The organism is Micromonospora sagamiensis (genome assembly GCF_014680085.1).
Lineage (GTDB): Bacteria > Actinomycetota > Actinomycetes > Mycobacteriales > Micromonosporaceae > Micromonospora > Micromonospora inyonensis.
This window is the reverse complement of record NZ_AP023438.1, coordinates 4,184,005-4,241,675: the sequence shown is the minus strand read 5'-3', so window position 1 is coordinate 4,241,675 and position 57,671 is coordinate 4,184,005. Positions and strand designations below refer to the sequence as shown.

At 73.5% G+C, this 57,671-nt stretch carries 52 protein-coding genes and 1 tRNA gene (2 of these 53 only partly in view); 32 read left to right on the top strand and 21 right to left on the bottom strand.

Translation table 11 applies throughout. The annotated features are described in order from the left end of the window. The 6 genes from IGA62_RS18685 to IGA62_RS18660 all read left to right on the top strand — a co-directional run. On the top strand, positions 1–519 hold the 3' portion of the coding sequence (locus IGA62_RS18685; RefSeq protein ID WP_145819555.1) for a MauE/DoxX family redox-associated membrane protein. It extends 6 nt beyond the left edge of the window; the window shows 519 of its 525 coding nt (coding positions 7–525); the start codon falls outside the window, past its left edge; its stop codon occupies positions 517–519. Then, entirely contained in the window at positions 512–1,228 is a 717-nt protein-coding gene (locus tag IGA62_RS18680; RefSeq protein ID WP_091457967.1) for a DsbA family protein, read from the top strand. The genes IGA62_RS18685 and IGA62_RS18680 overlap by 8 nt, the downstream gene beginning before the upstream one ends. After that, positions 1,225–2,346 (top strand): hypothetical protein, encoded by a 1,122-nt coding sequence (locus IGA62_RS18675; protein WP_232624691.1) that lies wholly within the window; start codon positions 1,225–1,227, stop codon positions 2,344–2,346. The genes IGA62_RS18680 and IGA62_RS18675 overlap by 4 nt, the downstream gene beginning before the upstream one ends. A 35-nt stretch (positions 2,347–2,381) precedes the next feature. After that, positions 2,382–2,858: a thioredoxin-dependent thiol peroxidase gene (gene bcp / locus IGA62_RS18670; RefSeq protein WP_145819556.1), complete on the top strand. Its 477-nt coding sequence runs from the start codon at positions 2,382–2,384 to the stop codon at positions 2,856–2,858. 74 nt (positions 2,859–2,932) lie between these two features. Then, a complete protein-coding gene (locus IGA62_RS18665) occupies positions 2,933–3,847 on the top strand; it encodes a helix-turn-helix domain-containing protein (protein ID WP_198501082.1) in 915 nt (304 codons plus the stop codon). After that, a tRNA-Leu gene (locus IGA62_RS18660) sits at positions 3,833–3,915 on the top strand. The genes IGA62_RS18665 and IGA62_RS18660 overlap by 15 nt, the downstream gene beginning before the upstream one ends. A gap of 86 nt (positions 3,916–4,001) precedes the next feature. Here the strand turns inward: IGA62_RS18660 and IGA62_RS18655 are convergent. From IGA62_RS18655 to IGA62_RS18635, 5 genes are all read right to left on the bottom strand, one after another. Continuing rightward, positions 4,002–4,826, bottom strand: coding sequence for an MOSC domain-containing protein (locus IGA62_RS18655; protein ID WP_145819557.1), 825 nt, complete (start codon positions 4,824–4,826; stop codon positions 4,002–4,004). Further along, positions 4,823–5,656 (bottom strand): O-methyltransferase, encoded by an 834-nt coding sequence (locus tag IGA62_RS18650; RefSeq protein ID WP_145819558.1) that lies wholly within the window; start codon positions 5,654–5,656, stop codon positions 4,823–4,825. Before IGA62_RS18650 ends, IGA62_RS18655 begins: the two co-directional genes overlap by 4 nt. 208 nt (positions 5,657–5,864) lie before the next feature. Then, the gene (locus IGA62_RS18645) at positions 5,865–6,293 is read right to left on the bottom strand and encodes a hypothetical protein (protein WP_145819559.1); all 429 of its coding nucleotides are present in this window, start codon (positions 6,291–6,293) and stop codon (positions 5,865–5,867) included. After that, on the bottom strand, positions 6,290–7,156 hold the full coding sequence (locus IGA62_RS18640; RefSeq protein WP_145819560.1) for a peptidyl-prolyl cis-trans isomerase: 867 nt from the start codon (positions 7,154–7,156) through the stop codon (positions 6,290–6,292). The genes IGA62_RS18645 and IGA62_RS18640 overlap by 4 nt, the downstream gene beginning before the upstream one ends. 19 nt (positions 7,157–7,175) lie before the next feature. Beyond that, positions 7,176–8,114: an HPr family phosphocarrier protein gene (locus tag IGA62_RS18635; protein ID WP_145819561.1), complete on the bottom strand. Its 939-nt coding sequence runs from the start codon at positions 8,112–8,114 to the stop codon at positions 7,176–7,178. A gap of 637 nt (positions 8,115–8,751) precedes the next feature. Here IGA62_RS18635 and IGA62_RS18630 point away from each other — a divergent pair. From IGA62_RS18630 to hutH, 6 genes are all read left to right on the top strand, one after another. Then, positions 8,752–9,609 carry a MurR/RpiR family transcriptional regulator gene (locus IGA62_RS18630; RefSeq protein ID WP_145819562.1) on the top strand — a complete coding sequence of 286 codons (858 nt, stop codon included), beginning with the start codon at positions 8,752–8,754 and terminating at the stop codon, positions 9,607–9,609. A 14-nt stretch (positions 9,610–9,623) separates the two neighbouring features. Continuing rightward, the gene (gene hutU, locus IGA62_RS18625; RefSeq protein WP_145819563.1) at positions 9,624–11,294 is read left to right on the top strand and encodes a urocanate hydratase; all 1,671 of its coding nucleotides are present in this window, start codon (positions 9,624–9,626) and stop codon (positions 11,292–11,294) included. A gap of 16 nt (positions 11,295–11,310) precedes the next feature. Beyond that, positions 11,311–12,567 (top strand): allantoate amidohydrolase, encoded by a 1,257-nt coding sequence (locus IGA62_RS18620; protein WP_145822143.1) that lies wholly within the window; start codon positions 11,311–11,313, stop codon positions 12,565–12,567. Further along, complete coding sequence (locus IGA62_RS18615) at positions 12,564–13,925, top strand: formimidoylglutamate deiminase (protein WP_145819564.1); 1,362 nt, start codon at positions 12,564–12,566, stop codon at positions 13,923–13,925. Before IGA62_RS18620 ends, IGA62_RS18615 begins: the two co-directional genes overlap by 4 nt. A gap of 58 nt (positions 13,926–13,983) precedes the next feature. Then, a complete protein-coding gene (gene hutI, locus IGA62_RS18610) occupies positions 13,984–15,153 on the top strand; it encodes an imidazolonepropionase (RefSeq protein WP_145819565.1) in 1,170 nt (389 codons plus the stop codon). Positions 15,154–15,214: 61 nt separating this feature from the next. Then, complete coding sequence (gene hutH, locus IGA62_RS18605) at positions 15,215–16,753, top strand: histidine ammonia-lyase (protein ID WP_145819566.1); 1,539 nt, start codon at positions 15,215–15,217, stop codon at positions 16,751–16,753. Positions 16,754–16,882: 129 nt separating this feature from the next. Here the strand turns inward: hutH and IGA62_RS18600 are convergent, their stop codons facing one another. The 4 genes from IGA62_RS18600 to IGA62_RS18585 form a co-directional block, all read right to left on the bottom strand. Next, a complete protein-coding gene (locus IGA62_RS18600; protein WP_145819567.1) occupies positions 16,883–17,806 on the bottom strand; it encodes an AEC family transporter in 924 nt (307 codons plus the stop codon). A gap of 60 nt (positions 17,807–17,866) precedes the next feature. Next, on the bottom strand, positions 17,867–18,484 hold the full coding sequence (gene rdgB, locus IGA62_RS18595) for an RdgB/HAM1 family non-canonical purine NTP pyrophosphatase (protein WP_145819568.1): 618 nt from the start codon (positions 18,482–18,484) through the stop codon (positions 17,867–17,869). A 55-nt stretch (positions 18,485–18,539) separates the two neighbouring features. Then, positions 18,540–19,268, bottom strand: coding sequence for a ribonuclease PH (gene rph / locus IGA62_RS18590; RefSeq protein ID WP_145819569.1), 729 nt, complete (start codon positions 19,266–19,268; stop codon positions 18,540–18,542). A gap of 67 nt (positions 19,269–19,335) precedes the next feature. After that, positions 19,336–20,085 carry an MBL fold metallo-hydrolase gene (locus IGA62_RS18585; protein WP_091457918.1) on the bottom strand — a complete coding sequence of 250 codons (750 nt, stop codon included), beginning with the start codon at positions 20,083–20,085 and terminating at the stop codon, positions 19,336–19,338. 207 nt (positions 20,086–20,292) lie between these two features. Between IGA62_RS18585 and IGA62_RS18580 the strand changes: the two genes are divergently transcribed. Beyond that, complete coding sequence (locus tag IGA62_RS18580; protein WP_145819570.1) at positions 20,293–20,808, top strand: hypothetical protein; 516 nt, start codon at positions 20,293–20,295, stop codon at positions 20,806–20,808. 67 nt (positions 20,809–20,875) lie between these two features. Here the strand turns inward: IGA62_RS18580 and IGA62_RS18575 are convergent, their stop codons facing one another. The 3 genes from IGA62_RS18575 to IGA62_RS18565 form a co-directional block, all read right to left on the bottom strand. Continuing rightward, the gene (locus tag IGA62_RS18575; RefSeq protein ID WP_145819571.1) at positions 20,876–21,841 is read right to left on the bottom strand and encodes a PLP-dependent cysteine synthase family protein; all 966 of its coding nucleotides are present in this window, start codon (positions 21,839–21,841) and stop codon (positions 20,876–20,878) included. Positions 21,842–21,852: 11 nt separating this feature from the next. Further along, positions 21,853–22,200, bottom strand: a complete 348-nt coding sequence (locus tag IGA62_RS18570; protein WP_145819572.1) for a MoaD/ThiS family protein — start codon at positions 22,198–22,200, stop codon at positions 21,853–21,855. Between the two features lie 69 nt (positions 22,201–22,269). Continuing rightward, a complete protein-coding gene (locus tag IGA62_RS18565) occupies positions 22,270–22,758 on the bottom strand; it encodes a Mov34/MPN/PAD-1 family protein (protein WP_091457903.1) in 489 nt (162 codons plus the stop codon). Positions 22,759–22,795: 37 nt separating this feature from the next. Between IGA62_RS18565 and IGA62_RS18560 the strand changes: the two genes are divergently transcribed. Further along, complete coding sequence (locus IGA62_RS18560; protein ID WP_232624690.1) at positions 22,796–23,824, top strand: aldo/keto reductase; 1,029 nt, start codon at positions 22,796–22,798, stop codon at positions 23,822–23,824. Between the two features lie 192 nt (positions 23,825–24,016). On the opposite strand, the gene IGA62_RS18555 is transcribed toward IGA62_RS18560, so the two are convergent. From IGA62_RS18555 to IGA62_RS18545, 3 genes are all read right to left on the bottom strand, one after another. Further along, positions 24,017–24,511 (bottom strand): DUF2017 domain-containing protein, encoded by a 495-nt coding sequence (locus IGA62_RS18555; RefSeq protein WP_186500333.1) that lies wholly within the window; start codon positions 24,509–24,511, stop codon positions 24,017–24,019. A 2-nt stretch (positions 24,512–24,513) separates the two neighbouring features. Beyond that, positions 24,514–24,804, bottom strand: a complete 291-nt coding sequence (gene clpS, locus IGA62_RS18550) for an ATP-dependent Clp protease adapter ClpS (RefSeq protein WP_091457894.1) — start codon at positions 24,802–24,804, stop codon at positions 24,514–24,516. A gap of 164 nt (positions 24,805–24,968) precedes the next feature. Then, the gene (locus IGA62_RS18545) at positions 24,969–26,594 is read right to left on the bottom strand and encodes a hypothetical protein (protein ID WP_145819574.1); all 1,626 of its coding nucleotides are present in this window, start codon (positions 26,592–26,594) and stop codon (positions 24,969–24,971) included. Positions 26,595–26,799: 205 nt separating this feature from the next. Here IGA62_RS18545 and IGA62_RS18540 point away from each other — a divergent pair, with 205 nt between their 5' ends. The 7 genes from IGA62_RS18540 to IGA62_RS18510 all read left to right on the top strand — a co-directional run bounded on the left by IGA62_RS18540 (position 26,800) and on the right by IGA62_RS18510 (position 37,998). Further along, positions 26,800–29,478, top strand: coding sequence for a helix-turn-helix transcriptional regulator (locus tag IGA62_RS18540; protein ID WP_145819575.1), 2,679 nt, complete (start codon positions 26,800–26,802; stop codon positions 29,476–29,478). A 16-nt stretch (positions 29,479–29,494) separates the two neighbouring features. Beyond that, positions 29,495–30,781 (top strand): nicotinate phosphoribosyltransferase, encoded by a 1,287-nt coding sequence (locus tag IGA62_RS18535; RefSeq protein WP_145819576.1) that lies wholly within the window; start codon positions 29,495–29,497, stop codon positions 30,779–30,781. Positions 30,782–30,799: 18 nt separating this feature from the next. Then, positions 30,800–31,381, top strand: a complete 582-nt coding sequence (locus IGA62_RS18530; protein WP_145819577.1) for an isochorismatase family protein — start codon at positions 30,800–30,802, stop codon at positions 31,379–31,381. A gap of 64 nt (positions 31,382–31,445) precedes the next feature. Continuing rightward, complete coding sequence (locus IGA62_RS18525) at positions 31,446–32,663, top strand: MFS transporter (RefSeq protein ID WP_145819578.1); 1,218 nt, start codon at positions 31,446–31,448, stop codon at positions 32,661–32,663. A 56-nt stretch (positions 32,664–32,719) separates the two neighbouring features. Next, the gene (locus IGA62_RS18520; RefSeq protein WP_145819579.1) at positions 32,720–34,378 is read left to right on the top strand and encodes an FAD-dependent oxidoreductase; all 1,659 of its coding nucleotides are present in this window, start codon (positions 32,720–32,722) and stop codon (positions 34,376–34,378) included. Next, positions 34,375–35,865 (top strand): ATP-binding protein, encoded by a 1,491-nt coding sequence (locus IGA62_RS18515; RefSeq protein ID WP_145819580.1) that lies wholly within the window; start codon positions 34,375–34,377, stop codon positions 35,863–35,865. The genes IGA62_RS18520 and IGA62_RS18515 overlap by 4 nt, the downstream gene beginning before the upstream one ends. Positions 35,866–35,958: 93 nt before the next feature. Continuing rightward, positions 35,959–37,998 (top strand): cation:proton antiporter domain-containing protein, encoded by a 2,040-nt coding sequence (locus IGA62_RS18510; protein ID WP_145819581.1) that lies wholly within the window; start codon positions 35,959–35,961, stop codon positions 37,996–37,998. 242 nt (positions 37,999–38,240) lie between these two features. Here IGA62_RS18510 and ctaD read toward each other — a convergent pair whose 3' ends face one another. Continuing rightward, positions 38,241–40,001 (bottom strand): aa3-type cytochrome oxidase subunit I, encoded by a 1,761-nt coding sequence (ctaD, locus tag IGA62_RS18505; protein ID WP_145819582.1) that lies wholly within the window; start codon positions 39,999–40,001, stop codon positions 38,241–38,243. Positions 40,002–40,143: 142 nt separating this feature from the next. Then, positions 40,144–41,250, bottom strand: coding sequence for an FAD-dependent monooxygenase (locus IGA62_RS18500; protein ID WP_145822145.1), 1,107 nt, complete (start codon positions 41,248–41,250; stop codon positions 40,144–40,146). 261 nt (positions 41,251–41,511) lie between these two features. Between IGA62_RS18500 and IGA62_RS18495 the strand changes: the two genes are divergently transcribed. Then, positions 41,512–42,627, top strand: coding sequence for a GH12 family glycosyl hydrolase domain-containing protein (locus IGA62_RS18495; RefSeq protein ID WP_145819583.1), 1,116 nt, complete (start codon positions 41,512–41,514; stop codon positions 42,625–42,627). 73 nt (positions 42,628–42,700) lie between these two features. Here the strand turns inward: IGA62_RS18495 and IGA62_RS18490 are convergent, their stop codons facing one another. After that, a complete protein-coding gene (locus tag IGA62_RS18490) occupies positions 42,701–43,534 on the bottom strand; it encodes an aldo/keto reductase (protein WP_232624689.1) in 834 nt (277 codons plus the stop codon). Between the two features lie 72 nt (positions 43,535–43,606). On the opposite strand from IGA62_RS18490, the gene IGA62_RS18485 reads away from it, so the two are divergent. Beyond that, complete coding sequence (locus IGA62_RS18485) at positions 43,607–44,674, top strand: DNA polymerase ligase N-terminal domain-containing protein (RefSeq protein WP_145819584.1); 1,068 nt, start codon at positions 43,607–43,609, stop codon at positions 44,672–44,674. A 33-nt stretch (positions 44,675–44,707) separates the two neighbouring features. Here the strand turns inward: IGA62_RS18485 and IGA62_RS18480 are convergent, their stop codons facing one another. Next, positions 44,708–46,489 carry a glycoside hydrolase family 15 protein gene (locus tag IGA62_RS18480; protein WP_145819585.1) on the bottom strand — a complete coding sequence of 594 codons (1,782 nt, stop codon included), beginning with the start codon at positions 46,487–46,489 and terminating at the stop codon, positions 44,708–44,710. Between the two features lie 65 nt (positions 46,490–46,554). Continuing rightward, a complete protein-coding gene (locus IGA62_RS18475; protein ID WP_145822147.1) occupies positions 46,555–46,953 on the bottom strand; it encodes a cupin domain-containing protein in 399 nt (132 codons plus the stop codon). A gap of 456 nt (positions 46,954–47,409) precedes the next feature. Between IGA62_RS18475 and IGA62_RS18470 the strand changes: the two genes are divergently transcribed. The 8 genes from IGA62_RS18470 (at position 47,410) to IGA62_RS18435 (ending at position 56,498) form a co-directional block, all read left to right on the top strand. Then, entirely contained in the window at positions 47,410–48,525 is a 1,116-nt protein-coding gene (locus IGA62_RS18470) for a transporter substrate-binding domain-containing protein (RefSeq protein WP_232624688.1), read from the top strand. A 146-nt stretch (positions 48,526–48,671) separates the two neighbouring features. Further along, on the top strand, positions 48,672–49,487 hold the full coding sequence (locus IGA62_RS18465) for a hypothetical protein (protein WP_232624687.1): 816 nt from the start codon (positions 48,672–48,674) through the stop codon (positions 49,485–49,487). 13 nt (positions 49,488–49,500) lie between these two features. Then, on the top strand, positions 49,501–49,674 hold the full coding sequence (locus IGA62_RS18460; RefSeq protein WP_186500015.1) for a hypothetical protein: 174 nt from the start codon (positions 49,501–49,503) through the stop codon (positions 49,672–49,674). Further along, positions 49,674–51,881: a serine/threonine-protein kinase gene (locus tag IGA62_RS18455; RefSeq protein WP_145819586.1), complete on the top strand. Its 2,208-nt coding sequence runs from the start codon at positions 49,674–49,676 to the stop codon at positions 51,879–51,881. Before IGA62_RS18460 ends, IGA62_RS18455 begins: the two co-directional genes overlap by 1 nt. Positions 51,882–51,899: 18 nt before the next feature. After that, positions 51,900–52,844, top strand: a complete 945-nt coding sequence (locus IGA62_RS18450; RefSeq protein ID WP_145819587.1) for a zinc ribbon domain-containing protein — start codon at positions 51,900–51,902, stop codon at positions 52,842–52,844. Continuing rightward, positions 52,841–53,989: a hypothetical protein gene (locus IGA62_RS18445; RefSeq protein WP_145819588.1), complete on the top strand. Its 1,149-nt coding sequence runs from the start codon at positions 52,841–52,843 to the stop codon at positions 53,987–53,989. Before IGA62_RS18450 ends, IGA62_RS18445 begins: the two co-directional genes overlap by 4 nt. Further along, positions 53,986–55,290, top strand: a complete 1,305-nt coding sequence (locus IGA62_RS18440; protein ID WP_145819589.1) for an ABC transporter substrate-binding protein — start codon at positions 53,986–53,988, stop codon at positions 55,288–55,290. The genes IGA62_RS18445 and IGA62_RS18440 overlap by 4 nt, the downstream gene beginning before the upstream one ends. A gap of 89 nt (positions 55,291–55,379) precedes the next feature. Continuing rightward, positions 55,380–56,498, top strand: a complete 1,119-nt coding sequence (locus IGA62_RS18435) for a beta family protein (RefSeq protein WP_145819590.1) — start codon at positions 55,380–55,382, stop codon at positions 56,496–56,498. A gap of 88 nt (positions 56,499–56,586) precedes the next feature. Here the strand turns inward: IGA62_RS18435 and IGA62_RS18430 are convergent, their stop codons facing one another. Then, positions 56,587–56,874, bottom strand: coding sequence for an adhesin (locus IGA62_RS18430; protein ID WP_145819591.1), 288 nt, complete (start codon positions 56,872–56,874; stop codon positions 56,587–56,589). A gap of 402 nt (positions 56,875–57,276) precedes the next feature. Here IGA62_RS18430 and dacB point away from each other — a divergent pair, with 402 nt between their 5' ends. Next, a protein-coding gene (gene dacB, locus IGA62_RS18425; RefSeq protein ID WP_145819592.1) for a D-alanyl-D-alanine carboxypeptidase/D-alanyl-D-alanine endopeptidase crosses the window boundary here: on the top strand, positions 57,277–57,671 show its start. The gene runs 1,198 nt beyond the window's last position; 395 of the gene's 1,593 nt are visible here — the first part of the coding sequence; the start codon lies at positions 57,277–57,279; its stop codon lies off the right edge, out of view.

Here is a 57,671-nt window from a genome sequence, read left to right as displayed (position 1 = left end):
GTGACCGCACCCCGCCCCCGGGTCGTGAGCTGGCCCCTCCTCCGTCCCTGGCTCGCCGTCGCCGCCCGGCTCGGCCTCGCCGCGGTGTGGTTCGCCGCCGGCGGCAGCAAGGTCGGCGACCTGGCCGCCTCCGGGCGGGCCGTCAACGCGTACCAGGTCATGCCGTACGACCTGGCGATGGTCGTCGGCGCGGCACTGCCCTTCGTGGAGCTGGCGCTCGGTGTCCTGTTGCTCGTCGGGCTGGCCACCCGGCTCGCCGCCGGCTTCTCGGCGGCGCTGCTGGTGGTCTTCGTCGCGGGCATCGTCTCCGCCTGGACGCGGGGCCTCGCCATCGACTGCGGGTGCTTCGGTGGGGGCGGCGAACTCGCCGCCGGCCAGAGCCCCGCCTACCTCCCGGAGATCCTCCGGGACCTGGGTTTCCTGGCACTCGCCGGGTTCCTGCTGATCTGGCCCCGCACCCCCGCCTCGGTGGACGGGTGGCTGTCGGGCACACCGGCCACGGAGGACGAGGATGAGTAGTCGCAAGGGGCAGAAGGACGCCTCCCGGGTGGTCCGCGAGCAGCTCGCCAGGGAGCGCCGCCGACGCCGCACGCTCTGGACCTCGGTGGCCGCCGTGGCGGTGCTGGTGATCGCCGGACTGATCGGCTGGAGCGTCTACGCCGCGCAGCGCTCCGACGACTTCACCGCGCCGACCGGCGCGAACGACGCGGGCACCGGCGTCGTGGCCGGCTCCGGCCCGGTCACCATCGACGTGTACGAGGACTTCATCTGCCCGGCCTGCAAGCAGTTCGAGCAGCTCAGCGGCCCGACCCTGGACACGCTGATCGACCAGGGCAAGGTCCGGGTGGTGTACCACCCGGTGGCGTACCTCAACCGCTTCTCGTCCACGCAGTACTCCACCCGGTCGTCGGCCGCGTCCGGCTGCGCCGCCGAGGGTGGTCGGTACCGGCAGTACGCCAAGGCGCTCTTCGAGCGACAGCCGCCGGAGGGCGGCGCGGGGCTCAGCGACGACGACCTCGCCGACATCGCCGCCGAGGTCGGCATCGACCGGGACGGGTTCGCCTCCTGCCTGCGCGAGGGCACCTTCAAGCCGTGGACCGAACACGTGACCGAGGAGGCGAGCCGGGCCGGGATCACCGGCACCCCGACCGTCCTGGTCGACGGCAAGCCGATCGAGAACCCGACCCCGGACGCCATCACCGCCGCCGTCGAGGCAGCCGCCCGGTGATCCGGTCGCTGCTGCTCCGGGCGGGAGTGCCCCTGGTCGGGGCGCTCGTCGCGCTGCTGGCCACCGCCGTCCCGGCCGCCGCGCACGGCGCGGACGCCCCGAACGGCAGCGACTACCGGGTCGGGGTGACCGGGCTGGCCCCGGCCCTCGACGGCGTGGACGTCCGGACGGTGGAGGCGGGCGCGCGGCTGGAACTGCGCAACCACACCGACCGGACGGTCACCGTCCTCGGCTACTCCGGCGAGCCGTACCTCCAGGTGCGCCCCGACGGGGTGTACGAGAACGTCCGCTCCCCGGCGACGTACCTCAACCGGACCATCGCCGGCGAGACCGCCGTGCCCGCCGACGCCGACCCGACCGCCGAGCCGTCCTGGCAACGGGTGACGAACGAACCGGTGGCCCGCTGGCACGACCAACGGGCGCTGTGGCGGGAGTCCAGCCCGCCGCCGCAGGTCGGCGCCGCCCCCGACCGGGAACACCGGGTACGCGACTGGGTGGTGCCGCTACGCGACGGCGAGACCGCCGTGGAGCTGCGGGGCACCCTGGACTGGGTGCCCCCGCCGGACCCGTACCCCTGGTGGGCGGCGGTGGCCCTCGGCACGCTCGCGGTGGGCGCGCTCGGGCTGGCACCGGCCGGCACGGTGGCCGGCCGGCGGGTGTTGGCCGGGCTCGGCGCGCTGCTCGCCGTGGGTGGGCTGGCCGCCGTTGCGGTCGCGGTCGGCCGGGCCCTCGACGCCGGGGCCGACGGGGCCGGCGGGCTGCTCGTCGCCCTGCTGACCGGCCAGACCTGGGCCCTCATCACCGGCCTCGGCGCGGTCGCCGCCGGTGGCTGGGCGCTGACCCGGCACGCCGCCGCCGACTTCGGACTGGCCCTCGCCGGTGCCTGCCTGGCCCTGTTCGCCGGGGTGACCAACGCGGCGGTGCTCGCCCGCTCGGTGCCCCCGCTGCCCTGGCCGGCCCAACCCGTCCGGCTGGTGGTCACGCTGATCCTGGTCACCGGGGCGGGGGCCACCATGGCCGGGGTGTTCCGGCTGCACGCGGCGAGTCGCGCGGTCGCCGAGGCGACCCGCCGCCGGCCGACCGGCATCGGACACCTCCGACCCGAGCGTGCCGGTTAGGCGCCAGCCCGGACGGAGGCCGTAGGGTCTCGGGCATGACCGCGCCGCACCGTCTCAGCCCCGGCGACCCCGCGCCGGACTTCACCCTGCCGACCGACACCGGCAGCACGCTCTCCCTGGCCGACCTGCGGGGCCGCCGGGTGATCCTGTACGCCTACCCGGCCGCGATGACCCCGGGCTGCACCAAGCAGGCCTGCGACTTCCGCGACTCGCTCGCCTCCCTCCAGGCCGCCGGCTACGAGGTAATCGGCATCTCCCCGGACAAGCCGGAGAAGCTGGCGAAGTTCCGCGAGCGCGACGCCATCACCTTCCCCCTGGTCGCCGACACCGACAAGGCGGTGCTCACCGCATACGGGGCGTTCGGCGAGAAGCAGAGTTACGGCCGGACGGTCACCGGGGTGATCCGTTCCACCTTCGTCGTCGACGAGGCCGGGAAGATCGAACGGGCGCTCTACAACGTGAAGGCCACCGGGCACGTCGCCAAGCTGCGCCGCGACCTCGGGCTGGACTGAGGAGCCACCGGCTGCCGTCCGGGCGGCCCGTCTCGGCCCGGGAAATCGTCGTACCGGACCGCTACCGTGCGTACGTGGTCCGGTACCGGTACACCCCGGAGGTGCTCGCCGACGCGGCGGCGCGCGCCCGCAACGTCACCGACGTGATGCGCCTGCTGGGCGTACGGATCAGCGGCGGCTCGCACGCCCACATCAGTCGTCAGCTCAAACGGTTCGGCGTCGACACCTCCCACTTCACCGGGCGTCCCCGTGGGCTGCGCGGTCCCCGCCACCGGGTCTCCTCCGCGATGCTGCTGGTCCAGCTACCGGAGGGCTCCCGCCGTACGCCCGGCACCCGGCTGAAGTGGGCCCTGTGCGACATCGGCGTCCCGGAACGGTGCGAGGAGTGCAACGTCGGCACGACGTGGCGGGGCGGGCCGCTCACCCTGCACGTCGACCACGTCAACGGTGACTTCCTCGACAACCGCCCGCCGAACCTGCGCCTGTTGTGCCCGAACTGCCACAGCCAGACCGCCACGTACGCCGGCCGCAACCGCCGGCCCGCTCCGTCGCCGGCGAGCGCCGGGCAGCCGCCGACCGGTCATGACCCGGACCGGATCGACCACCCCCGGCCGCTCGATCCGCGTCATGTCGAGGCGCTGGTCCGGCAGGTGGCGGCCGGCGCGATGACCGCGGTGGAGGCCGGTCGCCGGATCGGCTGTCACCGCAACCACGTCTACCGGCTCCGCCACCGCCTGGAGCAGACCGGCACGATCGCGCCGCAACCACGGATTCCTCGCGGGTCGGTCGTCGACCACGCGCTCGTGGTCCGGTACGCGCTGGCGAACCCCGACCTGGGTCCCCGAAAACTCGCCGATCTGATCCGAGCCGCCACCGAGGGGCGGGAGAGGCCCAGTCACGGAACGGTGTCCAACGTCCTGCGGGCCGCCGGGCTCCACACGGCACGAGCGCGACGCACTAGACTCTCTGGGCAGGCGGGAGTGGTGTAATTAGGCAGCCACGCAGGATTTAGGTTCCTGTGCCTTCGGGCGTAGGGGTTCGAGTCCCCTCTCCCGCACGAGATCCGGCGACATGGCTGCCCGTACCAGCGCTGGCACGGGCAGCCATGTCGATCGGGCCGCCGAGTGTCGCCCCGACGAGGGATCAGGACGCCGGATCGACCCGCACCGGATCGCCGACGCCGACCGCGCCGGTCGACACGGGGACGAGGTGAAGTCCGAACAGGATCTTCTGGTCGACACGGCGGTGCCGGACGAGGGTCCGCAGCGGTTCGTGTCCGCGTACCCCGGTCTCCTGGTCGGTGGTGGTCACCACGCAGCGGGCGCACGCCCCGGCGGCGCGGAAGGTGGTCGCGCCGATCTGCAGGGTCCGGCCGGCCCAGCCGTCCTCGGCCCAGGCCGGTGCGCCCTCGACCACCACGTTGGGCCGGAAGCGGGTCATCGGCACGGGCGCCGAGCCCGCCTCGGCCAGCCAGCCGTTCAGCGCTTCCAGCGAGGCGGTGACGGTCAGCAGCAGCGGGTAGACGTCGGCGAAGCTGACCTGGTCGCCGGTGTCGTGGGCGCGCTCCCCCCGAGCGATGTGCCGGGTGGGCTGGGCGAGCCAGGTCAGCCGGACCGGCCTGCCGAGCACGGCGGTGAGCCAGGCGTCGGCCGCCGGGCCGGCGGGGAGGGCGTCGACCGGCAGTTTCCGGTGCCGGAAGGTACGGACCGTGACCGGGGCGGCACCGACCGGTTCCGGCACCTCCAGGTCGGGGCGGCCGGGGCCGCGTAGCACCAGCCCGCCGGGCCGGGTGGCCGGCCGCAGGGTGGCCAGCACCGGGTGCTGCCGCTGGGTCACGCCGATGCCGTCGGCGTCGACGATCATCCAGCGGCGGTCACCGGCCAGGCCACAGGGGTCGACCCGGGCCGTGTCGTGGTCGAGCCGGTGGCACCCCTTGACCGGGTACGTGTGGACGGATGCCAGTTTCACCAGGCGACGCCGATTCCGTCACCGGGGTACCAGTGGTTGATCGGGGTCTCCCGGTAGGCGAGGAAACGCCGGCCGGTGCGCTCGGCGTGGTCGGCGAGGACGTGGGTGACGGTGACGTTGTCGGTGAGCAGCATGGCGCCCGGCGCCAGCTTCGGCTCGACCGCGTCGAACTCCCGCTTCTCGTGGGCCTTGCTGTGGTCGCTGTCGTGCAGGAAGAGGTCGACCGGGCGGTCCAGCGCGTTGATGGAGGCGATGGAGTCACCGATGACCAGGTCGACCACGTCGGACCAGGGCGCGGTGCGGGCGAGGTAGCCGGCCTCGGGGTTGATGTCGAGGGAGGTGAGCCGGCCGGGGTGTCCCTCGGCGGCGTTGCGCAGCAGGGCGGCGGCGAGGACGCAGCTGCCGAGGCCCTTGTCCACGCCGGTCTCGACGACGTGCTGGGGGCGCCGGGCCCGGACGATGGCGTACCAGCCGACGCGGCGGGCGTAGCGGACCTGGCGGTCGGCGAGACCACGCCGGGCGGCGCCCTGGGTGGTCTGCTCGATGTGCCGGCGCAGGTTCTCGTCGCCCTCGATCTCCTGGATGTACGCCCGGATCTGCTTGACCGGGGTGTCGCAGACGACGCTGACGAACCAGGCGAGGTGACTCTTGCTCAGCCAGGTGAGGTCGTACGTGTAGTTGTGGTGCTCCCGGGAGGTCATCAGCCATCGGGCGGAGACCTTCAGCAGCTTGGTGTCGTGCCGGGCGACCCGGACCAGCCGCTTGGGGAAGGCGGCCACGGGGGCGAGGGGGGTGCGGGCGATGGCCCGACGAAGCTTGGTTGCGTCCACGGAAGGGTTCTACCACCCGTACCGGGGGCGGGCGCCACCACGAGTTTCCCGCTTCCGGTCCGGATGGGCCGCGCAGGACCGCCGTCGACGGGCCGGCACGGCGGCCGGAAGGGCCGTCACCTGCGGGTCCGGGGTTCGACGGCGGTGCGCCGGCGGCGGTCGGTGGGTTTTCGTGGGTGTCGGGTACCCAACGGAGATGATCCGGACGTCAGTCACCCCGGTTGCCGGTCACCGCCGTACGCCGCGAAGGGATGCTGGCCACCACCGCCGCCCCCAGCAGCAGGGCCGGAAGGAGGAACCAGAGTCCGATGCCGAGGCCGAGCAGGAGGCCCCACGCCAGCATCACCAGGGCCCCGATCGTCGTCGTGACGGCGACAGCACGGCCGACCAGGTCTGCGACCAGGGGACATGCGGCCGCCACTACCGGCACACCCAGCAGGTAGCTGGCGGACGCGCCACTGTCCGAGACCGTGAACGGCAGCAGCGCCGCGGCGATCCCGATCGTGGCGGCGAACGCCAGCAGTCTCAGCACCCGACCGACGGCCTGAGGTGCGGCACGGTGCCTGCTCAGGTACATGAGCGCTGCCACGGCGACGAACAGCGCAACAACTCCGCCAACTATCGCGGCTATGGTCATTTCGGTGGCTCCTCTGTCGCGGCGATGTCAGCGAGCCGGGTCTCGTACACCTCGACCGGCCACTTCTTCCGCAACGAGTCAGCGAGCCGGCCCAGGTGTTCCTCCTGACGATACGTGGCCATCGCCGACTTCACCTTGTAGGCCAGCACCGCGTCCCAGTTCATCTTCTTGAACGAGATGCGCTCGACGCGGACCACCCACCACCGGTTGTTCTGCGGATCCGCGGACAGTCCGACTCCCCCGGCCGCGCCGACCGCGAAGGCCGCGCGCGAGATCATCGGATCGGCACCCTCACCATGGTCGTCAATGGTGGCCGTACCGCTGCCCTTCGCACCGCCCTCACGCACCAGCCCCTGAAACGTCGTCTGATCGGTATCAGCCGCACGCTCCAGAGCCGTTCTGGCCTGCGCAGGGTCAGCGAACTCACCCCAGGCCACCTCGGCCTGTGCCACGTTTCCGAACAAGCTGCGGTGCTCCTGGTACCAGGCGAGGGCTTCCCCGTCGCTGATGCTCTCAGCGGCGAGGCCAGCAGCACTGCGCTGCTCCTGAGTGATCAGTTTGGCGATCTGTTCGGCCCTGGTTGACCCGCGCAGGCCCCGGCGAGCGGCTTCCCGCCCCAGCAGCTCGTCCCGGATCGCCAGCTCCAGCGCCTCCGGCCACGGACCGGCGTAGCCGCCTGCCACCAACACCGCCGGCAGGGGACTGTCGGGAATCAGCCCCCGAACCTGCTCGACGGTGACGGGTTCGCCTGCCACGGTGGCCAGAGCGTTCGGCGGCGGGTCCACGGAACGGTCCGTGGACCCGCAACCGGTCGCCACCAGTGCGAGCGCGACGATCGACACGGTGAGAAGAAGTCGTTTCATCGTACGAGAGGATCTGGCTCTAGCCGCACTGGTTCGTCGACCACAGGAAGTCGTCGTCGGCTTCCCAGTACTCGTCGCCGCACTCGCTGTCCCAGGGGTCCGTCGATCCACCGTGGACCCGGCCACAGCGATCGTGGTCAGCACAGTCGTAGGTGTAGCCGGTGATGATGAAGCAGCCACCACCGCACTTACCCATGCAGTCGTACGAGGCCGGGCCGACGTAGACGGTCTCACCCAGGAAGCAGTGGCTGTCCGCATCGTGAAGCACCAGTTCGTTCACGTTGCATCCGGTGTACCAGATTCCGTCCTCGTTGCTTTCCTGGCAGGCGGCGATCACCGCCCTCCGCTCCGCGCTGTCCTTCTCGGTGGCGAAGAGGCCCTCCTTGAGGCACGACTCCACCTTGGCGGCGCTGTCCGGAAGCTTCCGGTCACCGTATCGCTCCGCCGGGCGGGGCACGGCCTGGGTTCCGATCCTGGTGCCGGGGGGCGCCTCGGCAAGAAGCATGGCGAGGCGGATGGTCAGGTCCCGGTGCAACGAGATCGGTGCTTTCGTGGCACTGGCCGGTTCGACCCACTCCGACTCGAGGGCCTTGGCGAAGGCGTCGAGCGCCAGGTTCTCGTCCGGTTGCAACGCGGCGCCTTCTCCGGACCACTGGGCGGAGCCGCTCGCGATGTCCTTGCTGGCCGTGAACTTCTTCCCGCCGACGGAGAGCGTCACCTCCGTCGACACGGCGTTCTCGGCCGAGGCCGCGAACTCGATCACCGTAGCCGAGCGGGCGAAGGTGCCGGTGTCGTGGCTGGCCGACGACGCGGTGATGCGGAAGTCGTTGCTGGCCAGCGGCTGCGCCAGCGGCGCCGCGGAGGCTGCTGACGTGACCGGCGGCGTCACCAGGAGGAGCGCGGCGCCGACAACCAGGATCTTGGAGAGACGGAGAGGTGAGGAGATCCGACGTTTCATGCATTCCCCCATCGAAGTCCCGTGGGGTACGCATCAAAAGTGATCGCTCCTGAGGTTTCCGAACGAAGCGACCGCCGCGATGGCACCCGGATTGCCATTGGCGATAACGATCGTCGTTGATAGATGTAACAGCTGTCAATGCCTCGCCGCAAGGATCTTAAATGCGCACCGACCCTCTTCCACCAGGGGCGACTGTCACCCCGCAGGCCAGCACGCTCGCCGAAGTCGTGCGAACCACCGCGCCCACCAGACCACCGCCCGCCGCCACAGACCCCCACATCAGTCCGGACGCATTCCCCTCGGAGGCCGGACTGTCCGTTTACTACGGGTTCCACCAATCAGTCGGAAACACCGACTCAGTCGCTGAGTAGCAACTAACTACATAGTCACCCTTGAATACGAAAGCGCTTTCCCTCCGGACCGGACCCCAACGCCCGCCCAAGCCCCGGTCGTCGACCGGAAGGCACTCGCGGGGTGCGGCCATCCCGGTCCGACCAGGGCCGGCGGTGACGGCCCACGAGACCGGCGTGGCCGGACCGGGCCGGCACCCGCCCCCTCCCCTCGCCACCGGTCTGACCAGCCACCCCCTGACGCCCTGGCCTTGCCTGCTGAAAGTTCTCATGCATAAGGTCAGGGCATGAATGAAACGGCCACCATCGCGGCTGCGCCGAGCGACCGGCTGCTGGATCTGTTCCACGGCGCCCGGCTCACCCCGACGCAGCGCCGGATCGCGCACTGCCTGGTGCAGCACGCCGGCTCGGTGGCCTACCTCTCCGCCGCCGAGGTCGCCGAGCTGGCCGGGGTCAGCCAACCGTCGGTGACCCGCTTCGCGGTCGCGCTCGGCCACGACGGCTACCCGGCGTTGCGCCGCCGGCTGCGCGAGCTGACCGGCACCGGCGTCACCGGCCCGTCCGCCGGGGAGAACGAGCTGCAACGCGCCGTCCGGGCGGAGATCGCCAACCTCGACCGGCTCGCCGGGCAGCTCGCCGACCGGGAGCGCATCGCGTCGGCCGGCGCGCTGCTGGCCGCCAGCCGTCCGCTGCCGGTGCTCGGTCTGCGCGCCGCGGCGCCGCTGGCCGCCTACTTCGCGTACTTCGCCGCGAAGGTGCACCCGGACGTCCGCGTGGTCGACACCGGTGGCAGCCTGCTCGCCGACCGCCTCGAGCAGGCCGCCGTGGCCGGCGCGGACGCGCTGCTCGCCTTCGTCCTGCCCCGCTACCCCCGGGAGACCCTGGACGCGTTGCGTGCCGCGCGGGAGGCCGGCCTGCGGGTCGTGGCGATCACCGACTCGCCGGTGAGCCCGGCGACCGAGTACGCCGAGCTGGTGCTGCCCGCCGCCGTCGGCACCGACCTGGTCTTCGACCTGCACACCGCCCCGATGGCCCTGGCCATGGTGGTGCTCCAGGCGATCTGCGACGCCGCGCCGACCGACACGCAGGCGCGGCTGGAGGCGTTCGAGGCGTCCGCCGCCCGCCGACAGTTGTTCCTCGGGTGAGAGGAGATCCGACGATGTACCAGCCCGTCCGTGCCGCTCGCGGCACCGAGCGCAGTGCCCGGGGGTGGCCGCAGGAGGCCGCCCTGCGGATGCTGATGAACAACCTCGACCCCGAGGTCGCCGAGCGCCCCGAGGACCTGGTGGTCTACGGCGGCACCGGGAAGGCCGCGCGGGACTGGCCGTCGTACCACGCGCTGGTACGGACCCTGACCGACCTGCGGGACGACGAGACCATGCTGGTGCAGTCCGGCCGGCCGGTCGGCGTGCTGCGCACCCACGAGTGGGCGCCCCGGGTGCTGCTGGCCAACTCCAACCTGGTCGGCGACTGGGCCACCTGGCCCGAGTTCCGCCGTCTGGAGCAGCTCGGCCTGACCATGTACGGGCAGATGACCGCCGGTTCGTGGATCTACATCGGCACCCAGGGCATCCTCCAGGGCACCTACGAGACGTTCGCCGCGGTCGCCGCGAAACTCGCCGGCGACGGGCAACCGGCCGGTGACGGTTCGCTGGCCGGAACGCTGACTCTCACCGCCGGCTGCGGTGGGATGGGGGGAGCGCAGCCCCTCGCGGTCACCATGAACGGCGGGGTCTGCCTGATCGTCGACGTCGACCGGTCCCGGCTGGACCGCCGGGTGCACGACCGCTACCTGGACGAGGTCGCCGACTCCCTGGACGACGCGGTCGAGCGGGTGCTCGCCGCGAAGCGGCAGCGGCGGGCGCTCTCCGTCGGGGTGGTCGGCAACGCGGCCACCGTCTTCCCGGAACTGCTGCGCCGAGGCGTCGACATCGACATCGTCACCGACCAGACCAGCGCGCACGACCCGCTGTCGTACCTGCCGGAGGGGGTGGAGCTGGCCGACGCCCGGGAGTACGCGGCGGCGAAGCCGGCCGAGTTCACCGACCGGGCCCGCGCCTCGATGGCGAAGCACGTCGAGGCGATGGTCGGGTTCCTCGACGCCGGGGCGGAGGTCTTCGACTACGGCAACTCGATCCGGGGCGAGGCGCGCCTCGGCGGGTACGAGCGGGCGTTCGACTTCCCCGGCTTCGTGCCCGCGTACATCCGGCCGCTGTTCTGCGAGGGCAAGGGCCCGTTCCGCTGGGCGGCGCTCTCCGGCGACCCAGCCGACATCGCCGCCACCGACCGGGCGATCCTCGACCTGTTCCCGGAGAACGAGTCCCTGGCCCGGTGGATCCGGATGGCCGGGGAGCGGGTCGCCTTCCAGGGCCTGCCGGCCCGGATCTGCTGGCTCGGCTACGGCGAACGCGACCGCGCCGGGGTGCGGTTCAACGAGATGGTCGCCTCCGGCGAACTCTCCGCCCCGGTGGTCATCGGTCGGGACCACCTGGACTGCGGCAGCGTCGCCAGCCCGTACCGGGAGACCGAGGCGATGGCCGACGGCTCCGACGCGATCGCCGACTGGCCGCTGCTCAACGCGCTGGTCAACACCGCCAGCGGGGCATCCTGGGTGTCCATCCACCACGGCGGCGGGGTCGGCATCGGCCGCAGCATCCACGCCGGTCAGGTCTGCGTGGCCGACGGCAGCGCCCTGGCCGGGCAGAAGATCGAGCGGGTGCTCACCAACGACCCGGCGATGGGCGTCATCCGGCACGTCGACGCCGGCTACGACCACGCCCACGAGGTGGCGACCCGTACCGGGGTGCGCGTTCCCATGGCCGAGCGGTAGGAGGGGCCCCTTGTTCATCAAAAACGCCCTGCAGGGGGCCCCTGCTACCACCACCCGCTTCCGCGAGCTGTGGGACGAGATCGCGCCGATCGGGCGGGACGCGCGCACCGGCGGCTACCTGCGGTACGCGTTCGGTGAGCCGGAGCGCCGGCTGCGGGAGTGGTTCCGGGTGCAGGCCGAGCGGCGGGGCATGCCGGTCACCGGGGACGGCAACGGCAACCTCTTCGCCCGCTGGGGTGACCCGGACGCCACCGGCGCGGTGCTCACCGGGAGCCACTTCGACTCGGTTCCGCAGGGCGGGGCGTACGACGGGCCGCTCGGCATCGTCAGCGCCTTCCTCGCCGTGGACGAGCTGCGCGCCGCGGGCGTCGCCCCGGACCGGCCGATCGTGGTCGGCGCGTTCGTCGAGGAGGAGGGGGCCCGGTTCGGCGTACCGTGCCTGGGGTCGCGGCTGCTCACCGGGGCGCTCACGCCCGAGCGCGCGGCCGGGCTGCGCGACGCCGACGGGGTCGCCTTTGCCGAGGCGTTCGGCGACCGGCCGGCGGGGGCCCGTCCGGACCTGCTGGCCGGGTTCGCCACCTTCGTCGAGCTGCACGTGGAGCAGGGGCGGGCGCTGGTCGACCGGGACGCGCCCGTCGCGGTGGCGACGGCGATCTGGCCGCACGGCCGCTGGCGGTTCGACATCACCGGCGAGCCGAACCACGCCGGGACGACCCGGATGGCCGACCGCCGCGACCCGATGCTCACCTACGCGTTCACCGTCCTCGCCGCGAACAAGGAGGCCCGGTTGCGCGGCGCACATGCGACCGTCGGTCGGGTCAACGTCGAGCCGAACGCCACCAACGCCGTCCCGAGCCGGGTGACCGGCTGGCTGGACGCGCGGGCCGCCGAGGAGGGCACACTCGCCGAGCTGGTCGAGGCGGTCCGCGCCAAGGCCGTCGAGCGGGCCCGCCGGGACGGCACCGAGGTGATCGTGACCGAGGAGTCGGCGACCCCGCTGGTGGGCTTCGACGCGGGCCTGGGCGGGCGGCTGGCGACGCTGCTCGACGCGCCGACCCTGCCCACGGCGGCGGGGCACGACGCCGGGGTGCTCGCCGGGCACCTGCCGACGGCGATGCTCTTCGTACGCAACCCGACGGGGGTGTCGCACTCCCCCGCCGAGTCGGCCACCGACGCCGACTGCGCCGCCGGGGTGACCGCCCTGGCCCGTGTGCTGGCGGAGCTGGCCGCCCGTCCCGCCCCGGTCGGCCGCCCCGGCGGGGCGACGGCATGACCACCACCCGCTGGCTCGCCGAGTACGCCTGGCTGCCCGACGATCCCGAACCGACCGCCGACGTGCTGATCGAGACCATCGGGGGCCGGATCACCGCGGTCACCCCGCTGGCCGACCGGGCCGCGCCCGCCGCCGGGGTCGAGGTGCTGGCCGACGCGGTACGCCTGCCCGGACTGACCCTGCCGGGCCTGGCGAACGCCCACTCGCACGCGTTCCACCGGGCGCTGCGCGGCCGCACCCACGCCGGGCGGGGCGACTTCTGGACCTGGCGGGACCTGATGTACACGGTCGCCGACCGCCTCGATCCGGACACCTACCTCGCCCTGGCCCGAGCCGTGTACGCCGAGCTGGCGCTGGCCGGCGTCACCTGCGTCGGCGAGTTCCACTACCTGCACCACCGCCCGGACGGCGGCCGGTACGCCGACCCGAACGCGATGGGCGCGGCGCTGGTCGAGGCCGCCGCGCAGGCCGGCATCCGGATCACCCTGCTGGACACCTGCTATCTGACCGCGACGGTGGACGGCCGGGCGCTGACCGGTCCGCAGCGCCGCTTCGGCGACGGGGACGCGGCCCGCTGGGCGGACCGGGTCGAGGCGTTCACCCCGGCCGGTGACCACGCCCGGGTCGGAGCGGCGGTGCATTCGGTCCGTGCCGTCCCGGCCGACCAGCTCGACGCGGTCGTCGAGTGGGCGCGGCGGCACGACGCGCCGCTGCACGTGCACCTCTCCGAGCAGCCCGCCGAGAACGACGCCTGCCGGGCGGTGCACGGACGCACCCCGGCCCGCCTGCTCGCCGACCACGGGGTGCTCGGCCCGACCACCACCGCCGTCCACGCCACCCACCTGACCAGTGCCGACGTGGGTCTGCTCGGGGGGAGCGGCACCGGGGTCTGCCTCTGCCCGACCACCGAGCGGGACCTCGCCGACGGCATCGGTCCGGCCCGCCGGATGGCCGAGGCGGGCAGTCCGCTCAGCCTCGGCAGCGACAGCCACGCCGTGGCCGACCTCTTCGAGGAGGCCCGCGCGGTGGAGCTGGACGAGCGGCTGCGCACCCGGCAGCGCGGCCACTTCGCCCCGGCCGCGTTGCGCGACGCGGCGACCGTGACCGGGCACGCCGCGCTGGGCTGGGCCGACGCCGGCCGGATCGCCCCGGGGGACCGGGCCGACCTGGTCACCGTACGGCTGGACAGCGCGCGGACGGCCGGCGTACCCCCGGTGGGGGTGTTCTTCGCGGCGACCGCGGCCGACGTCACCCAGGTCGTGGTGGACGGCCGGGTGGTGGTCCGCGACGGACGGCACACGACGGTCGACGTGCCCGCCGAACTGGTCGCCACGATCCAGGCGGTGATCAGCAGGTGAGCGCGAGGAGTGAGCCGATCCTGCGAGCCCCGCAGTCGCGAACCAAGGATGGCACCGCGTGAGCAGCCTGCTGATCGACAACATCGGGGAGCTGGTCACCAACGTGGCCGGCACCGGGGAGGGCGGCCGGCTCGGCATCCGCCGCGACGCGGCCATCCTGGTCGAGGAGGACCGCGTCGCGTGGCTCGGCCCGGCCCGGTACGCCCCGGCCGCCACCCGGCGGATCGACGCCGACGGCGCGGCGGTGCTCCCCGGCTTCGTGGACAGTCACGCCCACCTGGTCTTCGCCGGGGACCGGGCCGCCGAGTTCGCCGCCCGGATGGCCGGGCAGCCGTACACCGGGGGCGGGATCCGGACCACGGTGGCGGCCACCCGCGCCGCCTCCGACGACACGCTCCGGGCCACCGTGCGCCGGCTCCGCGCGGAGGCGCTACGTCAGGGCACCACCACCATCGAGATCAAGAGCGGGTACGGCCTGACCGTCGCCGACGAGGCCCGCTCGCTGCGGATCGCCGCCGAGGTGACCGGGGAGACCACCTTCCTCGGCGCGCACGTCGTCCCCACCGAGTACGCCGACCGCCCGGACGACTACGTCGGGCTGGTCTGCGGGCCGATGCTGCGGTCCGCCGCCCCGTACGCCAAGTGGATCGACGTGTTCTGCGAGCGGGGGGCGTTCGACGCCGACCACGCCCGGGCGATCCTCACCTGTGGACAGGCCGCCGGCCTCGGGGTACGGCTGCACGCCAACCAGCTCGGCCCCGGCCCGGGGGTCCGGCTCGCGGTGGAACTCGGTGCGGCCAGTGCCGACCACTGCAGCCACCTGGACGCCGCCGACGTGGACGCGCTGGCCGGATCGGCCACGGTGGCCACGCTGCTGCCCGGCGCGGAGTTCTCCACCCGGTCGCCGTACCCGGACGCACGCCGGCTGCTCGACGCCCGGGTCACCGTCGCCTTGGCCACCGACTGCAACCCCGGCTCGTCGTACACGTCGTCGATGCCGTTCTGCCTCGCGCTCGCCGTACGCGAGATGGGCATGACCCCGGCGGAGGCGGTCTGGGCCGCGACCGCCGGTGGCGCGCGGGCGCTGCGCCGCGACGACGTGGGGGTGCTCGCCCCCGGGGCCCGGGCCGACCTGATGATCCTCGACGCCCCTTCCCACCTGCACCTGGCCTACCGGCCAGGGGTGCCCCTCATCCGCCAGGTCCTGCACAACGGAGTCCCGCTATGAACGCACAACGCGCCTGCCCCACCGACCTCCGCCCCGCCGACACCCGCAGCGGGGTGACATCGTGAGCGTGGTGACCGTCCAGCCCACCGGAGTCTCCCCCGCCGACGTGCTCGCCGTGGCCCGGGGCACCGCGAAGGTCGTCCTCGACCCGTCCACCGTGGACGCGATGACGACCAGTCGCGCGATCGTGGACGGCATCGTGGCCTCCGGCCGCCCGGTCTACGGGGTCTCGACCGGGTTCGGCGCGCTGGCCAACACGTTCGTCGCCCCGGAGCGCCGGGCCGAACTCCAGCACGCGCTGATCCGTTCGCACGCCGCCGGGGTCGGTGCGCCGATGCCCCGCGAGGTGGTACGGGCGATGATGCTGCTGCGGGTACGCTCGCTCGCCCTCGGCCGCTCCGGGGTCCGCCCGCTGGTCGCCGAGGCCCTGGTCGACCTGCTCAACCACGACGTCACGCCGTGGGTGCCCGAGCACGGTTCGCTCGGCGCCTCCGGTGACCTCGCGCCGCTGGCGCACTGCGCGCTGGTGCTGCTCGGCGAGGGGTGGGTGCTCGGCCCGTCCGGCGAGCAGGTCCCCGCCGCCGACGCGCTGCGCCGGGCCGGCCTGGAGCCGGTGGCGCTGGCCGCCAAGGAGGGGCTGGCGCTGATCAACGGCACCGACGGGATGCTGGGCATGTTGTTGCTGGCCATCCACGATGCCGCCCACCTGTTCACCATGGCCGACGTGACCGCCGCGCTGGCCATCGAGGCGATGCTCGGCTCGGAACGGCCGTTCCTGTCCGAGCTGCACGCCATCCGGCCGCACCCGGGGCAGGCGACCTCGGCGGCGAACATCCACCGGCTGCTCCAGGGCTCGGCGGTGATGGACTCGCACCGGGACGACCTGGCCCACGCGGTGCAGGACGCGTACTCGATGCGCTGTGCGCCGCAGGTGGCCGGCGCGGCCCGGGACACCCTCGCCTTCGTCGAGCAGGTCGCCGCCCGGGAGCTGATGTCGGTGGTGGACAACCCGGTGGTGCTGCCGGACGGCCGCGTCGAGTCGACCGGCAACTTCCACGGCGCGCCGCTCGGCTTCGCCGCCGACTTCCTCGCCATCGCCGCGTCCGAGGTCGGCGCGATCGCCGAGCGGCGGGTCGACCGGCTGCTCGACGTGACCCGCTCCCGGGACCTGCCGGCGTTCCTCTCCCCCGACGCCGGGGTGAACTCGGGACTCATGATCGCCCAGTACACGGCGGCCGGGATCGTCGCCGAGAACCGCCGGCTGGCCGCCCCCGCCTCGGTGGACTCACTGCCGACCAGCGGCATGCAGGAGGACCATGTCTCGATGGGCTGGGCGGCGACCAAGAAGCTGCGCACGGTGCTGGACAACCTGACCAGCCTGCTCGCCGTGGAACTGCTCGCGGCGGTACGCGGGCTGCAACTGCGCGCCCCGCTCACCCCGTCCCCGGCCGGTCGGGCGGCGGTGGCGGCCCTGGGCGAGGCGGCCGGGGAACCCGGCCCGGACGTCTTCCTCGCCCCGGTGATGGAGGCCGCTCGGGAGGTCGTCCGGAGCCCGCAGCTGCGCGCCGCCATCGAGCGGGAGGTGGGGACGCTGGGTTGAGGCGTCGGGTGCTTGGCTGGTTGCAGGGGGCCCTTGCTCATCAGAATGCGGTAGCAGGGGGCCCCTGCAACCACCTCAGCGCCGGGTAACCAACCCGGCGGCCTGCGATCTCAGCGCGCTGCCGCCGCCTCAGCGCGCGCCGAGCAGCGCCACGCCGAGCAGCACGGGCACCGCGCCCACGGTCGACAGGAGTATCGCGTCGCGGGCCAGCACCACCCCCCGGCCGTAGCGGACCGCGTAGACGAAGACGTTCTGGGCCGTGGGCAGGGCCGCGGTGATCGTGCAGGCCAGCACCACCGGCTGCGGCAGCCCCAGCACGAACCGGGCCACCAGGTACGCCACCGCCGGCTGGACCACCGTCTTGAGGACCACGGCGAGCCGGACGTCCCGGCCGGTCTCCCCCGAGCCGGGTGCCGGGGCGCCGTGCAGCGACAGCCCGTACGCGAGCAGCGCGGCGGGCACCGCCATCGCCGCGACGAGTTCCACCGGCCGCAGCACCGGTTCCGGCGGCAGCCAGCCGGCCAGCGCGCAGGTCACGCCGAGCGCACAGGCCACGGTGACCGGGTTCGCCAGCGGCTGCACCAGCACCCGGGCCAGCGATCGCCGGGTGCCGGTCGCCGTCTCCAGCACGGCGAAGGCGATCGGTGTCATCACGACGAGCTGGAACATCATCACCGGTACGACCACCGAGGCGTCCCCGAGGACGTAGACGGCGATCGGGATGCCGATGTTGGCCGCGTTGACGTACGACGAGGCGAGCGCGCCGACGGTGACCTCCGGCGCGGGCCGGCGCCACCAGAGTCCGGCGACGACCGCGAACACGGCCACCACCACGGCGGTGCCCACCACCGTGACGACCAGGGCCGAGGAGACGACCGCGAGCACGTCGGAGCGGGCCGTGGTCAGGAACAGCAGCGCCGGGGTGGCCACGAAGAACGCCACCCGGGACAGCACGGTCGACGCGTCCGGCCCGAGGGTGCCGCGCCGGCCGAGCAGCCAGCCGACCGCGACGACGGCCACGATGACGGCGAATCCCGTCAGGACACCCGGCACGTCGTCCCTCTTCCTCCCGTCAGCCCGGGCCCGCCGCGCACGGACCAGGTGGGCGGTGGGTCAGGACGCCGGGGGGAGCACCTTGGCGATCAGCTTGGCCAGGTCCCGCAGGGCCTTGCCGCGGTGGCTGACCGCGTCCTTCTCCTCGGGGGTCAGCTCGGCGTTGGTCCGGGTCTGCCCGTCCCCCAGGAAGATCGGGTCGTAGCCGAACCCGCCCTCACCACGCGGCGCGCGCAGCAGCCGGCCGGTCTGGCGGCCGTCGACCAGGTGCTCCTTGCCGCCGGGCAGCACCAGCGCCACGGTGCAGACGAAGGCGGCGCCCCGGTGCTCGTCCGCCAGGTCGGCGATCTGGTCGAGGACCAGTTGCAGGTTGGTCAGGTCGTTGCCGTGCCGGCCGGCCCAGCGGGCGCTGAGCACCCCGGGCATGCCGTTGAGGGCGTCCACCGCCAGGCCGGAGTCGTCGGCGATGGTGGGCAGGCCGGTACGGCGGCAGCCCTCCCGCGCCTTGATCAGCGCGTTCTCGCCGAAGGTGAGGCCGGTCTCCGGCAGCTCGGGGTAGTCCTCGACGTCGTCGAGGCCGAGCAACGCGATCCGGTGCGCGCCGAGCGCCCCGTCGAGGATCCGCTGGAGTTCGACCAGCTTCTTCCGGTTACGGGTCGCGAGCAGGACCTTGTTCACGCTGGACCACCTTTCGTCACCGTCTGCGGGGCCCGACGGCCCACTCCTCGCGCGTTCACCGGCCGAGGGCTTCACGCTGGGCCCCGGCCAGCTGGTCGCACCCGGCCACGGCCAGGTCGAGCAGGGCGTCGAGCTGCCCGCGCGCGAAGACTCCGGACTCCCCCGTTCCCTGCACCTCGACGAAGTCGCCGGTGCCGGTGCACACCACGTTCATGTCGACCTCGGCGGTCACGTCCTCGTCGTAGGCGAGGTCGAGGCGGGGCTCACCGTCGATGATGCCGACGCTCACCGCGGCCACCGACCGGTGCATCACCTTCTCCGGCTTGCCGGCGAGCGCCTTACGGCCGGCGAGCCAGGTGACGGCGTCGTGCAGGGCGACGTACGCGCCGGTGATCGCGGCCGTGCGGGTGCCCCCGTCGGCCTGGAGGACGTCGCAGTCGAGCACGATCGAGTTCTCGCCGAGGGCCTTCAGGTCGACGCAGGCGCGCAGGCTCCGGCCGATGAGCCGGGAGATCTCGTGGGTCCGCCCGCCGACGCGGCCCTTGACGCTCTCGCGGTCCGAGCGGGTGTGGGTGGCCCGGGGCAGCATCGCGTACTCGGCGGTCACCCAGCCGAGCCCGGAACCCTTCCGCCAGCGGGGCACCCCCTCGGTCACGCTGGCCGTGCAGAGCACCCGGGTGTTCCCGAACTCCACCAGCACCGAACCCTCCGGGTGGGTGCTCCAGCCCCGGGTAAGGGTCACCGGTCGGAGTTGGTCGGGCTGCCGTCCGTCAGGTCGCGCCATGCAGGCACTCTATGCGGTGCCGTGATCGGACTCTCCCGGGGTCTCCCGCCGCCGCGACCGGCCCTGGTCAGATCTCGTAGCGGGAGCCGGGACGGACGACGTCCAGCGGGCCGGTGTACGCGGCGCTGGCCGCCTCGACCGTCTGCGCCTCGCTGCCCCAGGCGGTGACCAGGTGGGTGAGCAGGAGCCGGCCGACGCTGGCCTTGGTCGCCGCCTCGCCCGCCTCCCGGCCGGTCAGGTGCAGGTCCGGCGGGTTCTCCACGCCGTCGAGATAGCTGGCCTCGCAGAGGAAGACGTCGGCGTCCTGGGCGAGCCGCAGCAGGGGCTCGCAGGGTGCGGTGTCCGAGGAGTAGCAGAGGACCCGCCCGTCGTGCTCCAGCCGGACCCCGTACGTCTCGACGGGGTGGTTGACCCGGTCGACGGTGACGCTGAACGGACCGATCGGGAAGGTGCCCGGCTCCAGCGCGTAGAACTGGTAGACGTCCTCCACACCCCCCTCCTCCTGGTGCCCGTAGACGGCGTTCAGCCGGTCCGGGGCGCCAGCCGGGGCGTAGACCGGCAGCGGCGGGTACGGGCCGTCCGGGGCATACCGGCGGACGACCACGTAGGAGGCGGCGTCGAGGATGTGGTCGCAGTGCAGGTGGGACAGGATGATCGCGTCCGGGGCGTGCAGCCCGGCGTAACGCTGGAGCGCGGAGAGCGAACCGGTGCCGAAGTCCAGCAGCAACCGGAAACCCTCGGCTTCCACGAGGTACGCCGAACAGGCGGACTCAGGGCCGGGAAAGCTGCCCGCGCAGCCCAGCACGGTCAATCTCATGCGGTCGCCCCGTCGCCACTGCCGGTAGTCAACCCGTCGAGACTCGCCCCGTCGAAGATCTCTACCGACGCGTACGCCACGCTGCGCAGCCTACGCCGGTGACGGCGGTGGCAAGAATGATCTGATGGAAGTTGTCGCGAACGTGACACCCCTCCATGTCTCCCCCGTCCACTCCGTCACGGTTACCGGATCAGACCGTTGCACACGGTGAAACCCGCCGACCGTCGGCGGGGGGTGACGACGGGGGCGGAACAGATCGTGCTGACCGAGACGGAGGACGCCGGCCACCCGCCACGGACCACACCGGACCCGGTCCGGCGGTCCGATGCGGTGGCCGGGACGGCTCCGGGACGGGTTCCGGGTGCCGGCGCCGTCCCGGCCGGGGGCCGCACCGCATCGCCCCGGGCGGTGCCGGGAGGTCGACACCGGGCGCCCCGGCGGGCGTGGTCGGCCGGCAGCGTCCGGCTCCTGGTGATCTACGGCTGGGCCACCGGCCTGGGGGCGGTGGCCCTCGCCTCGGGAGTACGAGGTCTGGTGCTGGTGCTGGCCGGGACCGCCCCGCAGTGGTACCAGCCGACCGTGGCCGCCCTGGGCTTCGGCGGGATCGCCCTGGGCGGCGTCGCCCTGCACGGTCCTGCCCGCCCGGGGCTGCGGTGGGCCGCCCTCGGACTGGCGAACCTGGCCGTCGGGGTGAGCGCCGGGCTCACCGTCAGCCTGCCCTGAGCCGACCGCCACCGCAGTGCCACCGCAGGGGCCGGTGCGGGGGCAGCCGGCCCCCCGGCCCCAGCGGTCAGGCCCAGAGTTGCCCGTCGAGCGCCTCCTCGGCATCGGCCAGGGTGCCGCCGTACGCGCCGGTGGAGAGGTACTTCCAGCCACCGTCGCAGACCACGAAGGCCACGTCGGCGCGGCGGCCGTCCCGGACCGCCTCGTGCGCCACGGCAAGGGCGGCGTGCAGGATCGCCCCGGTGGAGAAGCCGGCGAAGATCCCCTCCACCTCCACCAGCTGCCGGGTACGCAGCACCGCGTCCCGGGTGCCGACGGAGAAACGTCGGGACAGCACCGTCGCGTCGTACAGCTCCGGGACATAGCCCTCGTCGATGTTGCGCAGGCCGTAGACCAGCTCGCCGTAGCGGGGTTCCGCCGCGACGATCTGGATGCCCTCGACCTTCTCCCGCAGGTAGCGCCCGGTGCCCATGAGCGTGCCGGTGGTGCCGAGGCCCGCCACGAAATGGGTGATCGTGGGCAGGTCGTGCAGCAGTTCCGGCCCGGTGGTCTCGTAGTGCGCCCGGGCGTTGGCCTCGTTGCCGTACTGGTAGAGCATCACCCAGTCGGGGTGCTCGGCGGCGATCTGCTTGGCCGTGGCCACCGCCTGGTTCGAGCCGCCGGCGGCCGGCGAGAAGATGATCTCCGCGCCGTACATCCGGAGGAGCTGGACCCGCTCGGTCGAGACGTTCTCCGGCATCACGCAGACCAGCCGGTACCCCCGCAGCTTCGCCACCATGGCCAGCGAGATGCCGGTGTTGCCGCTGGTCGGCTCAAGGATGGTGTCTCCCGGACGGAGCCGGCCGGCGCTTTCGGCCGCCCGGACCATGAACAGCGCCGCCCGGTCCTTGATGCTGCCGGTCGGGTTCCGGTCCTCCAGTTTCGCCCAGAGCCGCACCGGCGGTGCCCCGTCGGGCACCGTCGGCGACAGTCGCGGCAGCCCGACCAGGGGCGTACCGCCGCAGGCGTCGAGAAGGCTGTCGTACCGCGCCACGGCGGACCGCCTCAGCGGACGGCGACGGAGGCGCGGCGGACGCTGCCGTGCCCGCTCATCGCCGCCATGGCGGCGAAGCCCAGCGCGCCACCGGCCACGGCGGGCAGGATCGTCACCGTGTCGCCGTCGGCGAGCTTGGCGTCGAGCGCGCCGAGGAAGCGGACGTCCTCGTCGTTGACGTAGACGTTGACGAAGCGGTGCAGCGTGCCGGTCTCGGTGACCAGCCGGGCGCGCAGCCCGCTGTGCCGGGAGTCGAGGTCGGTGAGCAGGTCGGCCAGGGTGTCCCCGGCGCCCTCGACGACCTTCGCGCCGCCGGTGTAGCTGCGCAGGATGGTGGGGATGCGAACGTCGATGGCCATGATGTCGTAACTCCTCGTTCGGGTGTGCCTACGGTGACGGAGGTGCGGGTGTGCCGGACGCTGGACTTGTCAGCGGCCGGAACACTCGTAGTCGACCGTCGCCGGGCTCTGCCCGAACATGTAGGACTGGACGGCGTGCGGGTCCACGGCGGCATCCACGATCCGGACCGGCTCCTCGGTCACCACGCCGTCCACGATCCGGAAGGAGCGGATCTCCTCCGTGTCGGGGTCGCGGGTGGAGACGAGCAGGTAGTGCGCTCCCGGCTCACCGGCGAAGGACACGTCCGTGCGGGACGGGTACGCCTCGGTCGCGGTGTGCGAGTGGTAGATGACGACCGGCTCCTCGTCGCGGTCGTCCATCTCGCGCCAGACCCGCAACTGCTCCATCGAGTCGAACTCGTAGAACGTCATCGAGCGGGCGGCGTTGTCCATCGGGATGTGCCGGGTCGGGGTGTCACTGCCGGCGGGGCCGGCGACGACGCCGCACGCCTCGTCCGGGTGGTCCCGGCGAGCGTGGGCGACGATCGCGTCGACGATCGACCGGTCGATGCTCAGCACGAGTCCCAGCCTAGCGCCTGGGGAGACCGGACCGAAGGTGGCAGCCGTCACCCTCACCCCCGCGGACCGGCCCGGTTTCCCCCACGCCCCGGCCGGGGACGCTGTCGGAGAGGTGGCGGGGACGCCGGGCATCCTGTCCGGTGGGCGGAACGACCCGTCCGGCTGGTGGGAACCGGCCAGGAGCGAGAACGAGGGGGACGACATGCAGTACCGCCGTATCGGTTCGGTCGAGGTGAGCGCGATCGGACTCGGCGCGATGCCGATGTCGGTGTCCGGGCGCCCGGACACCGACCGCGCCGTCCGGACCATCCACGCCGCGCTCGACGCGGGCGTGACGTTCATCGACACCGCCGACGCGTACGCGCTGGGGGCGGAGGACGTCGGGCACAACGAGTCGCTGATCGCCCGCGCGCTGGCCGCGTACGGCGGGGACACCACCGGCGTGCTGGTCGCCACCAAGGGTGGGCACACCCGTCCCGGCGGCGACGCGTGGGCGCTGGACGGCTCGCCCGAGCACCTCCGGGCGGCCTGCGAGGCGTCGCTCACCCGGCTCGGGGTGGACGCGATCGGGCTCTACCAGTTCCACCGGCCCGACCCCGAGGTCCCGTACGCCGACTCGATCGGCGCGCTGCGGGAGCTGGCCGACGCCGGCAAGATCCGGATGGCCGGCATCTCGAACGCCGACCCGGACCAGATCCGGCAGGCCCGGGAGATCCTCGGCGACCACCTGGTCTCGGTGCAGAACCAGTTCTCCCCGGCCTACCGCGACAGCGAACCGGAGCTGCGCCTCTGCGCCGAACTCGGCCTGGCCTTCCTGCCCTGGTCGCCCCTGGGCGGTATCGGAAGGGCCGGCGGGCTCGGCGACCGGTTCGCCGCGTTCGCCCGGATCGCCGGGGAACGCGGGGTGAGCCCGCAGCAGGTCTGCCTGGCCTGGCAACTCGCCCTCGACCCCGTGGTCGTGCCGATTCCCGGTGCGAGCCGACCGGAGACGATCCGCGACTCGGCCGCCGCCGCGGACCTGGTCCTCGACCAGCGGGAGATCGACACGCTGCACGCCGCCGGCTGAGGTGGTTGCAGGGGACCCCTGCTCGACAAAAAGCGGTAGGAGGGGTCCCCTGCAACCACGCAGGGCGGGAAAAGCGAACCACGCGACGCGGGAGGAGCGAACCACGCGACGCGGGAGGAGCGAACCACGCGACGCGGGAGGAGCGAACCACGCGACGCGGGAGGAGCCGACCACCCAGAGTGGGAGAGACGGTCAGTCGATCAGGGCGTTGAGCAACGACTCCTGGAGGTAGCCGAGGTACGCGTAGACCGAGAGCTGGAACACCCGGGTCGAGGACGGGTCCGCGGCGACGGCGTCGTCGAGTTCCTCGCCGAGATCCGTCCCCTCCTTGACGCCGAGCCGGACCCCCATCGCCAGCCGGGCGTCGTTGAGCGCCCGCAGCCACGCCTCGGCAGCCTCGGCGTCGAGGCGCACCTCGCCGCCCTCGTCCCCCGGAAGGGCCGCGAGGATCGCGCCGGCCTGGTCGATCTTGGCGGTCTTGAGGTCGCCCTCGGTGTACCGGCGGACCTCTGCGGCGCTGGCCGGGTCGTCGGCGTAGACGTCGGGGAAGAGCCGCCCCACCACCGGGTCGCTGTGGTCGAAGCCGTCGGTGAGCAGGCCGACCACCTCGGAGGCGACCTTGCGCAGTACCCGGACCTCGTCCACGGCGAAGGTGGCGACGTACCGGCCGCCCCGGCGACGGAACATGCTCACGAACGGTCCACCGTCGCCCAGAGCCCGTACGCGTGCAGCTGCGACGCGTCGTGCTCCATCCGTTCCCGCGCGCCGGTGGAGACCACGGCACGGCCCTTGTGGTGCACATCCAACATCAGTTGCTCGGCCCTCTCCCGGCTGTATCCGAAGAGCTTCTGGAAGACCCAGGTCACGTACGTCATCAGGTTGACCGGGTCGTCCCACACGATCGTCACCCATGGCCGGTCCGAGACCGGCACCTCTTCGGTGCCCGGCGTCTCGACCGGTGCCACCTGTGGAGCCGCCATGCCACCCATCGTGCCACCGGAATCCCGATTGCGATGAACCGGAACGCCGGGCGGATCCGGATCGGTGCCCGGATCGCCCTTCTCCGGCCTCTTCCGGGGGGCGGCCGGCGACCGAGGATCCGCCGCCTCGGCCCTGCGTCGTCCCGGCACGATCCGTCGACCGGTCAAGCGAGCAGGATGCCGTGGTCGACGGCCTCGGCGAGCACCGCGCCCAGCGCCCGCCGGACCGCGTCGAGCCGGTGGGACACCTCGCGCTGCAACTCCCGGTCGAGCTCGCGCAGCACGTGCTGGAGCCAGGACCGCGCGCCACCCGGGTCGGTGCTGCCGGGCCCCCAGAAGTGCAGGAAGCAACCGCCGGCCAGGGCCACCGCGACCGGCGGCAGGACGGCGGTACGGGGCGCGCCGGGGTACGCGTCGAGCGCGGCGAGCGCGCCGGCCCCGGTCACGTCGGCGATGTCGCCGGCACTGGTGACCAGGAGCACCCGCTCCAGGCTCCGGACCGCCCGCGACCCGGCCAGACCGGCCCGCACGGCGGCGCAGATCCGCCGGTGGGTCGTGTCCTGCGGTGGCGTGCCGAAGACCAGGGTGCCGGTGTCGCGCACCAACCGGTCCACCGCCCGGTCGCACTCGACGGTCGCGAGCTGGGACAGGGCGTGCACCTCCCGGTCCAGCACGCGCGGCAGTCCGGCGCAGCCCGCCCCGAAGACGATCTCCTGCACCGCGCGCAGGTGGATGTGGGCCAGCTCGATGGCGAGGTGCTGGCGGATCCGCTGGGCGTGCGCGCGGGCCTGCCGGTCGAGCCGGTCGGCCCAGTCCCGGGCGTGCGCGTCCGGCGTCACCGGCACGGTACGGTGCGGCCCGGCCGGTGGCGCGGTGGCGAGCCGGCGCGGTCCCTCCCCGGCAGCCCAGGCGACCAGGGCCCGGCGGAGTGCCCCGACCCCACCGGGGCGGAACGGGAACCAGGGCGCGACGGCCAGCTCCGGAACGACCGCGAGCAGGGCCGCCCGCTGTGTCCGCACGGCCGCCCCGACCGGGTCGACCGGCGGCGTCACGCCGGCGAAAGGCGTCCCGCCCGGCGTCTCCGTGCCGTCCACCGGAGCCGTGGCGGCCGGGGCCACGCCCCCGTGCCACCCCGTCGTTCCCGGGGTGACCACGAAGAAGACCGCCAGACCCGCCCGGGCGACCCTGCCGAGCAGGTCCAGCTCCGCCGCGGTGAACACCTGGTCGGCGGAGATCACCACGAGCAGCGCGCCGCCCCGGCCGGCGAGCTCACACAGCACCCGGCTCCCGGCGATGCCCAACGCGTCGGTGTCCGGCGCACCGACAAGTGCCACGTGTCGCAGCAGCGGGGCGGGCAGGTGCAGCTCGACCCGGCGTGGTGGCCGGGGAAACGCCGGTCCGGCGGCCGGCACGTCGATCGCGAGGGCGTGCGGCTGCCGGTAGCCGGGCACGAAGGCGACCCGGGTGGTCTCCGGGGCGTACCGGGCCACCAGGTAGCTGTCGTCGGGCATCGGCACGGTCGTCGGCGGCACGTCCAACAGCGCGGCGAGCACGTCCCGCCGGGCCGCCCCGGCCGGACCGGTGGCGATCACGGCCAGCGGCTCGTCCGGCGCCACCCGGACGCCCTCCGCCGGCTCCGTGCCCCGCTGTGCTGCCGGGGCGTCCGGGTCCACCGGGGCGTCGAGGGCGTCGGAATCGTCCGCCGGACGGTGGTCGCCGTCGGCGGCGTCGGCCTCCGCACAGCCCGTCCCGTCCGGCGCGTTGCCGCCCCGCCGAGGACGTGACGTCATCGCGGACTGCCTCCCTGACGCGTCGGGCCGGCGGGCCGCGCCGGCAGCGTGGAATGTTCGGCCGACGGAGCCGAACGCCGGAAGACTACGGCCGGACACCATCCCGGAACGGAGAGTTCCGATACTCAGCAGTAACGAGAAGGCTACTCAACTTCGGTGCGTGACGGGATGCACGCACAGCGAATCCGATAGATATGCTGCCCCGATGAGTCGGTGGGAGTTCATCGGCCGGTCAGCGGATCTGGGCCGTCTGCTCTCCGCGGTGACCGGGGGCGAGGGGCGGGGCCTCTTCCTGAGTGGAACGGCCGGCATCGGCAAGAGCCGGCTCCTGCGGGAGGGGATCGCGGCACTGCCCACCGACCGGTACGCGATCTGGATGGTGGCGGCCAGCGCCACCACCGCCACCATCCCGTTCGGCGGGCTGGTGCAGGTCCTGCCGACCGAGCAGCCCCGGGGGCTCTCCCCCGCCGGTGTCCTGCGGTGGGCGGTGGACGCGTTGCGGCAGCAGGCCGCCGGGCGACCGATCGTGCTGGCGGTGGACGACGCGCACCTGCTGGACCCGCCCTCGGCCGCGCTGGTGCACCTGATCGCCCGGCTGGACAACGCCACGGTGCTCGGGACGCTGCGCAACGGCGAGCAGGTGCCGTTGCCGATCCGCGCTCTCTGGACCGACGACCTGGTCGACCACGCCGAACTGGCCCCGCTCGACCTGGCCGACACCACCGGGCTGCTCGCCGCCATCCTCGGCGGGCCGGTGGAGTCCTGCTCGGCGGACCGGCTCTGGCGGCTCTCCGGCGGCAACCCGCTGCTGCTGCGGGAGCTGGTGCTCGCCGCGCTGGGCAGCGGCGAGCTGCACGAGACGTACGGCATCTGGCGCTGGACCGGTCGCCTCGAGCTGGCCCCCAGCCTCACCGACCTGATCGGCGTCCGGATCGGTCAGCTCACCCCGGGTGTCCGGACGGTGGTCGAGCTGGCCGCCTTCGGCGAGCCGCTCGGGCTGGAACTGCTCACCCGGGCCGCCGACCCGGCCGCCGTGGAGACCGCCGAGGAACGGGGGCTGATCTCGGTGGTCCGCGACGACCGGCGGCTCGACGTCCGGCTGGCGCACCCGCTCTACGGGGAGGTGATGCGCCGGCGGTGCCCGGTCAGCCGGACCCGGCGGTTGCAGGCGCAGCTCGCCGACCTGATCGAGGCGGCGGGCAAGCGCCGCCGGGACGACGTGCTGCGGGTGGCGGTGTGGCGGCTCGACTCCGGCACCGGGCAGGACCCCGCGCTGCTGCTCGGTGCGGCCGTCCAGGCCTTCGCCCGGTACGACGTGCCGCTGGCGACCCGACTGGCCCGCGCGGCGGTGGAGGCCGACGGCGGGTACGCCGCAGCCGAGCTGCTGGCCACCATCCTGATGTTCGCCGACCGGCCGGAGGAGGCGCTCGACGTGCTCGACGCGGTCGCCGGCCAGCTCGACGCCGACGACCGGTACAGCCGGTGGCTGACCGTCCGGGGCATGGTCAGCTACTGGGGACTGCGGCAGGAGTCCACAGTGGAGGAGATGGCGGTGCGGGCGGCGGAGCTGACCGACACCGCCGACCAGACCCGGGTCCGCGCGTTCGAGGCGATCATGCGGCTGCACCGGCTCGACCTGGCCGCCGCCCAGCGGCTGAGCTGCGCGGTGCTGGACCGTCCGGCCGCCGGGGTGGCGTCCCGCGAGCTGGCCCGGTGCACGATCGCCCACCTCCAGGCCGCCCAGGGCCGGCTGGTGCTCAGCGCGGCGGCGATCGCGGCGGTCGAGGCGGAGGCCGCCCAGTGGCGGGGTGACATGCCGTATCTGCAACTGGCGCTGGAGCTGGCGCGGGGCACCCGGCTGATGCTCGCCGGGGAACTCGCCGGCATCGACGCCATCGTGGTCGACGAGTTCGCCGACCTGGCCGGCGCGGGCGACTTCCGGCTGGGCACCGGCTACCTGGGCATCCTCCAGGCGTACGCGGCCCGGCTGCGCGGGCGCAGCGCCGAGGCGCTGAAGACCAGCCTCGGGGCCTGCGCGGTGTTGACCAGCAGTCGGGTCTACGCCGGCCTGGCCCACGCCGAGCGGGCGCAGGCGGCGGCGCTGCGCGGCGACGCCGTCGCAGCGGCCGAGGCGATGGCGGACGCCGACCGCACCCACTCGCCCGGGATGGCGGTGCTCTACCCGTGGCTGGAACAGGCGCGCGGCGCGGTGCTCGCGGTCACCGGCGACCTGGCCGGCGCGGTGAAGCACCTCGCCGAGCTGGCCGACCGGCTGCGGGCGGACGGCTTCGCCGGGCACGAGGTGCTGGTCCTGCACGATCTGGTGCGGCTGGACGAGGCGACCCTCCCGGTCGGCCCGCGCTGCTCCGACGGGCACCGGCGGACGGTCGCGCAGCGGTTGACCGAGCTGACCGAGCAGGTGGACGGGGTGCTGCCACCGCTGCTGGCCCGGCACGCGCGGGCGGTCGCCAGCGGGTCCCCGGACGATCTGCTGGCCGTCGCCGACGAGTTCGCCGACCACGAGCTGAACGTCTTCGCCGCGGAGGCGGCGGCGCTGGCGCTGCACCGCCTGCGCCGGCAGCGGGCGGCGACCGCCGGAGCCGCCCACGACCGCCTCGGTGACCTGCTGGGCCGCTGCGACCAGCTCCGGACGCCGGCGCTGCGGCTCGGTCAGCCCGCGCTGACCGACCGGGAGTGGCAGATCGCCAGCCTCGCCGCCGACGGCGTGGCGAGCCGCCGGATCGCCGAGCAGCTCTTCCTCTCCCCCCGCACGGTGGAGAACCATCTCCAGCGGGTCTACGGCAAGCTGGGTATCGCCGGGCGGCCTGAGCTGCGGGCCGCGCTGCGCTGCATCCCGGGCCACGGGGACGGGGTGTCGCACTGAACTCTAGGCTGGGGTCGTGAGCACCCTTCGCCCCGCGCTGCTGACCGACCACTACGAGCTGACCATGGTCAGCGCCGCCCTGCGGGACGGCACCGCCGACCGGCGCTGCGTCTTCGAGGTGTTCGGCCGGCGGCTGCCGACCGGTCGCCGGTACGGGGTGGTCGCCGGCACCGCCCGGCTGATCGAGCTGATCCGCGACTTCCGCTTCGACGAGGCGGAGGTGGACTTCCTCCGCCGGACCGGGGTGGTCGACGACGCGGCGGCCGACTGGCTGTCCCACTACCGCTTCACCGGGGACGTCGACGGATACGCCGAGGGCGAGCTGTTCTTCCCCGGTTCGCCCGTGCTCACCGTCTCGGGCGGCTTCGCCGAGTGCGTGGTGCTGGAGACGCTGGTGCTGTCGGTGCTCAACCACGACTGCGCGGTCGCCGCCGCGGCGGCCCGCATGGTCACCGCCGCCCGGGGCCGGACGTTGATCGAGATGGGCTCCCGGCGGGCGCACGAGGAGGCGGCGGTGGCCGCCGCGCGGTCGGCGTACCTGGCCGGTTTCGCGTTCACCTCGAACCTGGCCGCCGGGCAGCGGTACGGCATCCCCACCGCCGGCACCGCGGCGCACGCCTTCACCCTGCTGCACGACGACGAGCGGGCCGCGTTCGCCTCGCAGGTCGCCACGCTGGGCAAGGACACCACGCTGCTGGTCGACACGTACGACGTCAGCCAGGGCATCCGCAACGCGATCGCGGTCGCCGGACCGGAGCTGCGGGCGGTCCGGATCGACTCCGGGGACCTGGCGGTGATCGCCCAGCAGTCCCGGGAACTGCTCGACTCGCTCGGCGCCACCGAAACCAAGATCATCGTCTCGGGTGACCTCGACGAGTACGCCATCGCCGCACTCGCCGCCGAGCCGGTCGACATGTACGGCGCGGGCACCGCCGTGGTCACCGGCTCCGGCGCGCCCACCGCCGGGCTGGTCTACAAACTGGTCGAGGTCGACGGCCGTCCGGTGGTGAAGCGCTCCGAGCACAAGGCCACCATCGGCGGGCGGAAGGTCGCCGTCCGGCGGCACAAGCCCACCGGCACCGCCACCGAGGAGGTCATCGTGCCGCAGGGCGTGCCCGACCACCTCCCGCACGACCGGCTGCTCCAGCGGTCGTACGTGGTCGACGGCGAGCCGGTCGACCTGCCCCGGCTGGACGAGTCGCGGGAGCACCTGCGGCAGTGCCTGATCTCGATCCCCTGGGAGGGGCTGAAGCTCTCCGCCGGGGACCCGGCGGTGCCCGTCACCGTCGTACCCGCCGGCTGACCAGAAAGGAACGCTCCGATGGCCAACGCGCTGATCATCGTGGACGTACAGAACGACTTCTGCGAGGGCGGCTCGCTCGCGGTGGCGGGCGGGGCCGGCGTGGCGGCCGGGATCTCCCGGCTGCTCGCCACCGAGCCCGACCGCTGGGACCACGTGGTCGCCACGAAGGATTACCACGTCGACCCGGGCGCGCACTTCGGGAACCCGCCCGACTTCGTCGACTCCTGGCCCCGGCACTGCGTCGTGGGAACCCCCGGATCGGAGTTCCACCCCGAGCTGGACACCACGCGGGTCGAGGCGATCTTCCACAAGGGCGAGCACGCCGCGGCGTACTCGGGTTTCGAGGGGCACGCCGCGGACGGCGAGTGCCTGGCCGACTGGCTGCGCCGGCACGACGTGGACCGGGTCGACCTGGTCGGCATCGCCACCGACCACTGCGTCCGCGCCACCGCGCTGGACGCCGCCCGGGAGGGCTTCCGTACCACCGTGCTGCTGGAGCTGACCGCCGCCGTCGCGCCGGCCACCACCGACGTGGCGTTGCGGGCCATGGACGGGGCCGGGGTCACCCTGCACGGCGAGCCTGTGATGCCGACCGCATGAGCCGTTAACCGGTGGCTCCCGTCGTACCTCCGGCCGAGGATGGTCGGCGGAGGTGCCCGCCGTCATGAATCTCACGCCCTACCGGGACGCCCTCGCGGTGCCCGGGATCCGGTCGCTGCTGCTCGTGGCGGTGCTGGCCCGCATCCCGCACACCGCGGCGGGCATCGCCCTCACCTTCTACGTGCTGCTCGACCTCGACCGGGGGTACGGCGCGGCCGGCCTGGTCGGCGCGGCCTTGACCGTCGGCGCGGCCCTCGGCGCACCGTTGCTGGGCCGGCTGATCGACCGGCGTGGCCTGACCCCGGTCCTGGTCCTCACCACAGCCGGCGAGGCGCTGTTCTGGACGAGCGCGCCGCAACTGACGTACGCGCTGCTGCTGCCCGCGGCGTTCCTGGCCGGGCTGCTCGCCCTACCGCTCTCCTCGGTGATCCGGCAGTGCATCGCCGCGCTGGTGCCGCCGGACCACCGCCGTCCGGCGTACGCGCTGGACTCGATGTCGGTGGAGTTGTCGTTCATGGTGGGCCCGGCGCTGGGCGTGGCGCTGGCCACCGCCATCGCGCCCCGGGTGACCCTCTGGGCGGTGGGTGGCGGCATCGTCGCCGCCGGGATCGCGCTGATGGTGCTGAACCCTCCGGTGCGCACCGCCGAGGAGGAGACCGCCGGCCCGGCCCGCCGGATCCCCCGGCGGGAATGGCTCAGTCCGCGCCTGCTCGCCGTGCTCGCCGTCAGCACGGCGTGCACGCTGGTGCTCGGCGGCACCGACGTGGCGGTGGTGGCCGCGCTGCGCGACGACGGCGAGGTCGGCTGGACCGGTGCGGTGCTGGCCCTCTGGGCGGTGGCCTCCCTGGTCGGCGGGTTCGCCTACGGCGCGGTCAGCCGGCCGGTGTCGCCGCTGGCCCTGATGGCCGCGCTGGCCCTCTGCACCGTGCCGATCGGCCTGGCCGGGGGCGACTGGTGGCTGCTCGGCCTGGCCCTGCTCCCCGCCGGTCTGCTCTGCGCGCCGACACTGGCCGCCACCGCCGACGCGGTGAGCCGGCTCGCCCCCGGCCCGGTCCGGGGCGAGGCGATGGGGCTGCACGCCTCGGCGATCACCGTCGGCATCGCCATCGGGGCCCCGCTGGCCGGCGCGATCATCGACCGCACCACCCCGGCGTGGGGCTTCGCCGGTATCGGCCTGATCGGCGTCCTGGTCGCGCTCGTCGTCCTCCCGGCCGAGCCGCGCCACCGGCGTCGGGTGCCGGACACCGCGAAACCCGTCGAACTGACCAACGCCGCCCGTTGAACCCGCAGGCCACCGGCACTTTGGGCCGCCACCGGCCCGGGTGCTTTGATGGGGGCGTGGCGAATCCGGTGATCCTCACCATCGACGACGACCCGGCCGTCTCCCGTGCCGTGGCCCGGGACATGCGACGGCGTTACGGCGACCGCTACCGGGTGGTCCGCGCCGGTTCCGGCCCGAGCGCCCTGGAGACGTTGCGCGAACTCAAGCTCCGGGGGGAACAGGTGGCGGTGCTGGTCGCCGACTACCGGATGCCCGAGATGACCGGCATCGAGTTCCTCGAGGCCGCGATGGACCTCTTCCCCGCCGCCCGTCGGGTGCTGCTCACCGCGTACGCCGACACCGACGCGGCGATCGACGCGATCAACCTGGTCGACCTCGACCACTACCTGCTCAAGCCGTGGCACCCACCGGAGGAGAAGCTCTACCCGGTGGTGGACACCCTCCTCGACGCCTGGACGGCCACCCCGGAGGCCGCCGCCGCCGAACTCCGGGTGGTCGGGCACCGCTGGTCCGCGCCGTCCTTCGCCGTCCGGGACTTCCTCGCCCGCAACCTCGTCCCGTACCGCTGGCTGCTCGCCGACGACCCGGAGGGCGCGCGGCTGCTCAACGCGGCGGGCGCGACGGCCGAGGACGTGCCGGTGGTGATCGCCCCGGACGGCCGGCACCTGTCCCACCCCACCGAGGCCGACCTGGCCACGCTGGTGGGCCTCCGGGTGGCCCCCGCCGAGGAGTTCTACGACCTGGTCGTCGTCGGCGGGGGCCCGGCCGGGCTGGGCGCGGCGGTCTACGGCGCGTCCGAGGGGCTGCGCACGGTGCTGGTCGAACGGCGGGCCACCGGCGGGCAGGCCGGGCAGAGCAGCCGGATCGAGAACTACCTCGGGTTCCCGGAGGGGGTGTCCGGCGCGCAGCTCACCGACCGTGCCCGCCGGCAGGCGTTGAAGTTCGGCGCCGAGCTGCTCACCACCCGGGACGTGACCGGGCTGACCGACGCCGGCTCGGCCCGACTGCTCACGTTCGGCGACGGCAGCACGATCGCCGCGCACGCGGTGGTGCTCGCCACCGGCGTGTCGTACCGGGTGCTCGACGCGCCCGGCCTGGCCGAGCTGACCGGCCGGGGGGTGTTCTACGGCTCGACCGCCACCGAGGCGCCGAGCTGCGTCGACCAGGAGGTCTACATCGTCGGCGGGGCGAACTCCGCCGGGCAGGCGGCGGTGCACTTCTCCCGGTACGCCACCCGCGTGCACCTGCTGATCCGGGGGGCCGACCTGACCGCCTCGATGTCCCGGTACCTGATCGACCAGCTCGACCGGAACGACCGGGTGGTGGTGCACCCGCACACCGTGGTCGCCGCCGGGTCCGGCGGGGAGCACCTGGAGCGGCTCACCCTGGCCGACGGCCGCACCGGTGAGACCCGTGAGGTGGACGCCTCCTGGCTGTTCATCTTCATCGGCGCCCAGCCCCGCACCGACTGGCTGGACGGTGTCCTGGTCCGCGACGAGCGCGGCTTCGTGGTGACCGGCCCGGACCTGGTCGCCGGTGGGCGCCGACCGCCGGGCTGGCCGCTCGCGCGGGATCCGTACCACCTGGAGACCAGCCTGCCGGGGGTCTTCGCCGCCGGGGACGTCCGGGCCGAGTCGGTCAAGCGGGTCGCCTCGGCGGTCGGTGAGGGCGCGATGGCCGTCTCGCTGGTGCACCGCTACCTGGAGTCCCAGTGACCACACCAACCGGCCCGGCCGGCGACCCCGCCGGCCGACCACCGGGTGACGGTGCGCGCCCCACCGTCGCGCAGCTGCGCACGCTCTTCCTCTTCGAGTCGCTCGACGAGGGGCAACTCGACTGGTTGGCCGAACACGGACGGGTGGAGACCCGCCGCGCCGGTACCGCCGTCTACACCGAGGGCGAGCCGGCGACCTGCTTCTACGTCCTGCTCGACGGCACGGTGACGATGACCCGGCGGGTACGCGGCGACGAGGTCGAGGTCATCCGCACCGCCCAGCGCGGGGTCTACGGCGGGGCGACCCAGGCGTACCTGGGCGACCAGGTGCCGCAGGTCTACATCAACTCGCTGCGGGCGGTCGGGGACGCCACCTTCCTGGTGCTGCCCGCCGAGACCTTCGCGCACGCCGTCCGGTCCTGGTTCCCGATGGCGATGCACCTGCTGGAAGGGCTCTTCATCGGGATGCAGCAGACCCAGGTCCGGGTCGGGGAACGGGAACGGCTGCTCGCGTTGGGGGCGCTCTCCGCGGGCCTCACGCACGAGCTGAACAATCCGGCCGGGGCCGCCGTCCGGGCCACCGCCGTGCTGCGCGAGCACGTCGCCGGGATCCGGCACGAGCTGGCGACGATCGCCGACGGCCGGCTCGACGGTGGTGCCCTGCACCGGCTGGTGGCGTTGCAGGAGGAGGCCGTCCGGCGGGTCGCCGACGCGGCGACGCTGTCGCCGCTGGCGGTCAGCGACGCCGAGGACGCCCTGGTCGACTGGTTGGACGAGCGCGACGTCGCCGCCGGTTGGGAACTCGCCGGCACGCTGGTCGCCGGTGGGGTGGACGGGGCGTGGCTGGACCGGGTCGAGGCGGTCGTGGGGCCGGGGAACCTGGAACCGGCCCTGCGCTGGCTCACCCACACGATCGACACCGAGCAGTTGCTCCGGGAGATCGACGAGGCGGTCACCCGGATCTCCGGCCTGGTCGGCGCGGCGAAGCAGTACTCCCAGCTGGACCGGGCGCCGTACCAGGTGGTGGACGTGCACGAGCTGCTGGACGCGACCCTGGTGATGCTCCGCGCGAAGATCCCGCCGGGCGTCCGGCTGGTCCGGGAGTACGACCTCGCCCTGCCCCCGGTGCCGGCGTACGCCGCCGAGCTGAACCAGGTCTGGACGAACCTGATCGTCAACGCGCTGGACGCGATGGGCGACACCGGCACGCTCACCGTCGCCACTGGCCGGGACGGCGACGCGCTGGCGGTGGCGGTCGGCGACACCGGTCCGGGTATCCCGGCGGACGTCCGGCCCCGGATCTTCGAGCCGTTCTTCACCACCAAGCCGGTCGGCGAGGGGACCGGCCTGGGGCTGGACATCTCGTACCGGATCGTGGTCCACAAGCACCGTGGGGACATCCGGGTGGATTCGGTACCCGGCTCGACCACCTTCCGGGTGCTGCTGCCGTTCGCCACCGCCCCGGTCGCACCCGCCCCCACCGACTGATCGGCGGCTCAGCCGAGCCCCGGACGCCCCGGCGCGGGGGGCCGGACCTCGTGGCCCTCGGCATTGGGCCTCCGCCGAACTAGCATTCGGCCAATGCAGCAGCTCCTGGCCTCCGAAGCGGGCGGCGGACCACCGGCGTTCCTCGCCGAGATCGTCGCGTTGATGCTCGCCGCGGCGGTGATCGGCTATCTGTCCACCCGGCTGCGGATCGTGCCGATCGTCGGGTTCCTGCTGGCCGGGGTGGCCATCGGTCCGCACGCCCTCGGGCTGGTCCGCAGCCAGCAGGCCGTCGACGTGGCGGCCGAGGTCGGGGTGATCCTGCTCCTGTTCACCATCGGCATCGAGTTCTCGCTGGGCAGGCTGGCCGCGATGTGGCGGCTGATCGTGATCGGCGGTGGCCTCCAGGTGCTGTTGACCGTCGGCGTCGCCGTCGGGGCGCTCGCCCTGTTCGGGGTGTCCTGGCAGGTGGGGGTCTTCACCGGGTTCCTGGTCTCGCTCTCCTCGACCGCGATCGTGCTGCGGCTGCTGGCCAGCCGGGGCGAGACGCAGAGCGCCACCGGGCGCACCGCGCTGGCGTACCTGATCTTCCAGGACCTGGCCATCGTGGTGATGGTGCTGGTCGTGCCGATGCTGGGCGACGGGGGCGGCTCCGCGCTGGACATCGCGACGGCCCTCGGTACGGCGGTGGCGGTCGTCGCGCTGGTGCTGGTGGTCGCCCGCTGGGTGATGCCCCGACTGCTGGAGACGGTCGCCCGGGCCTGCTCGCCCGAGGTGTTCCTGCTCGCGGTGATCGCGATCTGCTTCGGCACCGCGTACCTGACCAGCCTGGCCGGGGTGAGCGTGTCGCTCGGGGCGTTCCTCGCCGGCATGGTGGTCAGCGAGAGCCGGCACTCCGAACACGCGCTCGGCGAGATCCTGCCGTTGCAGATCCTCTTCTCGGCGACCTTCTTCGTCTCCGTCGGCATGCTGCTCGACCTGGGCTTCCTCGCCACCAACCTGCCCCTGGTGCTGGCCGCCGTGCTCGGCGTCGTGCTGGTCAAGGGGCTCGCCACCGCCGTGTCGGCCGTGGTGCTCCGGGTCCGGCCGGCGGTCGTGGTGGCACTGTCCCTGCTGATCGTGCAGGTCGGCGAGTTCTCCTTCGTGCTGGAGAAGGTGGGACGCGAGGCCGGTCTCACCCCCGCCGGGCTCGGCGAGGACGGCACCCAGGCGTTCATCGCGGCCACCGTGCTGCTGATGGTCGCCACCCCGTGGCTGGGCAGCGGGGGCCGCCGGCTCGGCATGGCGGTCGAGCGCCACGGCGGACCCGCCCCGGCCCGGCCCGCGCCGGCAGAGGCCCCCGACGCCGCTTCCGGCCCGCAGGACCACGTGGTGATCAGCGGGTACGGCGCGGCCACCCGCGCCCTCGCCGCCGAACTGGCCGCCGCCGATGTCCCGCTGGTCGTCGTCACCCTCAACCCGGACGGGGCCGCCGAGGCGGAGGCCGACGGGCACCGGGTGCTCCGGGGCGACTCGACCCGGCGGCACATTCTCGACCAGGCGGGCGTGGTGGCGGCCCGGGTGGTGGTGATCCCGGAGGACGAGCCGGAGGACGCGCGCCGGATCGCCTCGGTGGTCCGTACCCTGTCGCCCGAGGCTCGGATCGTGGTCCGTTTCGACACCGCCACCGACCTTGCGGAGCTGGTCGCCGCCGGCATCGACACGGTCGTCCGGAACGACCGGGCCGGGAACACCTCGCTGAGTCGGACCGTGCTGGACGCGCTGCCGGGTGCCGCCAACCGGTTCGCCGCCGCCGAGGCGCGGCGACCGGGCCGTACCCGGGTCGACGTGGACCGGATCGTCACGTTCCGCCCCGACCCGGAAACAGCCTGCCCGCACACCAGCACGATCCAGCCGGTACTGCCGTCCGCCCCCGGCTGCGAGGACTGCCTGCGCGCCGGCACCTCCTGGGTGCACCTGCGTACCTGCCTCACCTGCGGGCACGTCGGCTGTTGCGACTCCTCACCCGAGCGGCACGCTTCCCGGCACCAGCAGGACCAGGACCACCCGATCATGGCCTCGGCCGAACCGGGCGAGGAGTGGGCGTACTGCTACCTCGACGAGACACTGCTCCCCCCGGCTGCTGGCCCCAGGTGAGGTGGTAGCAGGGGTGAGGTGGTAGCAGGGGTGAGGTGGTAGCAGGGGTGAGGTGGTAGCAGGGGTGAGGTGGTAGCAGGGGTCCCCTGTTACCGCTTTCTGTCGAGGAGGGGGCCCCTGCAAACACCCGACACGGCAGCGCGCGCTGAAAAGGCGGCACCGCCACGGCGCACAACGCGACGGGCGCCGCACCCCGGTCGGGGTGCGGCGCCCGTCGTACGTGCCGTGCGTGGGCTCGCCGGTCAGTTCTTCCGGTCGAGGTCGCTGGCGGTGTCCTCCTGGTAGGTGGCTCCACCGTCGGACTCGCTGGTCAGCGGCTTGGCACCACCCTCGGGCGGCCCGGCCAGCGACTGGCCGGCGGCCAGCTCGGGGAACTTCTCGTCGAACGCCGGCCGCTCGGAGCGGATCCGTGGCATCCGGTCGAAGTTCCGCAGCGGCGGCGGGCAGCTCGTCGCCCACTCCAGCGAGTTGCCGTGGCCCCACGGGTCGTTCACCTCGACCACCGGACCGGTCTTGTACGACTTCCAGCAGTTGTAGATGAACGGCAGGGTCGAGATACCGGTGATGAACGCACCGATGGTCGAGATCATGTTCAGCGTGGTGAAGCCGTCGCTGGGCAGGTAGTCGGCGTACCGCCGGGGCATGCCCTCGTTGCCGAGCCAGTGCTGCACCAGGAAGGTGGTGTGGAAGCCGATCGTCGTCAGCCAGAAGTGCACCTTGCCGAGGCGCTCGTCGAGCATCCGGCCGAACATCTTCGGGAACCAGAAGTAGATGCCGCCGAAGACCGCGAACACGATCGTGCCGAAGAGCACGTAGTGGAAGTGGGCCACCACGAAGTACGAGTCGTGCAGGTGGAAGTCGAGCGGCGGGCTGGCCAGCAGCACACCGGTCAGACCACCGAAGAGGAAGGTGACCAGGAAGCCGAGCGCGAAGAGCATCGGCGTCTCGAAGCTGACCTGGCCCCGCCACATGGTGCCGATCCAGTTGAAGAACTTCATACCGGTCGGCACGGCGATCAGGAAGCTCAGGAAGCTGAAGAACGGCAGCAGCACCTGACCGGTGGCGAACATGTGGTGCGCCCACACGCTCATCGACAGGCCGGCGATGGCGATCGTCGCGCCGACCAGACCCTTGTAGCCGAAGATCGGCTTGCGGGAGAAGACCGGGATGATCTCGGTGATGATGCCGAAGAACGGCAGCGCGATGATGTACACCTCGGGGTGGCCGAAGAACCAGAAGAGGTGCTGCCACAGCATCGGGCCGCCGGTGTCGGGGCTGAACACGTGCGCGCCGAGGATGCGGTCGGCGGCGAGCGCGAAGAGCGCGGCGGCGAGCAGCGGGAAGACCAGGATCACCAGGAGGCTGGTGACCAGCATGTTCCAGGTGAAGATCGGCATCCGGAACATGGTCATGCCGGGCGCGCGCAGGGTCAGGATCGTGGTGATCAGGTTGACCGCGCCGAGGATGGAGCCGAGACCGGAGATGGCCAGGCCGACCACCCACATGTTGGCGCCGATGCCCGGGGAGTGGGCCTCGGTGCTCAGCGGCGTGTACGCCGTCCAGCCGAAGTCGGCCGCGCCACCGGGGGTCAGGAAGCCGGCCACGGCCATCGTCCCGCCGAACAGGAAGAGCCAGTAGGCGAAGCTGTTCAGCCGGGGGAACGAGACGTCCGGGGCACCGATCTGCAGCGGCACCACGTAGTTCGCGAAGGCGAACACGATCGGCGTCGCGAAGAAGAGCAGCATCACCGTGCCGTGCATGGTGAAGAGCTGGTTGTACTGCTCCGGCGAGAGGAACTGCATGCCGGGACGGGCCAGCTCGGCGCGGAGGATCAGGGCCATCAGGCCACCGATCATGAAGAACACGAAAGCGGTGACCATATACATGATCCCGATCTGCTTCGCGTCCGTGGTACGCAGCATCCGCGCGATGGCCGAGCCCTTCACCGGCTCTCGGACCGGCCAGGGCCGGGTCACGACCGGCTTGGGTGCGACGGTGGTCACGAGTGGCCTCCGGTTCTCGTTCGTCCCCCTCGGCACGCGCTGGTAATTGCGAGCCGTAGTCCGAAGGAAGGATAGTCCCCGGCAGGTCGACACGCCGCGCCGGGTGGTCGGACACGCCCTGCAGCCGTCGGCTGGTCCGGGCTCACAGCGGATCGACCAACAGCCGGTAGTGCTCCTGGAAGATGCGCCCGCCCCGGCCGCGCAGCAGCGGGTCGCGCAGCGCCGGGGGGACGTCCCGGGTCCGGTCGCGGTCGCGGGTGCGGTCCCGCACCCACTTGGTACGCGGCCGGCGGCGGCTCTCGTACGCCACCAGCGCCGACTCCACGCTGCCGGCGGCGTGCAGCGACTCGGCGAGCACCACCGCGTCCTCCAGTGCCATCGCCGCCCCCTGGGCCAGCGTCGGCGCGGTGGCGTGCGCGGCGTCGCCGACCAGCACCACCCGCCCCCGGGACCACCGGCCCAGCTCGACCTCGTCGGTGGGCCCGACGTGCACCCGGTCCAGGGCGTCGAGCACCCGGGGCACCGGACCGCCGTAGGAGCCGAACACCTCGCGCAGTCGGGCCAGCGGGTCGGCCGGCGGCGTGGTGCCGACCTCGTCGGCGTAGCAGTAGAGCCGTCCCCCGCCGACCGGCATGACCACGAACCCGGCGCGCTGGCCGAGCAGGGCGGTCCACTCGGCCACCGGTGGCCCGCCCCGGACCATCCCCCGGTAGACGATCTGCCCGGCCGGACGGGCCGGACCGCCGAGCGCGGCGAGCGTGCGCACGCCGGACCGGGGGCCGTCCGCACCGATCACCAGGTCGTACTCGGTGACGGTGCCGTCTCCGAAGGTGACGGTGACCGCGTCGGCCGCGAGGTCGAGGGTGCGCACCTCGGTCCCGTGGTGGACCGCCCCGCCGGCCCCGGTGAGCAGGACGCGGTGCAGGTCGCTGCGGGGCAGGGCCCGGCACTCGCCGACCCCGGCCCAGAGCCGGGTCAGGTCGACCTCGCAGAGTTCGCTGCCGGCGGCGTCGAGGAACCGCTGTCGGTGGATCACCTGCCCGAGTGGGCGGACAGGCAGGTCGAGGTCGAGCCGGCGCAGTGCGCGGGCGGCGTTACCGGGGAGGTAGAGGCCACTGTCGGGCGGTTCCGTGCCGGCCCGTCGCTCGGTGACGTCCGGGCGGTATCCCGCCATTCGCAGGGCCCGGGCCACCGCGAGCCCGGCGATGCCCGCGCCGACGACGAGAATGCGCAGGGGGGATCCACCCATGCTGGTGTACGCCTCCGAGGGGAGCGGCACGCGTTGAAGGCAAGAGACTACTCCCCGCAACCGACCCAGGGAAGATCCGATCGGATGGCGCAGGATCTCCCCTTCGACTGAGGCGGGTGGACCCAGGGCGCACGAACCGGAGCGGTCCGGTTGCGCCGTCTTTTCAGACATGTAAATGTGTCAACTAAACATGGGAGCGCTCCCGACCCACCTCGGGACCGTCCGGTGCCCCCACGCCGAGTCCAAGGAGCAGCGAACACCATGACCCGTACCCTCCTCCGTGCCACCCTGGCGGCCGGCCTCCTCGCGGCCGGCGCGATCGTCGGGGTCAGCCTCGGCGGCAGCGCGTCCGCCGACACCCAGATCTGCGAGCAGTACGGCTCGACCGTCATCCAGAACCGGTACGTGGTGCAGAACAACCGCTGGGGCACCAGCGCCCAGCAGTGCATCAACGTCACCGGCACCGGCTTCTCGATCACCCGGCAGGACGGCAGCAACCCGACCAACGGCGCGCCGACGGCGTACCCGTCGGTGTTCTACGGCTGCCACTACACCAACTGCTCCCCCGGCACCACGCTGCCGATGCAGGTGAGCCAGATCAGCAGCGCGACCAGCAGCATCCAGTACACCTACGTCAGCGGGGCCACCTACAACGCCTCGTACGACATCTGGCTGGACCCGACGCCCAAGCGGGACGGGGTGAACCAGATGGAGATCATGATCTGGCTCAACCGGCAGGGCCCGATCCAGCCGATCGGCTCCCGGGTCGGCACCACCACCCTGGCCGGGCGCACCTGGGAGGTCTGGCAGGGGAGCAACGGCGCCAACAACGTGATCTCGTACGTCGCGCCGTCGGCGATCAGCAGCCTGAGCTTCAGCGTGCTCGACTTCATCGCCGACGTCCGCAACCGCGGTGCGATCACCAACTCCTGGTACCTGACCAGCATCCAGGCCGGCTTCGAGCCCTGGTCCGGCGGCGTCGGCCTGGCGGTGAACTCCTTCTCGGCCAGCGTCAACGGAGGCGGCACCAACCCGACCACCCCGCCGCCGGGCGGGGCCGCCTGCGCGGTCCGGTACGCCCCGACGAACGTCTGGAACAACGGCTACACCGCCGAGGTGACCGTCACCAACACCGGCTCCGGCACGGTCGACGGCTGGACGCTGGCGTACCAGCTCCCGGCCGGGCAGCAGATCACCGGCTCGTGGAACGCCACGGTGACCCAGAACGGCAGCACGGTGACCGCGCGGAACCTCAGCTACAACGGCACCATCTCCCCCGGCGCCTCGGTCACCTTCGGCCACCAGGCGTCGATGAGCGGCAGCTACTCCGCGCCGAACGGCTTCACCCTCAACGGCACCACCTGCACCCGTACCTGACGTACCCGGCGTTCCGGCGGCAGGACCGGTGGACGGACCCCGGCGAGCGGACCGACCGGCGGGGAACGCCGACCTAGACGATGAAGTCGGTCGGTGCGTTCCGCCTGTCGCCGGAATCCCCGGGGCCGGCCAGGGCGTCGATCGTGGTCCGTTCCTCGGGCGTCAGCGCGAAGTCGAAGATGTCGGCGTTGGCCCGGATCCGGGCCGGCGTGACCGACTTGGGGATGACCACGATCCCGTGGTCGAGGTGCCAGCGCAGCACCACCTGGGCCGCGCTGACGCCGTGCGCCTCGGCGACCCCGGTCAGTACCGGGTCGGTGAGGTCGGTGGTCTTGAACGGGCTGTACCCCTCCAGCACGACCCCGCGTTCCCGGTGTTCGGCGTGCCGCCGGGCGTCGTACAGCATCGGGCCCCAGCGGATCTGGTTGACCGCGGGGGCCTCCGCCGTCGCCTGGATCAACTCGTCGAGCTGCGCGGTCGAGTAGTTGCTCACCCCGACGGCACGGGTCAGGCCGTCGTCGCGCGCCTTGAGTACCTGCCGCCACATCCGCACGCTGTCGCCCGGAGCGGCCGGGGGCCAGTGGATCAACCACAGGTCGACGTGGCCGGTCTCGAGGGCGGCCAGGCTGGCCTCCAGGACGTGCCGTTCGCGCCCCACCCCGTCCGAGGGGATCTTGGTGGTGACGAAGACGTCGTCCCGGTGCAGCCCGCTGTCCCGGATCGCCCGTCCCACCTCCTTCTCGTTGCCGTACATGGTGGCGGTGTCGACGTGCCGGTAGCCGGCGGCGAGGGCGGTCCGCACGGCGTCGTAGGCGGACTGGCCGGACGCCTGCCAGGTGCCGAAGCCGAGCAACGGCATCCGGACGCCGTGGGGCAGGACGACGATGGGTGGGTCGGACGTACTCATACCGGTCCGCGTACCCACCTGCTCCGGTCCCATGCCGCTGCGGAGGCGTCCGGATTCGCGGACAATGTCCCCATGGCGGACCGGCTACGCGAGTACCGGCGCAAACGCGACGCCGGACGGACCCCGGAGCCGGTGCCGCGACGCTCGCCCCGAGGGCCGGACCCGGGCGACGGGCGGGGCCGGTTCGTGATCCAGCAGCACCACGCCCGCAGCCTGCACTGGGACCTGCGCCTGGAGCGCGACGGCGTGCTGGTCTCCTGGGCCGTGCCGCGTGGGCTGCCCCGCGAGCCCGGCCGCAACCACCTGGCCGTGCACACCGAGGACCATCCGATCGAGTACCTCGACTTCCAGGGCGAGATCCCGGCCGGCGGGTACGGCGGCGGTCGGATGACCATCCACGACCGGGGCACGTACCGGTGCGAGAAGTGGCGCGACGACGAGGTGGTCGTCCGACTGTCCGGTGAACGCACCGCCGGCCGGTACGTGCTCTTCGCCACCGGCGGCACGGACCGCGACTGGATGGTCCGGCGCACCGACCCGGCGCCGGCGGGCTGGGTGAGCATGCCGGAACGGATCGCGCCGATGCGCCCGACGGCCACCGGGAGGCTGCCGGCGGACGGGGCCGCCTGGGGGTACGAGATGCGCTGGGACGGGGTACGCGCGCTGGCGTACGTCTCCGGCGGCCGGCTGCGGCTGCTCGCCCCGACGGACTCCGACGGGGAGCGGGACGTCACGGCGGCGTACCCCTGGCTGCGGGACATGGCCGAGGCGCTGGCCCCGACCGAGGTGGTGCTGGACGGGATCCTGGTCGACATCGACGCCGCCGGTCGGGTGCGCCCGCCCCGTCCGGCGCGGGCCGGACGCGTCGACCCCGCCGGCCAGTACCTCGTCGTCGACCTGCTCTGGCTCGACGGGGTGTCCAGCGTGGACGTGCCGTACGCGCAGCGCCGGGAGCTGCTGGACGGGCTCGCCCTGGGCGGACCGCACTGGCAGACCACGCCCTGGTTCCCCGGTGCGGGCGCGGAGACCCTGGCCACCGCCCGGGCGCAGGGGCTGCCGGGCGTGCTGGCGAAGCGGTTGGACGCGACGTACGAGCCCGGCCGGCGCAGCCCGCACTGGCGGAGCGTCGACGCACACTGAAGCTCCGCCGGGGTGGTAGCGCTGCCTGCCGGGTCAGTCGCCGCCCGGTTCGGTCAGCTCCCAGGCCGCGCTGATCAGGCCGATGTGCGAGAGCGCCTGCGGGAAGTTGCCGAGCATCCCACCGGTGACCGGGTCGACCTGCTCCGGGAGGAGCCCGACGTCGTTGGCGTGCCCGGCCACCCGGGTGAAGAGCGCCTCGGCCCGCTCCCGCTCGCCGGCCAGGACGAGGCACTGCACCAGCCAGAACGAGCAGAGCAGGAACCCGCCCGGGTCGGTCGACCAGCGCCGGACCAGCCCGTCCGGAGTGGCCAGTTCCCGCTCCACCGCCGCGACGGTGGCCCGCATCCGGGGGTCGGTGGCGGGCAGGAAACCCACCACCGGCAGGTAGAGCGCGGAGGCGTCGAGTTCGTCGGAGCCGAACGCGCCGGTGTACGCGCCGATCCGCTCGTTCCAGCCCCGCTCCAGGACCGTCGCGCGGATCTCGTCGCGCACCGCCCGCCAGCGCACCGGGTCGGCCCGGTCCCCGAGCTGGGGGGCCAGCTCCACCGCGAGCCGCATGGTCACCCAGCAGAGCGCCTTGGAGGAGAGGTAGTGGTGCTCCTCCTCCCGGGTCTCCCACATTCCCCGGTCCGGCAGCCGCCAGGTCGCGGCCACCTGCTCGGTCAGACCGACCACCGTCTCCCGCAGCTCGTCGTCGAGCCGCTCACCGAGGTACTCGTGCAGCCGCCAGACCGCCGAGACCACCTCGCCGGGCACGTCCAGCTGACGCTGCCGCCAGGCGTCGTTGCCCAGCCGCACCGGCCGGCTGTCGGCGTACCCGCGCAGGTGGGTGATCTCGTGCTCGGCCAGGCCACGCTCCCCCTCCAGGCCGAAGAGCACCGGCACCGGATCGTCGCCGAGCTGGCCGATCGACCGGGACGCCCAGGCGAAGAGGCGGGACGCCTCGTCCGGGCAGGCCGCCACCCAGAGGGCGTGCAGGGTCATCGCGAAGTCGCGCAGCCACGAGTAGCGGTAGTCGTAGTTGCGGTCCCCGCCGAGCCGCTCGGGCAGGGAGGTGGTGAGGGCGGCGGCGACCGCGCCACTGCGGGTGTACGTCAGCCCCTGGAGCACCGTCGCGCTGTGCCGTACCAGCCCGGCGTGGCGGCCCTGGTAACGGTGCGACTCCCGGAACGCCTGCCAGGCGAGGACCGTGTCGGCGAGTGCGTCGACCGGGTCGAGGCGCGCGGGGATCCCGCCGTACACCGGGGCGTACGCCAGGTCGAAGCCGAGCCGGTCGCCGGCGGAGACCGCGAAGTCCGCCCGGACCCGGTCCCGTTCGACGTGCAGTGGTACGCCACCCCGCAGCGCCAGGGCGACCGGGCCGGCCTCGGCCCGTACCGTGCCGTCCGGCAGCTTCCGCAGATACGGCGTGAGCAGCCCGTACTCGGGCCGGGGGGTGAGGTCGAGGCGCATCGGGACCCGCCCGCTGAGCCCCTCGACCACCCGGAGCAGCACCGCCGGGGAGTTCTGCCCCAGCTGGTGCGCCCGGGCTCCGGGCTCGGCGGCGAGCGCGTCGGTGACCGCGACGCTCCCCTCTGGCGTGTGGTGCACGGTCCGCAGCACCAGGGTGTCGGGCAGGTACGCCCGCTCCACCCGGCCGGTGCCGACCGGGGCGAGCCGCCACCGGCCCGCCGCGTCGTCGAGGATCCGCCCGAACACGGCGGGCGAGTCGAACCGGTCGGGGCACCACCAGTCGACCGAGCCGTCCCGGCCGACCAGTGCGCCGGAACGGCAGTCGGAGAGGAATCCGTAGTCGGAGATCGCCGGCCGGTCCACCTGCCCGGCGTACCCCGATCCGCACCTTTCAGACCCCGATCCGCCGCCTCCGACCGGCGCGGGGACTACTGGCGCGCGGTCGGCGGCTCGTCCTTGCCGGCGGCCTCCATCTCGTCGGCCTCCTCCTTGGTCCGGTGCACGACCTGGTCGGCGTGCTCGGGCGGGCCGTAGACGGTGTACAGCACCAGCGGGTTCGGGCCGGTGTTGACGAAGTTGTGCTTCGTGCCGGCCGGTACGACCACCAGGTCGCCCTGGTTCACGGCCTTCTTCTCGTCCGCGACCCGGGCCTCACCGGTGCCGCTGACGAAGGTCAGGATCTGGTCGGTGTCCTCGTGGACCTCCTCGCCGATCTCCCCACCCGGCGGGATCGTCATGATCACCAGCTGGGTCTGCTGTCCGGTCCACAGGACCCGGCGGAAGTCGGGGCTCCGCTCGGCGACGGTCGCGATCGTGTAGTGCTCCATGTCCTGCCCATACCCGGTGTCGACCCTGGTCACGCCGCTACCTCCGAATGGAGGACTTTTCCACAGCGGTCAGGTTTGCGGCTTCCCGGAAGGGGCATGATGCAGACTGACCGGCGCAGCACGCCAGAGTCGGTCGAGCCAGGTCCCCGCTGGCGTACCGCCGCAGGCTGCGACGGTGGGAGACGGCCAGAGCGCGGCGACGTGACGACCCCGCAGCGGGGTTCGGAACGGCGCCGCGCGCTCATGTCCGGCGTCGGCTGCCGGCCCTCCGCCAGCTCCTGCTGGTACCACAGCGCACCGCGCCGCCCACACCACGGGACCACCGACCCCACCTCGGCCGTTGGGACGAGAGTCGGATACCCGCCTGTGGCGACCCTGGCCCGCAGTTGTCCGCACCGCACCCGCAGACCCCACAATGGAGGGCCGGTCACCGGTGCGGCAGCGGGAGGAACGAGCTTGAGTCAGGAGACTGAGCCGAGCGCGGCGACGACGACCGCCCCGTCGAGCAACCGATCGCGACAACTCCGGCTGGTGGCGTTGACGGTCGTGCTGACCGTACTGGCGGTGGCCCTGGTCCCCGTCGTGCTCGACACCGGGCCCCCGACCCGCGACGAGCTCATGGAGCGGGCCGGTATGAAGGGCAAGCGGGAGCTGCTCATCGGGGTCAAGGACGACCAGCCCGGCATCGCGTTGCAGCTGCCCGGGGGCGGCTGGCGGGGCTTCGACATCGACATCGCCTACATGATCGCCAGCTATCTGGACTTCGACCGCAGCAAGGTGGTGCTGCTGCCGATCGAGAGCGAGGACCGGGCCCGGCGACAGGCCCCCTACAACGACCGGTTCGTCACCGTCGACATGGTGATCGCCTCGTACAGCGTCACCGACGAACGGACCCGGGAGGGCGCCACCTTCTCCGCGCCGTACCTGCACACCGAACAGTCGGTGGTCACCCTGGCCGACGAGCCCGGCCCGGTCAGCAGCCTGGAGGACCTGCGTGGGCGGCGGGTGTGCACGCTGACCACCTCGACCTCGCAGAACCGGCTGCGCGACGTGGGCGCCGAGGCGTACGGCCGGAACAAGATCAGCGAGTGCGTCCAGGAGTTGTACGACGGGCGCACCGACGCGGTCACCACCGACGCGGCGATCCTGGCCGGCTTCGTGACCTCCAGTCAGGACCGGGACGCCTTTCCCACCACCCTGAAGAACGTCAAGCCCCTGCGGCACTGGGACATCGGCTCGTCCCCGCAGGAGCGGTGGGGCGTCAACACCGGCCCCAACACGGCCCTGCGTGACCTGGTCGACCTCGCCCTGCACGCGTCCGCCAAGGACGACGAGAACAAGGTCTGGGAGGAGGCGTACGACGACAACCTCCGCTGGCAGCAGCCGTTCAACCGGCCGCAGTCGGTCGCCGAGGAGCAGCAGCCCGAGCCGAGGAAGGTGGAGGTACGGCAGTGGCCGTGGGAGAGGTTCGCGCTACCGCTGCCGGGTCACCCCGGACCGCCGGTGGCCCCGGTACGGACGGCCGCCCGCGCCGGACGGCAGGGGCGCGGCAGGCGCAGCAGTGGCTGCTGACGCTCGTCCCGGCGTTCCCCGTCCTGCTGCTGGTGCTGCGGCTGTGGCAGCTCAGCCGGCAGGACAGTTCGACGATGCTGCTGCTGGTGCAGTACGTCAGTCCACTCGGGCTGCTCAGTGCCCTGCTCATCGCGCTGGTCTGAGCGGTGCCGCTGGGCGTGCTGGTGGTCGGGGTGCTCGGCCGGCTGCTGCGGCTGAGCGCGCCGGAGCAGTTCGACCCGGAGCGCTCGCTGCTCGCCTCCGGCACGGCCCGTACCCCGGGCTGGGTGCTCACCGCCGCGGTGTCACTGGCCGCGCTCACCTGGCAGCTGCGGTTCCTCCCGGCCCTGCTGATGCTCGCCCTCTGGCTGCTCGCCCTGCGCACCCGGTACCTGTACCCTGACCGTCCGCTGCGGATCATGCTGGTCGGCGTGGCGCTGCCGGTGGCGGCGGCCGTGGTGACGTACGCCGTGCTGGGGCCGGCCATCTGGGCGGCGGTCCGCGCGGACGAGTGGAGCACCGTGGCCCTGCTGGCCGTACCACCGGCCGCCGCCGGCGTGCTCACCGGCCCGCTCCCCCGCCGGGCCGCCCCGGCCCTGACCCACGGGCTGGCGTACACCGTCGCCGCGGCGCTCCCGCTGGTGATGGGGGCGGTGTTCCTGCGGGTGCCCGTCCTGCCCACCGCCGCGATCGAGGTCGCGTCGACGGAGACCGGCCCAGCGGCCGGCGTCGTGCTCGGACACCTGATCACGGTGACCGACACCTCGACGGTCGTACTCGACCGGGGCGGCGTGGTCCGGTTCCTGCCCAACAGCCGGGTCCGGACGCAGACCCTCTGCTCCGAGGCCGCCCGGGTCCCGTTCAGCGTGGTCAGCGTGCACGGCTGGCCGGTGGAGGAGACCGCCCTGGACTGGATGATGCCCCGCCGACCGGTCACCCCGCCGGACCAGCGCTGCTCCGGCCGACTGGGCCCCCGATCCTGACCGGCACGTCCGGGTGGTCGCCGGCTCCGCCGAACTGACCGGGGACATCGCGCGGCGCGACCGGTACCGTCGGGCACACGACCTGCTCCGGACCGGCCCGGCCGGGGCGGTCCACGGGTACGGCGACGAGGTGCGCCGTGCCCTCGACGACCGGTCCGGCGACGAGTCCGACGGGGGGTCCGCCTGATGTTCTGCACCCGTACCCCGGACTGCACCGGCACGGTCGACGAGACCGGTTTCTGCGACCGGTGCGGGCTGGCCCCCCGCCGCGCCGACCGGTCGCCCCGGCGCGGGTCCGGGACGACGCCGCCGCCCGCTGGCGAGACCTGGACGGTGGCCGATCTGGTTCCGCTCCCCGTGCTGGAGTTCCCGACCGACGAGCGGGTCCTGCGCGACCCGGTGGTCCCCGAGCACCAGCGGTTCTGCGCCCGCTGTGGCGGCCCGGTCGGGCGGGGTGGGAAGGACCGCCTGGACCACGGCTTCTGCGTCCGCTGCCAGACACCCTTCGCCTTCGTGCCCGACCTGGAGCGCGGCGACCGGGTCGCCGACCAGTACGAGGTCGTCGGCTACCTGGCCCGGGGTGGCCTCGGCCAGGTGTACCTCGCCAGGGACACCCACCTGGACGACAACCCGGTCGCCCTCAAACGGCTGATCAACAAGACCGACCGGCACGCGCTGGCGGTGGAGGTCGCCGAGCGGCGCTACCTGACCACGCTCGACCATCCCACCATCGTCCGGATCTTCAACTTCGTCACCGCCCCGGACCGGCTCTTCGGGGGGCAGGCCAGCTACCTCGTCATGGAGTACCTCAACGGGATGTCCCTGGCCGAACTCTGCCGGGCCGCCCATGATCCGGCCCGGCCGGACATCTCGCTGCCGCTGGAGCACATCCTCGCGTACGCCCACGAGATCCTGACCGCGCTGGACTACCTGCACCGCCGTGGGTTGCTCTACACCGACCTGCACCCCGGGAACGTGATCCGCACCGCCGACCGGATCAAGCTGATCGACCTCGGTGGGGTACGCCGGGTCGACGACCGCTCCAGCCCGCTGGTGGGCACCCCGCTGTACCGGGTCAGCGACCGGGAGGTGGAGACGCACGGCGCCACGGTCCGCTCCGACCTGTATTCGGTCGGGGTGCTGCTGGCGGAGCTGAGCCGTGGTCTCGTCCCCGGGCCGGGGGCCCCGGTCGCCGAGGTCGGGGTGGAGTCGTTCCTCCGGCTGGTGCGGCGGGCACGGCACGCCGAGCCGGAACGCCGCTTCGCCTCCGCGACCGAGATGTCGGAGCAGATCCGGGGGGTGCTGCACGAGCTGCTGCCGGCCCGGTCGGTGCCCGAGCAGCCCGCGTCCTCCACCGTGTTCTCGCCCACCCCCATGCTCTTCGACGCGGGTCTCGGCGCGGTGCCGCCGCTGGCGCACTGGACCAGGCCGGGGGCCAGTGTCCTGCGCGCGCACGGCCGGCCCGCTCCGGCTGCCGTGGCCACCGGTCTGCCGGTGCCCCGTCCCGCGTCCGGCGACCCGGCGGCCGAGTTCCTCACCACGGTCGGGGCGCTCGACCCGGAGAGCCTGCTGGACGGCCTCGACGCCTTCGACACCCCCTCCGTCGAGATCGAACTCGCCCGGTGCCGGGCCCGGCTGGAGCTGGGCGACCCGCCCCGCGCCTGGGACGCGCTCACCGCCGCCGAGCGGCAGCTCGGCGACGACGCCTCGGTCGACTGGCGGATGACCTGGCACCACGCGTTGCTCGCGCTCACCCAGGGCGACGTCTCCCGGGCCGGCGACCTCTTCGACCAGGTGTACGGGGAACTCCCCGGGGAGGTCGCGCCGAAGCTGGCCCTCGCCTACTGCGCCGAGCACACCGGTCACGCCGGCCGGGCGGCCCGCTACTACGAGGCGGTGTGGCGACGGGACCGGTTGACGGCGAGCGCCGCGTTCGGCCTGGCCCGGCTCCGGTTGGCCGGGCGGGACCGGACCGGGGCGGTGGCCGCCCTCGACGGCGTCCCCCGCTTCTCCCGGCACCACGACACCGCCCGGATCGCCGCCGTCCGGGCGCTCACCACCTGGCTCGGTGACGAGCCACCCGACGCGGCGTCGCTGAACGCGGCGGTCGGACGCCTCGCGAAGCTACGGCTCGACGGCGGCAGCCCGCACGGCGAGGCCCGCGACCGGCTGACCACGACCGTTCTCGAGGCGGCGCTGGAACGGATCCTGGCCACCGGACCGGACGGGCTGGACGGCGGCGGGACGTTCGGCGAACCGCCCTCGGAGACCGCCCTGCGGCGGCGGCTCGCCCGGTCCTTCCGCGGCCTCGCCCGGCAGCAGGCCCGCAACCGCAACGACCACGGCGTGCTGCTCGACCGGGCGAACACCGTCCGTCCCCTGACCCTGCTGTGACGCGTGAGGAGTGATCTGGTGTCGACCGTCCCCCTCGGCTTCGACCTACACCTCGAGTACGACCACTTCCTCTCCCCTGCCGACCGCGAGCTGCACGGGATCCTCACCGTCACGGCACGCGTCCGGGACCGGCGACCGGTGGCCGGGACGGACCGGCCGCGGCTCGCCGGGGTTCGCGTCGGCGGGTGGGAGTCGACGGCCCGCCCGCCGACCGGGATGCCCGCCGCCCCGACGGCCGCCGCGATCGTGGTGCCGCAGGTTCGGCTACGGATCAGGACCGTCGCCCCGAACCGGGTGCTGTTCTGCCGGCAGGTCCACCCGACGGTGCGGGACCTGACCGGCGTGCCGGTCGACGACCGGACGGTGGACCACCCGACCGGCTCGTGGGGTGAGGAACGCCGGGAGTACCACCTCTGCCTGGCGGTGGACGGCACGGACCGGCCCCGGGACGAGGACCTGTTGGCGGCCCGGATCGACCTGGTGGTGGCGGACACCGCGCAGACGCCCCCGGTGGCCGCGCTGGTGCGCTGGACGGACGACCCGACCCTGCCCGGTCAGGTCGACCCCCGGACCGCGTACGACACCGGTCGCAGGGAGCGGAGCCGCGAGGTCGTCGACGACGGCGAGGGCCACGACAGCGACGACTTCTCGGCCGCCGGCCCGCTGGGACGGGCGGTCAGGCTGGCCGCCGTGGCCGGTGACACCCGCCGGCTCGGGGAGCTGGGGCTGCTGGTCGACGCCGAGGATCCTGCGCCGGGGCAGGTGCCGGTCCGGGACGACCCGCCCCGGCCGGAGCCGGCCGGTTGGTCGTACCCCCGGCACGACGGCCCGCCTCCGGCGGGGCCGGGGGCGGCCGGCGGCGCCGTCCGGACCTGCCGGTGCGGCCGGGGGTCACCACCGGACGCCCGGTACTGCGAACGGTGCGGGACGGAGTTCGACGTGCCGGGACCGGTGCCGGCGTGAGCGCGGCCACCCTGACCAGCACCACCCGGCGGGACCTGCGGCGTCACCGGCGGGCCCTGCTGGTCGCGACGGCGGTCGCGCTGGCCGGCTGCCTCTCGGTCTTCCTCGTCGTGCACCGGACCGCCGACGCGGTTGCCCGGCAGTCCGTGCCGTCGGTCCTGGCCGTCTACGACACCCAGGTCGCCCTCCGGGCCGCGCACGGCGCGGCGCTGGCCGGTTTCTCCGACGGCACCCGACTCCTCGGCGGCCCCGGCGAGGAGTACCAGAACCGGATCGCCGCCGCCGGCCAGCACCTCGCCGAGGTCGCCGAGCGGAACGCGGCCGGTGAGACGGGCAGCGGCGACATCCAGGTGGTCGAGGCGCTCCTGGTCACCTACACCGGCCTGATCGCCCGGGCCGACGTGCACTTCCGGCAGGACCGGGACAGCGCCCTCGGCACCGCCTCGCTCTGGGACGCCGCCAGCCTCCTGGAGGAACTCCTGCTCCGGCTGGACCGGCTCCGCGAGGCGCAGCTGAGGGCCCTGGACGACCAGGTCGGTCGGGTGTGGACCAGTCCGGCCGCGGCCGCGGTCTGGCTGCTGCCGGTGCTCGTCCTGGTCGGGTTGCTGGTACGGGCCCAGCGGTTCCTGCGTCGACGGTTCCGCCGCCGACTGAACGCCCCCCTGCTGCTGGCGACCCTCTTCGTGGTGCTGATGGGCGTCGCCACCTCGTCGAGCCTCTGGTCCGCCGGGCAGCTCACCGCCGCCCGGGAGTCGATCAGCGAGGTCGACGGGCACCGCCGGGAGCAGCTGGCCCTGCTGGCGGCCGGGGACACCGACCGCCTCACCGACCGGCTCGAGGCGGCCTGCGGAGGGCGGGACGGGTGCCCGCGCACCATCGACCTGGTCACCGCGTCCGGCGGCGCCCCCCCGGACGGCGACACGGAACCCGCGGGGCCGAAGCGGGGCACGGCACCGGCGGCGACCACCGCCGACCCGGCCGGCGACGCGCGGACCAACGGCGACGTCGCCATCGACCGGGCCACCCGCGCGGCCAACAGTTTCGGCGGCGAGATCGTCCTGTCCGTCGCGGCGCTCTGTGCCGCGGTGGCCGTACTGCTCGGCTTCCAGCCGCGCCTGGATGAATACCGGTACCACGAACGATGAGACGCCGCATCGCACTGCTGCTGCTCCCGGTCCTGTTCGCCGTCGGGGGCGTCGCCGCCTGCGCGGACGCGACCCCGACCGGACGGGTCACCGTCATCGCCTCCTGGTCGGAGGCGCCCGCGGACGACGGGGGGACACCCCCGGACACCGAGGCCGCCGCCTTCGTCGCGGTGCTCGACGAGTTCGAGCGCAGGACCGGCATCACGGTCGACTACCGGGGCACCCGCGACGTCAGCCAGGTGCTCCGCTCCGGGGTCGACCGGGGTTCCCCGCCCGACGTGGCGGTGCTGCCCCGGCTCAACGACCTCCAGACGTACGTGCCCAGCCGCAAGCTGCACCCGTTGGACGACGTGCTCGGCGGGGAGCGGCGGACGGATCTGGAGCCACAGCTGGTCACCCTCGGCGGACGGGTCTACGGGCTCTCCGTCAACGTGATCCCCAAGAGCCTGGTCTGGTACGCGCCCGACCGGCACCCCACCCTGGCCCGGCGTCCGCCGGCCACCTGGGAGGAGCTGGTGGCGTTCAGCGCCGGGCGGCGCACCCCGTGGTGCCTGGGCATGGGCGCGCCACCGCTGTCCGGCTGGCCGGGCACGGACTGGATCGAGGACCTTTTCCTGCACCGGTGGGGGGCGGCGACGTACCAGGCGTGGACGGCTGGCGACCTGCCGTGGGACTCGCCGCAGATGCGCGAGGTCTGGCAGGCGTGGGGCGAGGTGACCCGGGCCGGCCGGAGCACCCCGAATGCCCTGCTCACCGGCTTCAACGTCGCCGGGCTCGGCATGTTCGCCGAACGACCGGAGTGCCATCTGGACCACCAGGGCTCCTACATCGTCCGCGACTACCGGCGACAGGCCCCGGACCGGTTCGACTTCTTCCCGTTCCCGCCGTTCGCGGCGCGTGGGGGCACCGCCACGACCACCGAGATCGCCGAGGACGTGGTGGGGATGTTCCAGGACACTCCGGAGGCCCGCGAGTTGATCCGCTTCCTCGCCGGGGAACGGGCGCGGCAGGTCTGGCGGGAGGCCAGCGGTGGCCTGTCCTTCACCCTGAACCGGGGCACCGATCCGGCGAGCTACCCGGACGCGGTGTCCCGCCGGATCGCCGGGACCCTGGCCCGGGGCACCCTCTGCCGGGACGCGTCGGACCTGATGCCGGCGGCGATGACCGCCGCGTTCCACCGGGCCGTCCTGCACCACCTCGACGACCCCCGGGACCTGGCGACCCTGCTCCGCGAACTCGACACCGTGCGGGACCGGATCCCGGACGAGGAATGGCTGGACCTGCCCTGCCTGAGCCGATAGCCCAAGGGGCCGGGCGCCAAGCCACCGGTTGACCGGCAGATCAGCCGAACGGCGCTGTGAGGCATGTTCATCGCTCGATACATTGGAGTATGGCGTCCGCCCACACGGGACGGACGGCGGAACCGGTCTACCGCCCGGTCCTCACCGCCGGGCGGAGCGAGCTGGAGGCGCTGGGCCATCTCGACAGCGACGCCGCCGTGCTGGTCGTCCCGATCCTCACCCTCACCGCCGGTGATCCCGTCGACCTGCTCGGTCGGCTGCCGGCGGGGCTGACCGCCGCCGTCGACCTGACCGGGTTCCCCGAGACCGGGCCCCTGCTCGGGCTGCTGCGTCGGGGCGTACCGCTGGTGCCGGTGATCGGGTTCGCGGAGCAGGCCGACCGGCTGGTCAGCCAGGGCGCGATGGCCCGGTCCCACCTCGGCTGGGCGGTGCTCCGCCTGCGCCTGCGCGCGGACCCGTGCGGCGCGGACGCGGCCACGGCAGCCGTGGAACGCATCTGGCGGCGTACCGGCCTGATGCCGGAACAGTGCGACCTGCTGCTCGACGTGGGCGAGGTCTGTTGCATGGCGGATCTGCGCGCGGCCGAGCCGCGGGTGCGCCGGTTGGTCGACTGGGCCCGCCGGCACGCCTGGCGATCGGTGACGGTGGCGGCCGGGGCGATGCCTCCCGCCCTGCCCGGACTCCCCGACGGCGAGCCGGTCCGGTTGGCACGCTGGGACTGGCGGCTCTGGCAGAACCTCACCGGGCTCGGCCTCGGCTACGCCGACTACGGCATCCGCACCGCCACCCCCGGCCCGCCCGAGCGGCTGCCCGGCATGCGGTACACCGCCGACGGGGCCTGGTGGATCTACCGGTGGTCCCGCCGGGGCGGACGGGGGGACGACCGGGTCGCCGAGTTGTGCCGGGCGGTGGTCGCCGCGCCGCACTGGCCGAGGGCCGGGGCCGGCTTCTCCTGGGGCGACCACGAGATCCTGCGCCGCGCACGGGGTGCCGCCGGGGCCGGTTCGGCGACCAGTTGGGCGGCCTGGGGCACCTCGCACCACCTGGCCCACGTGCTGGCCGCGCTCCGGCAGCCGGCCGGACCGCCCCCGCCGTCCGCGAACGATCGCCGTGGGGAGCGCCCCGACGGCCACCGGTCACGCGGACCGCGCCACGGCGGACGACCGGCCTGGCCGTCGCGGGGCGGCGAATCCGGGCGAACCGGCTGACGGCGCCCGGCGGCGACCCGGTGGTCACCGGCCGCCGGGCGGAGCCGGCCCGGTGGTCAGTAGGGCGACGGGCCGCGTCGGCCGGTGGTCAGTGGGCCGGCTTCTCGGTGAAGCCGAACTGCACCACCCCCTCCTCGTCGACGCTTGCGTCGACCGAGGTGTCGTTGAGCAGTTCGGCGGCGTCGGAGTCGAGGAAGATCCGGGCACCTTCGGTGTCCACCACCTGGTCGTCCCGGGCCGGCTGCCCGACCAGTTCGACGGCGAGCGAGCCAGCGTCCAGGTCGGCCGTGATGCGCAGCCCACCGGCGTCGGAGACGTCCTGCTGCGCGGCGAGGTCACGGATCACGAGTACGGCGTTGTCGGTCATGGTGAGCATCGCGGATCTCCTCACTGGTGGTCGGGTGGTCACCGGTGGCCGGCGATCGGTCCCGTCGGACCAGCGCCGGTCGCGGGGCCCCGGTCACACCACCCGGCGGCACGTCCGGACACGGGCCGCCACGGACAGGCCCCTCCGGTACGCGGGCGGCCCGGAGCACGGGCCCGCCACTCGCTACGAACAGGGCAACTCGTACCGCCCTCTCCGGCCAACGGTGCCCGCTGCCGAGAGATCCGTCAAGCGGAGTCCGGTCATCCGCGCGGTCGGGGCCACTACGTCCCGGACGTGCCGGTCACCGCCGGACTGCGAAGGTCCGCCCGGTACGCGAGGCCGCACCCGGCCCGGCACAAATCTTCGCTCTCGGAGCTGCGCTGAAAAGAACCTCCATGGCAGCATCGACGGATGCAACGTCGTCGCTACCCTCGGGCCCTCGCCCTGGTCGCCCTCGCCACCGCCCTCGCCACCGCGACCACCAGTGCCGCGCCCACCGCCACCGCCGAGTCCCCCGCCCCCGCCGAGACCCGGCTCAGCGCCACCATCGACGCGATCCTCGCCGACGCCCGACTCGACGGCGCGCAGGCGGGTGTGGTGGTCGCCGACGCGACCACGGGGGACACCATCTACCAGCGCAACGGGGACCGCCGGCTGATCCCGGCATCCAACACCAAACTTCTCACCTCGGCCGCCGCCATGGAGCTGCTCGGTGCGGGGCACCGGTTCACCACCGACGTCCTGCACACCGGCGCCCGACGCGGCACCGTCCTCACCGGGGACCTCCACCTGCGCGGCGGTGGCGA

Excerpts from the sequence above, each read along its gene's own strand:
- IGA62_RS18680 (WP_091457967.1), top strand. The coding sequence starts at position 512 with ATGAGTAGTCGCAAGGGGCAGAAGGACGCCTCCCGGGTGGTCCGCGAG.
- bcp (WP_145819556.1), top strand. The coding sequence starts at position 2,382 with ATGACCGCGCCGCACCGTCTCAGCCCCGGCGACCCCGCGCCGGACTTC.
- IGA62_RS18645 (WP_145819559.1), bottom strand. The coding sequence starts at position 6,293 with ATGACCATAGCCGCGATAGTTGGCGGAGTTGTTGCGCTGTTCGTCGCC.
- IGA62_RS18640 (WP_145819560.1), bottom strand. The coding sequence starts at position 7,156 with ATGAAACGACTTCTTCTCACCGTGTCGATCGTCGCGCTCGCACTGGTG.
- IGA62_RS18635 (WP_145819561.1), bottom strand. The coding sequence starts at position 8,114 with ATGAAACGTCGGATCTCCTCACCTCTCCGTCTCTCCAAGATCCTGGTT.
- IGA62_RS18630 (WP_145819562.1), top strand. The coding sequence starts at position 8,752 with ATGAATGAAACGGCCACCATCGCGGCTGCGCCGAGCGACCGGCTGCTG.
- hutU (WP_145819563.1), top strand. The coding sequence starts at position 9,624 with ATGTACCAGCCCGTCCGTGCCGCTCGCGGCACCGAGCGCAGTGCCCGG.
- IGA62_RS18615 (WP_145819564.1), top strand. The coding sequence starts at position 12,564 with ATGACCACCACCCGCTGGCTCGCCGAGTACGCCTGGCTGCCCGACGAT.
- rph (WP_145819569.1), bottom strand. The coding sequence starts at position 19,268 with ATGGCGCGACCTGACGGACGGCAGCCCGACCAACTCCGACCGGTGACC.
- IGA62_RS18585 (WP_091457918.1), bottom strand. The coding sequence starts at position 20,085 with ATGAGATTGACCGTGCTGGGCTGCGCGGGCAGCTTTCCCGGCCCTGAG.
- IGA62_RS18570 (WP_145819572.1), bottom strand. The coding sequence starts at position 22,200 with ATGGCCATCGACGTTCGCATCCCCACCATCCTGCGCAGCTACACCGGC.
- IGA62_RS18555 (WP_186500333.1), bottom strand. The coding sequence starts at position 24,511 with ATGTTCCGTCGCCGGGGCGGCCGGTACGTCGCCACCTTCGCCGTGGAC.
- clpS (WP_091457894.1), bottom strand. The coding sequence starts at position 24,804 with ATGGCGGCTCCACAGGTGGCACCGGTCGAGACGCCGGGCACCGAAGAG.
- IGA62_RS18545 (WP_145819574.1), bottom strand. The coding sequence starts at position 26,594 with ATGACGTCACGTCCTCGGCGGGGCGGCAACGCGCCGGACGGGACGGGC.
- IGA62_RS18540 (WP_145819575.1), top strand. The coding sequence starts at position 26,800 with ATGAGTCGGTGGGAGTTCATCGGCCGGTCAGCGGATCTGGGCCGTCTG.
- IGA62_RS18530 (WP_145819577.1), top strand. The coding sequence starts at position 30,800 with ATGGCCAACGCGCTGATCATCGTGGACGTACAGAACGACTTCTGCGAG.
- IGA62_RS18525 (WP_145819578.1), top strand. The coding sequence starts at position 31,446 with ATGAATCTCACGCCCTACCGGGACGCCCTCGCGGTGCCCGGGATCCGG.
- IGA62_RS18510 (WP_145819581.1), top strand. The coding sequence starts at position 35,959 with ATGCAGCAGCTCCTGGCCTCCGAAGCGGGCGGCGGACCACCGGCGTTC.
- IGA62_RS18500 (WP_145822145.1), bottom strand. The coding sequence starts at position 41,250 with ATGGGTGGATCCCCCCTGCGCATTCTCGTCGTCGGCGCGGGCATCGCC.
- IGA62_RS18495 (WP_145819583.1), top strand. The coding sequence starts at position 41,512 with ATGACCCGTACCCTCCTCCGTGCCACCCTGGCGGCCGGCCTCCTCGCG.
- IGA62_RS18490 (WP_232624689.1), bottom strand. The coding sequence starts at position 43,534 with ATGAGTACGTCCGACCCACCCATCGTCGTCCTGCCCCACGGCGTCCGG.
- IGA62_RS18485 (WP_145819584.1), top strand. The coding sequence starts at position 43,607 with ATGGCGGACCGGCTACGCGAGTACCGGCGCAAACGCGACGCCGGACGG.
- IGA62_RS18475 (WP_145822147.1), bottom strand. The coding sequence starts at position 46,953 with ATGGAGCACTACACGATCGCGACCGTCGCCGAGCGGAGCCCCGACTTC.
- IGA62_RS18455 (WP_145819586.1), top strand. The coding sequence starts at position 49,674 with ATGTTCTGCACCCGTACCCCGGACTGCACCGGCACGGTCGACGAGACC.
- IGA62_RS18440 (WP_145819589.1), top strand. The coding sequence starts at position 53,986 with ATGAGACGCCGCATCGCACTGCTGCTGCTCCCGGTCCTGTTCGCCGTC.
- IGA62_RS18435 (WP_145819590.1), top strand. The coding sequence starts at position 55,380 with ATGGCGTCCGCCCACACGGGACGGACGGCGGAACCGGTCTACCGCCCG.
- IGA62_RS18430 (WP_145819591.1), bottom strand. The coding sequence starts at position 56,874 with ATGCTCACCATGACCGACAACGCCGTACTCGTGATCCGTGACCTCGCC.